At 73.8% G+C, this 45,764-nt stretch carries 38 protein-coding genes (1 of these 38 cut by a window edge); 17 read left to right on the forward strand and 21 right to left on the reverse strand.

Annotated features, from left to right (window positions below):
• From V2J63_RS13140 to V2J63_RS13170, 7 genes are all read right to left on the reverse strand, one after another.
• Positions 1-334 carry the 5' portion of a DUF4129 domain-containing protein gene (locus V2J63_RS13140; protein WP_331231501.1) on the reverse strand. Its footprint begins 530 nt before the window's first position, so only the first 334 of its 864 coding nucleotides appear in the window; its start codon is at positions 332-334; its stop codon lies off the left edge, out of view.
• The gene (locus V2J63_RS13145) at positions 331-828 is read right to left on the reverse strand and encodes a dihydrofolate reductase (protein WP_331231502.1); all 498 of its coding nucleotides are present in this window, start codon (positions 826-828) and stop codon (positions 331-333) included. Before V2J63_RS13145 ends, V2J63_RS13140 begins: the two co-directional genes overlap by 4 nt.
• 10 nt (positions 829-838) lie before the next feature.
• Positions 839-1,660 carry a thymidylate synthase gene (locus V2J63_RS13150; RefSeq protein ID WP_331231503.1) on the reverse strand — a complete coding sequence of 274 codons (822 nt, stop codon included), beginning with the start codon at positions 1,658-1,660 and terminating at the stop codon, positions 839-841.
• Positions 1,661-1,736: 76 nt separating this feature from the next.
• A complete protein-coding gene (locus V2J63_RS13155; protein WP_331231504.1) occupies positions 1,737-2,210 on the reverse strand; it encodes an Hsp20/alpha crystallin family protein in 474 nt (157 codons plus the stop codon).
• A 200-nt stretch (positions 2,211-2,410) separates the two neighbouring features.
• Positions 2,411-3,211, reverse strand: a complete 801-nt coding sequence (locus V2J63_RS13160) for an aldo/keto reductase (RefSeq protein ID WP_331231505.1) — start codon at positions 3,209-3,211, stop codon at positions 2,411-2,413.
• A gap of 106 nt (positions 3,212-3,317) precedes the next feature.
• Positions 3,318-4,043: a hypothetical protein gene (locus tag V2J63_RS13165; RefSeq protein ID WP_331231506.1), complete on the reverse strand. Its 726-nt coding sequence runs from the start codon at positions 4,041-4,043 to the stop codon at positions 3,318-3,320.
• A 7-nt stretch (positions 4,044-4,050) separates the two neighbouring features.
• On the reverse strand, positions 4,051-4,539 hold the full coding sequence (locus tag V2J63_RS13170; protein ID WP_331231507.1) for an OsmC family protein: 489 nt from the start codon (positions 4,537-4,539) through the stop codon (positions 4,051-4,053).
• Positions 4,540-4,635: 96 nt separating this feature from the next.
• Here V2J63_RS13170 and V2J63_RS13175 point away from each other — a divergent pair, with 96 nt between their 5' ends.
• Positions 4,636-6,045: a glucose-6-phosphate dehydrogenase gene (locus tag V2J63_RS13175; RefSeq protein WP_331231508.1), complete on the forward strand. Its 1,410-nt coding sequence runs from the start codon at positions 4,636-4,638 to the stop codon at positions 6,043-6,045.
• A gap of 140 nt (positions 6,046-6,185) precedes the next feature.
• Entirely contained in the window at positions 6,186-9,179 is a 2,994-nt protein-coding gene (locus V2J63_RS13180; RefSeq protein WP_331231509.1) for an alpha/beta hydrolase-fold protein, read from the forward strand.
• A 91-nt stretch (positions 9,180-9,270) separates the two neighbouring features.
• Here the strand turns inward: V2J63_RS13180 and V2J63_RS13185 are convergent, their stop codons facing one another.
• The 3 genes from V2J63_RS13185 to V2J63_RS13195 are packed head-to-tail and all read right to left on the reverse strand — an operon-like array spanning position 9,271 to position 14,029.
• Positions 9,271-11,763, reverse strand: a complete 2,493-nt coding sequence (locus tag V2J63_RS13185; protein ID WP_331231510.1) for a DUF3488 and transglutaminase-like domain-containing protein — start codon at positions 11,761-11,763, stop codon at positions 9,271-9,273.
• Positions 11,763-13,043, reverse strand: a complete 1,281-nt coding sequence (locus tag V2J63_RS13190) for a DUF58 domain-containing protein (protein ID WP_331231511.1) — start codon at positions 13,041-13,043, stop codon at positions 11,763-11,765. The genes V2J63_RS13185 and V2J63_RS13190 overlap by 1 nt, the downstream gene beginning before the upstream one ends.
• On the reverse strand, positions 13,040-14,029 hold the full coding sequence (locus tag V2J63_RS13195; protein WP_331231512.1) for an AAA family ATPase: 990 nt from the start codon (positions 14,027-14,029) through the stop codon (positions 13,040-13,042). Before V2J63_RS13195 ends, V2J63_RS13190 begins: the two co-directional genes overlap by 4 nt.
• Before the next feature lie 174 nt (positions 14,030-14,203).
• Between V2J63_RS13195 and V2J63_RS13200 the strand changes: the two genes are divergently transcribed.
• Positions 14,204-17,713 carry a proline dehydrogenase family protein gene (locus tag V2J63_RS13200; protein WP_331231513.1) on the forward strand — a complete coding sequence of 1,170 codons (3,510 nt, stop codon included), beginning with the start codon at positions 14,204-14,206 and terminating at the stop codon, positions 17,711-17,713.
• Between the two features lie 30 nt (positions 17,714-17,743).
• On the opposite strand, the gene V2J63_RS13205 is transcribed toward V2J63_RS13200, so the two are convergent.
• Positions 17,744-18,247, reverse strand: coding sequence for a DUF2505 domain-containing protein (locus V2J63_RS13205; protein WP_331231514.1), 504 nt, complete (start codon positions 18,245-18,247; stop codon positions 17,744-17,746).
• An 86-nt stretch (positions 18,248-18,333) separates the two neighbouring features.
• Between V2J63_RS13205 and V2J63_RS13210 the strand changes: the two genes are divergently transcribed.
• On the forward strand, positions 18,334-19,791 hold the full coding sequence (locus tag V2J63_RS13210; protein ID WP_331231515.1) for a sensor histidine kinase: 1,458 nt from the start codon (positions 18,334-18,336) through the stop codon (positions 19,789-19,791).
• 55 nt (positions 19,792-19,846) lie between these two features.
• Here V2J63_RS13210 and V2J63_RS13215 read toward each other — a convergent pair whose 3' ends face one another.
• The 3 genes from V2J63_RS13215 to V2J63_RS13225 all read right to left on the reverse strand — a co-directional run bounded on the left by V2J63_RS13215 (position 19,847) and on the right by V2J63_RS13225 (position 22,582).
• Complete coding sequence (locus V2J63_RS13215; protein WP_331231516.1) at positions 19,847-21,511, reverse strand: phosphodiester glycosidase family protein; 1,665 nt, start codon at positions 21,509-21,511, stop codon at positions 19,847-19,849.
• A gap of 121 nt (positions 21,512-21,632) precedes the next feature.
• Positions 21,633-22,220, reverse strand: coding sequence for a DedA family protein (locus V2J63_RS13220; protein WP_331231541.1), 588 nt, complete (start codon positions 22,218-22,220; stop codon positions 21,633-21,635).
• 113 nt (positions 22,221-22,333) lie between these two features.
• Complete coding sequence (locus tag V2J63_RS13225; RefSeq protein ID WP_331231517.1) at positions 22,334-22,582, reverse strand: WhiB family transcriptional regulator; 249 nt, start codon at positions 22,580-22,582, stop codon at positions 22,334-22,336.
• A 237-nt stretch (positions 22,583-22,819) separates the two neighbouring features.
• On the opposite strand from V2J63_RS13225, the gene V2J63_RS13230 reads away from it, so the two are divergent.
• Positions 22,820-23,230, forward strand: a complete 411-nt coding sequence (locus V2J63_RS13230) for a hypothetical protein (RefSeq protein WP_331231518.1) — start codon at positions 22,820-22,822, stop codon at positions 23,228-23,230.
• Between the two features lie 71 nt (positions 23,231-23,301).
• Here the strand turns inward: V2J63_RS13230 and V2J63_RS13235 are convergent, their stop codons facing one another.
• From V2J63_RS13235 to V2J63_RS13255, 5 genes are all read right to left on the reverse strand, one after another.
• Positions 23,302-25,890: an ABC transporter permease gene (locus V2J63_RS13235; protein ID WP_331231519.1), complete on the reverse strand. Its 2,589-nt coding sequence runs from the start codon at positions 25,888-25,890 to the stop codon at positions 23,302-23,304.
• Between the two features lie 23 nt (positions 25,891-25,913).
• Positions 25,914-26,714, reverse strand: coding sequence for an ABC transporter ATP-binding protein (locus tag V2J63_RS13240; RefSeq protein ID WP_331231520.1), 801 nt, complete (start codon positions 26,712-26,714; stop codon positions 25,914-25,916).
• A gap of 316 nt (positions 26,715-27,030) precedes the next feature.
• Positions 27,031-27,744, reverse strand: coding sequence for a response regulator transcription factor (locus tag V2J63_RS13245; protein WP_331231521.1), 714 nt, complete (start codon positions 27,742-27,744; stop codon positions 27,031-27,033).
• On the reverse strand, positions 27,741-28,985 hold the full coding sequence (locus tag V2J63_RS13250; protein WP_331231522.1) for a sensor histidine kinase: 1,245 nt from the start codon (positions 28,983-28,985) through the stop codon (positions 27,741-27,743). The genes V2J63_RS13245 and V2J63_RS13250 overlap by 4 nt, the downstream gene beginning before the upstream one ends.
• Positions 28,986-29,723 (reverse strand): SOS response-associated peptidase, encoded by a 738-nt coding sequence (locus tag V2J63_RS13255; protein ID WP_331231523.1) that lies wholly within the window; start codon positions 29,721-29,723, stop codon positions 28,986-28,988.
• Between the two features lie 481 nt (positions 29,724-30,204).
• Here V2J63_RS13255 and ehuB point away from each other — a divergent pair, with 481 nt between their 5' ends.
• From ehuB to V2J63_RS13290, 7 genes are all read left to right on the forward strand, one after another.
• On the forward strand, positions 30,205-31,134 hold the full coding sequence (gene ehuB, locus V2J63_RS13260; RefSeq protein WP_331231524.1) for an ectoine/hydroxyectoine ABC transporter substrate-binding protein EhuB: 930 nt from the start codon (positions 30,205-30,207) through the stop codon (positions 31,132-31,134).
• 10 nt (positions 31,135-31,144) lie between these two features.
• Entirely contained in the window at positions 31,145-31,867 is a 723-nt protein-coding gene (gene ehuC, locus V2J63_RS13265) for an ectoine/hydroxyectoine ABC transporter permease subunit EhuC (RefSeq protein ID WP_331231525.1), read from the forward strand.
• A complete protein-coding gene (gene ehuD, locus V2J63_RS13270; protein ID WP_331231526.1) occupies positions 31,864-32,514 on the forward strand; it encodes an ectoine/hydroxyectoine ABC transporter permease subunit EhuD in 651 nt (216 codons plus the stop codon). The genes ehuC and ehuD overlap by 4 nt, the downstream gene beginning before the upstream one ends.
• Complete coding sequence (gene ehuA / locus V2J63_RS13275; RefSeq protein ID WP_331231527.1) at positions 32,501-33,280, forward strand: ectoine/hydroxyectoine ABC transporter ATP-binding protein EhuA; 780 nt, start codon at positions 32,501-32,503, stop codon at positions 33,278-33,280. The genes ehuD and ehuA overlap by 14 nt, the downstream gene beginning before the upstream one ends.
• A gap of 164 nt (positions 33,281-33,444) precedes the next feature.
• A complete protein-coding gene (gene ligA / locus V2J63_RS13280; protein ID WP_434056336.1) occupies positions 33,445-35,832 on the forward strand; it encodes an NAD-dependent DNA ligase LigA in 2,388 nt (795 codons plus the stop codon).
• A gap of 65 nt (positions 35,833-35,897) precedes the next feature.
• A complete protein-coding gene (locus tag V2J63_RS13285) occupies positions 35,898-36,440 on the forward strand; it encodes a GNAT family N-acetyltransferase (protein ID WP_331231528.1) in 543 nt (180 codons plus the stop codon).
• A 10-nt stretch (positions 36,441-36,450) separates the two neighbouring features.
• On the forward strand, positions 36,451-37,548 hold the full coding sequence (locus V2J63_RS13290; RefSeq protein WP_331231529.1) for a MupG family TIM beta-alpha barrel fold protein: 1,098 nt from the start codon (positions 36,451-36,453) through the stop codon (positions 37,546-37,548).
• Positions 37,549-37,608: 60 nt separating this feature from the next.
• On the opposite strand, the gene V2J63_RS13295 is transcribed toward V2J63_RS13290, so the two are convergent.
• Positions 37,609-38,856, reverse strand: coding sequence for a phospholipase D-like domain-containing protein (locus V2J63_RS13295; RefSeq protein ID WP_331231530.1), 1,248 nt, complete (start codon positions 38,854-38,856; stop codon positions 37,609-37,611).
• Between the two features lie 128 nt (positions 38,857-38,984).
• Between V2J63_RS13295 and V2J63_RS13300 the strand changes: the two genes are divergently transcribed.
• From V2J63_RS13300 to gatB, 4 genes are read left to right on the forward strand one after another with little or no spacing between them, the layout of a single operon-like run.
• Positions 38,985-39,443, forward strand: coding sequence for a pilus assembly protein CpaE (locus V2J63_RS13300; protein WP_331231531.1), 459 nt, complete (start codon positions 38,985-38,987; stop codon positions 39,441-39,443).
• Positions 39,444-39,478: 35 nt separating this feature from the next.
• A complete protein-coding gene (gene gatC, locus V2J63_RS13305) occupies positions 39,479-39,778 on the forward strand; it encodes an Asp-tRNA(Asn)/Glu-tRNA(Gln) amidotransferase subunit GatC (RefSeq protein ID WP_331231532.1) in 300 nt (99 codons plus the stop codon).
• Positions 39,775-41,313, forward strand: a complete 1,539-nt coding sequence (gatA, locus tag V2J63_RS13310) for an Asp-tRNA(Asn)/Glu-tRNA(Gln) amidotransferase subunit GatA (protein ID WP_331231533.1) — start codon at positions 39,775-39,777, stop codon at positions 41,311-41,313. Before gatC ends, gatA begins: the two co-directional genes overlap by 4 nt.
• On the forward strand, positions 41,310-42,821 hold the full coding sequence (gene gatB / locus V2J63_RS13315) for an Asp-tRNA(Asn)/Glu-tRNA(Gln) amidotransferase subunit GatB (protein ID WP_331231534.1): 1,512 nt from the start codon (positions 41,310-41,312) through the stop codon (positions 42,819-42,821). The genes gatA and gatB overlap by 4 nt, the downstream gene beginning before the upstream one ends.
• Positions 42,822-42,940: 119 nt before the next feature.
• Here the strand turns inward: gatB and V2J63_RS13320 are convergent, their stop codons facing one another.
• Entirely contained in the window at positions 42,941-43,507 is a 567-nt protein-coding gene (locus V2J63_RS13320; RefSeq protein WP_331231535.1) for a DoxX family protein, read from the reverse strand.
• 230 nt (positions 43,508-43,737) lie between these two features.
• Between V2J63_RS13320 and V2J63_RS13325 the strand changes: the two genes are divergently transcribed.
• Positions 43,738-45,129, forward strand: coding sequence for an NAD-dependent malic enzyme (locus V2J63_RS13325; protein WP_331231536.1), 1,392 nt, complete (start codon positions 43,738-43,740; stop codon positions 45,127-45,129).
• Positions 45,130-45,764 lie beyond the last annotated feature (635 nt).

Raw genomic sequence — 45,764 nt, forward strand, 5'->3', positions numbered from 1 at the left:
CGAGGGCCAGGGGATGGATCCCGCCGCCCCCCTCGGCCGTGACGAGGGGCGGCTCGACCGCCTCGGGGGTGACCGCCTCCTGCGAGGCCGCCGGGGGCAGGGGGACCTCGCCGGCAGGACGGGGGGCGGCCTCCCACGGCCCGGCGAGGGCGGCACCGAGGACGGCGAGGATGACGGCCGCGACGGCGAGGAGGACGACGGCGGAGCGCGCCCGGTCGCGCGGGTCGCCGGCGGGCGCACCGGCGGAGCGGGCTGGTGCCTCGGTGTGGCGGGCGGGCGCCCCGGAGGCCGGGGCCCCCCGAGCCCCGCCGCCCTCGCCCGCCAGTGCCCTCACCGCCGGCGGTAGGTCGTGATCCGGTAGCGGAGGCCGTTCTTCGCGTGGAGCCAGTCCTCGGGCGCCGGGTCGTGGCCGACGACCTCCCACTCGGGCCCGACCTCCGGAGCCCGGCGGTCGCCGGGCACCTCGAGGTCGATGTCGGTGACGACGAGGACGTCGGCGAGCGGCATGGCGTCGGCGTAGACACGGGCCCCGCCGCAGATCCACGCGTCCGCCCCGCCGAGCCGGTCGAGCGCTTCCTCGAGGCTGCGCGCGACCTCGGCCCCGGCGGGTGCGAAGTCCTCCTGGGTGGACAGGACGATGTTGCGCCGTCCCGGCAGGGGGCGGTAGCTCTCCGGCAGCGCGAACCACGACGTGCGGCCCATGACGACGGCGTCGGCGGCCGTCGTGCGGCGGAAGTGCGCCAGGTCCTCGGGCAGGCGCCACGGCATGTCGCCGTCGAGGCCGATGACGCGCATCCGGGCCTGCGCCCAGATCATGCCGAGGGTCACGCCGCCGCCCTCAGACCGCGACCGGCGCCGCGATGGCCGGGTGGTGGGTGTAGCCGACGACCTCGACGTCGTCGTAGGTGTAGTCGAAGAGGCTGGACGCCCGGCGCAGCCGCAGCGTCGGCGGGGCGTACGGCTCGCGGGTGAGCTGCTCGCGCACCTGCTCGACGTGGTTGTCGTAGATGTGGCAGTCCCCGCCGGTCCAGACGAGCTCGCCGACCTCGAGGTCGGCCTGCTGGGCCACCATGTGGGTGAGCAGCGCGTAGGAGGCGACGTTGAACGGGACACCGAGGAAGAGGTCGGCGCTGCGCTGGTAGAGCTGGCACGAGAGGCGCCCGTCGGCGACGTAGAACTGGAAGAGCGCGTGGCACGGCGCGAGCGCCATCGCGTCGAGGTCCGCGACGTTCCACGCCGAGACGATCATGCGGCGGGAGTCGGGGTCGGTGCGCAGGGTCTCCATGACCCGCGCGAGCTGGTCGACGTGGCGGCCGTCGGGAGTCGGCCACGAGCGCCACTGGACGCCGTAGACGGGGCCGAGCTCGCCGTCGTCGTCCGCCCACTCGTTCCAGATCCGCACCCCGTTCTCCTGGAGGTAGCGGACGTTGGACTCCCCGCGCAGGAACCACAGCAGCTCGTGGACGACCGAGCGCACGTGCACGCGCTTCGTCGTGACGAGCGGGAACCCGGCCGTGAGGTCGAACCGCATCTGGTGCCCGAACAGGCTCCGCGTGCCGGTCCCCGTGCGGTCGGACTTCGGCGTCCCCTCGGCGAGGACGAGGCGCAGGAGGTCCTCGTAGGGCGTGCGGCGCGCTGGGGCGGGGGACGGCTGGCTCACGTCCAGCATCCTAAGCGGCGCGTCGCGCCGGTGGCGGACCACCGGCGCGACGCGTCGTGCTGCGTGCTCCCGCTGCTCAGCCCTGCATGGCCATGTCGCGGTCCTGCCCCTGCTCGGACCCTCGCCGGTCCTGCTCGATCGTGTGCTGGGCGCCGCTGTGCGCCACCTGGATCTTGCGCGGCTTGGCCTCCTCCGCCACCGGGATGGTGAGCGTGAGGACGCCGTCGGTGTAGGCGGCGTCGATGCGGTCGAGCGCGACGCCCGTGCCGAGGGTGAGCTGGCGGGCGAAGGTGCCCGTCGGGCGCTCGCGGGAGAGCCACTGCTGACCCTCGGTGCTCGTCGTGCCGCGCTCGGCGCGGATCGTCAGGGTGCGGTCCTCGACGTCGACGTCGATCGAGCTCGGGTCCACACCGGGAAGGTCGATCTTGGCGACGAACGACTCACCCTCGCGGTAGAGGTCGAGGGGCATGACGCTCGCGTTCGGCGCCTCGCGCAGGACCGAGCTGAGCCAGCGGTCCATCTCGCGGAACGGGTCGTTGATCCTTGCCATGAGACTCACCTCCGTGTGCATCTCGGCCCGGACCTCCCGGGCCGGCGCCGGTCCCGTCGCTCGTGGCGGCGGGTCGGCTGCTGGCACATTTTTAGCACTCGCAAGCGGCGAGTGCTAACCGAAGCGGCGGCCCGATCGCTCACGGCGAACGGGCCGCCGACCGGCGGTGCGGGCGGGCCGCCCGCCGGCTCTCGGGCGGACTACCGGCTGGGGGCGAGCGCGTCCAGCCGGGCGAGCTCGTCCTGCGTCAGCTCGAAGCCGAACACGTCGAGGTTGGCCGCGATGCGCTCGGGCGTGACCGACTTCGGGATCGCGACGAACTCGCGCTGGACGTGCCAGCGCAGGACGACCTGCGTGGGCTGGACGTCGTGCGCGCGGGCGATGGCGACGAGCTCGGGGTCGTCCATGTCGGTCCGCTTGAACGGGCTGTACCCCTCGAGGACGACGTCCCGCTCGCGCAGCGCCGCGACGAGCTCGGCGTCGTGGTCGCCGGGGCTCCACGGGATCTGGTTGATCGAGGGCATGACGCCGGTGGCGGCGGCGAGCTCGTCGAGCTGGGCGACGGAGTAGTTGCTCACGCCGACCGCGCGGGCCTTGCCCGCCTCCTGCGCTCCGATGAGGTGCTCCCACATCGCGGGCGTCGCCTCGCGGTTCGGCGGCCAGTGGATGAGCCAGAGGTCGACGTAGTCGGTGCCGAGGAGACGCAGCGACTCCTCGAGGGTGGCGCGCTCCTCGCCGAGGTGGCCGGGGGGCAGCTTCGTCGTGACGAAGATGTCCGCACGGTCGACGCCGGAGTCCGCGAGCGCCCGCCCGACCTGGTCCTCGTTGCCGTACGCGGTGGCCGTGTCGATGTGGCGGTAGCCGACGTCGAGCGCCGTGCGCACCGAGGTGTACGCGTCGTCGCCCTCGGACTGCCAGGTGCCGAAGCCGAGGAGGGGGATGTCGACGCGGCCGGCGGGGGTGCGCAGGCCGATGGTGGGGGTGTGGGGTGTCGTGGTCATGGTCGGACATCCTGCTACGCCCGTCCGCGGGCGGCACGCCGACGACGGCGCGACCCCGAGCCGCCTCAGCCCGGGGCGGCCGCCCGGGGCCGGGGCGGCGGGCGGGTCACTCGGCCGCGGCGAAGGTCTCGGGTGCGGGACCGAAGGCCTCGCGCGCGCTCTCGACGACGTTGCGCGCGACGGCGCGCCCGCCGGTCCAGCCGATGATGGCGCCCACCCCGAAGGGCGCGAGCCGGCCGACCGCGAGGAGCCCGCCCCGGGTGGCGAACCGGCGGGCGAGCCGGCTCGTCAGTCCCCGGTTCACCCCGCGGACGGTGCCGAGCGGGAGGCGCGTGAGGGCCGTGCGTGCCCAGCCGAGCGTGCCGAGGCCCACCTGACCCTCGAGGGCGTCGACGCCCTCCTGGCCGAGGAGCGAGGCGAGCACGAGCGTGCGCCGCCGGGAGGCGTCGGCGATGTGGACGCCATGGACCTCGGCGACCGCGAGGACGAACGTCGCGCTGCGGGCGAGGAACGTGCCGACCGTGCCGGCGGTGAGGACGGCCGCGATCCCCGTGCCGATGGCGGGCACCGTCGCGACGGCGCCGACGGCGCCGCTCGTGCGCTTGACGGAGCGGACGTACGCGTCCTCGAGCTGGGTGAGGATCTCGGCCGGGGTGGCGTCCGGGTGGGCGCGCCGCAGGGCTGCGACGTTCGCCTGCACCCGGCCGGCCGGCAGGGCGAGGGCCGCGTCGAGGAGCGACTCGAACCGGGTGCGCTCGGTCGTGGCGGCGTCGTCGGCTGCGCTGAGGTCGCCGGCGCGCTCGTCCGTCGTCGTGAGGTCGGTGCTGGCCATGGGTGCCTCAGCTCTCGTCGGTCATGGGTTCGTGGGTGATGGCGAGCTCGTGCGAGGCGCCGGCCTCGAGGGTGCGACCGACCGTGCACTGCCGCCCGGCCGTGCGTCGGACGCGCTCGCGGAGGGTGTCCTGCTGCTCGGGGTCGAGGCCGGCGAGGTCGAGCACGAGCTCGACGTCGAGGGACCCGTAGCGGTTCTCGCCCTGCACGGGCGCGCCCGAGACCCCGACGACGGCGGGGAAGTCCTCCCCGAGCTTGCCGCGCAGCACGTGGTCCGCCGAGAGCGCCGTGCACGCGGCGAGGGCGAGCTGGAGCAGCTCGCCGGGGGAGAAGACGCCCTCGGCGTCACCCTTGCCGATCCGTACCTGCGCGCCCCGCTCGTTCCTGCCGGTGTAGACCGGGCCGCCGTCACGCTCGCCCCACAGGGCGCGCCCGGGGGCCGGTGCGGGTGTGGCGGCACCACCCGCGGCGTCGGCGTCCGGCATCGTGAAGTCCATGGGCCGATCGTCGCACGCGGGCCGCGTGCGGGCGACGGCGAAGCGGGCCGGGGCCTGCGGATGCCGCGCGCCGGGCGCTCCCGTAGCGTCGGGCGGGTGCCAGACAACCTGCCCTCCGCCGTCGTCGTCGTCCTCTTCGGCGCGAGCGGTGACCTCAGCGCCCGGATGGTGCTGCCCGCGTTCTTCGACCTGCACACCCGGGGGCTCCTGCCCGCGGACTGGCGGCTCGTCGGTGCCGGGCGCGGAGACAGCAGCGACGAGGACTTCCGGACGAGCGTGCGCGAGGCGCTCGAGGAGTTCGGCGACGGGCTTCCCGAGGACTGGGACGAGGTCTCCGAGCGCGTGCGGTTCGCCGGCGGCGGGTTCACGTCCGAGGACGCGGGGGAGATGATCGAGGTCATCGACGAGGTCCGCGAGGAGCTGGGCGGTGACCCGGCGGTCGTCCACTTCCTCGCCGTGCCGCCGTCCGCCTTCGAACCACTCACGCGAGCGCTCGGTGACCACGGTCTCGCCGAGGACGCCCGCGTCGTCTACGAGAAGCCGTACGGCACGTCGCTGGAGACCTTCGTCTCCCTCGAGGAGACGGTCAAGGACGTCCTCAGCGAGGACCAGGTCTTCCGCATCGACCACTTCCTCGGCAAGGAGGCCGTGCAGAACCTCTACGTCCTGCGGTTCGCCAACGAGCTGCTCGCGGGGATGTGGAACCGCGACCACGTCGAGCAGGTGCAGATCGACGTCCCGGAGTCCCTCGACGTCGCCGACCGCGCCGAGTTCTACGACGAGACGGGCGCGGCGCTCGACATGCTCGTCACCCACCTCTTCCAGGTCGCCGCCCAGGTGGCGATGGAGCCCCCGACGGACCTGCGCGACCCCGGCAGCGTCCTCGCCGCGCGCGAGGACGTCATCGCGTCCTTCCGCGCCCTCGACCCCGACGACGTCGTCCTCGGCCAGTTCGAGGGCTACCGCGACATCGAGGGCATCGACGACGCCTCCCGCACCGACACGTTCGTCGCCGCCCGGCTGTGGGTGGACAACGACCGGTGGCGCGGCGTGCCGTTCCTCCTGCGCACGGGCAAGCGGATGGCGTCCGACGCCCAGGAGGTCACCCTCGTCCTCCGCGACCCGGCCGGCCCCCTCGCCGGGGAGATCGCGACGCCCAACACGGTACGGGTCTCGATCGAGGACGCGGGCGGCACGCTCTCGATCGGGCTGACGGTCAAGCAGCCCGGGCCGGAGCTCGACCTGACGATCGGTACGGCGCGCCTCGAGCTCGACCAGGTCGAGGGCGGGACGACGATGCCCCCGTACGCCTCGCTCCTGCACGACGTCCTGCTCGGGGACCGCTCCCTCTTCACGACCGCGAGCGGCCTGCGGTCGGCCTTCGAGGCGTTCGCGCCGCTCCAGGGCGACGCGCGGCCCGAGCCGCGGCCGTACGCCCAGGAGAGCTGGGGCCCCGAGGAGGCGCGCGAGCTCGCCGCCCCGTACGGGTGGGTGCTCGGGCAGTAGGGCCGGGACGGCGGGGGCGCCCCGCTCTCGCGGGCCTGGCGGGCACAGGCCGCCAACCGCTACGGTTCGACGCAGTGCTGTGCACTGTGAGCCGGGCCACGCCTGTGAGCCCTGGTCGTCGCCGACGAGGGGAAGCCCCGATGCTCCGCAACGCTTCACGGACCGCCCGCCCGCCGGCGGGCGGTACCCCGCTCCGGCGTGCACGCAGCGCGGCGGCAGTCGCCCTGGCCGCGCTCCTCGCAGCCGCGGCGGCGACGGCGCCGGCGTCCGCCGGGGACCGCCCGGCCGCCGCCGTGCCGGACGTGGTCGAGGCGCTCGCCGTCGCCGACGTCACCGAGGAGCGCGTCGACGCGCGCACGCTCGACCTCACCGTGACGACGTCGTCGCTGCCTCAGCCCGCTGGCGTCCGGCTCCTCCTGCCCGACGGGTGGGACGAGCGGGACGAGGACGACACGTGGCCAGTCCTGTGGCTCCTCCACGGCGCGAGCAACGACTACACCGCGTGGACCGCGTCGGGTGCCGCGGGGGACCTCGAGGCGCTGCGCGACGTCCTCGTCGTCCTGCCGGAAGGTGGCGTGGCTGGGTTCTACTCCGACTGGTTCAACGGCGGAGCGGGCGGCCAGCCCATGTGGGAGACGTTCCACATGACCGAGCTCACCGCCCTCCTCGAGACCGAGTACGGCGCCGGGGACGACCAGGCCATCGCGGGCCTGTCGATGGGCGGCCACGGGGCCCTGGCCTACGCCGGCCGGTACCCCGAGCGCTTCTCGGCCGTGGCCTCGTTCAGCGGCCTCGTCCACACCCTGCGGGAGCCGGCTGAGGGCGAGTTCGGCGGCTCCGGCCTCGTCCTTGCCGCGGTCCAGACGAACGGCGGCAACCCCGCGGCACTGTTCGGCTCGCCGGTGGTGCACCGCAGCGTGTGGGAGGCCCACAACCCCTTCCACCTCGCCGAGGACCTCGCGACGATGCCGGTCTACCTCTCGGTCGGCACCGCGCCCGGGCTCGAGCAGGAGCTCTTCCTCCAGAACGAGGCCCTCGCCGCCCGGCTCGTCGAGCTCGGCGCGGACGTCGAGTACGTCGTCGACGAGGGCGGCGACCACGTGTGGCCGCTCTGGCAGCAGAACCTCTGCGCGTCGCTGCCGATGCTCCTCAGCGCCATCGGCGTCGCCGTCGACACGGACGACCCGTGCGCCGGCGAGCAGCCGACGGACCCGTTCCGCGTCCACCCCTACCTCCAGAACCCGACGACGGACGGCATGCTCCTCACGTGGTTCGCCACGGAGGCGGGCGAGGGGATCGTCACCGTCCGCGGCGGCGACCTCGCCGAGCCCCAGGTCTACACCTCGACGGGGGAGCTCCAGGAGCACCTTGCCTACACCGACGCCAACCGCGCGCAGGACATCCCGGGCCTCGAGCAGGGGTCCTGGCTCATCGACGGCGACAACTACCGTCACCAGGTTAGCGTCGAGGGTCTCTCGCCGGGCGAGACGTACACGTACACGGTCACCCAGGCCGGCGTGACGGTCGAGCACGAGCTGACGACGGCGCCGACGGCGCAGGAGTGGGACCACATCCGCTTCACGGCCATGTCCGACTCCGAGACCGAGCCGCTCGGCCGGGTGCAGCGTCGGGAGTGGGCCCCGGGCACGATCCCCGAGGGCGGCGAGGCGCGTCCCGCCGTCGAGGGGAGCGCGTGGGCCGAGGCCTACGGCACGGCGACGCTCGCGGGCGAGCAGGTGCTGCGCTACGCGCTGACGGAGGACCGCGGCTTCGCCGAGAACCTCGGCATCATCGCCGAGCGGGACCCCGACCTCATGCTCTTCACCGGTGACCTCGTCCAGGGCGGGGCCTACCAGCCCGGCTGGGACGAGTTCTTCCGCAACGTCGCAGGCTCCGCAGGGCAGCTCGGGTCGGAGCGGCCGCTCCTCGCGGCGATCGGGAACTGGGAGAACTACGGCGGCGCGGACGGGGAGTACGGGACCCCTGAGGACCGCTCCCCGGTGGTCACGGGCCGGGCGAAGATCAAGACCTACTTCACCCCCGGCTCCAACGGCACGCCCGAGCACGAGGGCAACTACAGCCGCCGTGACTACGGCCCGCTCACGTTCCTCACGCTCGACAGCTCCAACGGCGTCCCGGACGACCACCCGGACAACTACCCCGAGGACGAGAAGCTCACCGGCACCGAGTACACGGGGCCTGGCACGGACACCCAGAACAACTACACGGTCGAGGAGTACGAGGCTGCGGGCGGGACCGACCAGTCGCCGTACAACGAGGGCACGATCCAGTGGAGCTGGGCGGAGGCCCAGCTGGCCGACGCACGCGAGGCCGGGCAGATCGTCATCGTCCAGTTCCACCACGCGCCGTTCAGCTCCGGCGAGCACGGCCTGCCGATGAACCACGAGGACAGCTCCGGCCAGGGCGGCACCCCGATGCGGATCTACCACGAGATGTTCGAGGAGTACGGCGTCGCCACGGTCATCTCCGGTCACAGCGAGATGTTCGAGCGGTCCTTCGTCGACTCCGACGGCGACGGCGTGGGAGTCAACTACTACGACGTCGGAGTCTCCGGTGACGGGCTGCGCGGTTCCCGGATGGTCGGGGGGCTCTACGACGGCGAGCCGCTCGGCTACAACACCGCCAGCGCGTGGACGGCGGACCGTGACGTCCCCGAGGTCTGGCAGGACGGGCGCCTCGTCGACGGCGGCAAGCACTACGGCCACCTCGAGGTCAACGTCGAGCGACTCTCCGACGGCGACGCCGCGGCGCGCATCACGCTCACGCCGGTGTACTCCTTCCCGCTCATCGACGAGTCGTTCGAGGTGACGGGGACGGAGCGGCGCGTCTACGACGACGAGGTCGAGCTCCTCATCGGGGCGGACGGCCGGGTCCTCGACGAGAGCGAGGAGCCGACGGGCGAGCCGACCGGTGAGCCGACCGGTCCCACCGACGGGCCGACCACCGCCCCGACGACGGACACCCCGGCGCCGACGCCCCCGCCCACCAGCGGTGGCCCGGGCAGCCTGCCGAGCACCGGCGCCGACCTGGGTGGAGCCGCGGGTCTCGCGGCGCTGCTCCTCGGCGCCGGCCTCGCCGCCGGTCTCGCGGTGCGGCGGCGCGCCACGGCCTGAGCCCCGGCCGGCACTTCTCCATGATCACGCCTGAGGTACCCGCAACCCCTCGTGACCATGCAGAGGTGCCGCCCGGGTGGCGGACCGCCGGCTAGGCGCGGCGGAGCAGGGTGCGCCGGGTCGAGCCGGCCCAGCGCCGCAGCTGCTCACGGCCGCTGCGGGGCCAGAGCAGGGCCGCCAGGCGGTCACGCCGGCTCAGGCCGGCACGGCGGCGCTCGACGACGCGGTGGACGTCCTCGCGCATCGTCCCCGGCGCCGCCCCGCCGGGTGCGTACCGCAGCGCCTCGACGCGGGCGACAGCGCGGCCCAGGGCGGCCGCCGTCACGGGGTCGAGGTCCGCGGCCTCGCTGACGTAGGCCTCGGCCTGCCGGGGGCTGCGCCCCGCGACGCCGGGGACGCCGAGGTCGGCGAGGCTCGTGACGAGGACGTGCCACTCGCCCTCGACCCGGTCCGCGTCGGTGCGTGCCCCCCTGCGCCACGACTCGCGGCGCCACCGGCCCGCGAGGGGGAGGACGCCGAGGAGGGCGGCGAGCGCCGCGAGGGCGAGCAGGCCCTGGCCGAGGCGGGGGAGCGCGTCGGTCCACCCGCTCCCCGGCGCCCCGCCCACCGCGTCGGCGTCCGTGGTCGGGCGCTCCCCGGGGTCGACGTCCCCGACGGTCGGGTCCGGCGCCGGGATGGGCGCGGCCGCCTCGCTCGGGGTGCGGTAGAGCGGGGCGGTCCCGGACCGCTCGCCGGGCGTCGGCTCGAAGCGCGTCCAGCCGAGCCCGTTGACGAAGAGCTCCGGCCAGGCGTGCGCGTCGGCCGCGACGATCGTGCGGGTACCGTCCTCCGCCTCGTCGCCGGGGAGGAAGCCGACGGCGATCCGGGCCGGGATGCCCTCGGCGCGGGCCATCATGACCATGGCCGTGGCGAACTGGGTGCAGTAGCCCTGCTTCGTCTCGAGGAAGTTGCTCAGCGGGTCGAGCGGCTGGCCGTCGGCATCGGTGCCGGTCTCGGCGAGGGTGAGGGAGTACGTGAACTCGGGCCCGCGGAGGTAGTCCTGGATGGCGCGGGCGACGTCGACGGCGTTCGTCGCCTCACCGACCACCTCCTCGGTGAGCGCTTCGACGCGCTCGCGGGAAGGCCGGTCGACGGCGAGGACGGCCGGGTCAGCGCCGCCGGGGACGACGTCGCGCAGGACCGTGCCGTCCGGGGCGGTCAGGAGGTACCCGCCGTCCGGCCGGGGCACGACGCGGTTCCCGTCCGGCTGGACGTAGGCGACGATCTCGCCGTCCGCGTCGAGCTCGAAGATCGTCCCGTCGGGCTGGGCCTGCGTGGACGCGACCGGCGGCGGGGTCGTGGCGACGGGCTCCCCGATGTGCGCGGGCAGTGTCTCTCCCGGCGGGAGGAGGAGGTAGGTGGCCTCGTAGCTGTCGGCCGCACCGCCGACGACGGCCGTCTGCGTGAACGGGTCGACGCCCCACGGGACCTCGCCGAAGTCCCCGCCGACCAGCGGGTGCGGGACCGCCACCTGGGGCGCCTCGAGCGCGTTCTCGAGGACCGTGACCGTCCGGGCCTCGGCCGGGAGCGCAGGGTCGAGGCCGACGGGGGCGCCGATGTAGGGCCGGGGAGCGGTGATGTCGAGCGGGTCCCGCGGGCTCGGCAGCCACTGCCCGTCGACGTACCTCGACGAGACGGTCACCCGCAGGGGCGGTGGGCGCCGCTCGTCCGCGCGGTAACGGATGACCGGGGCGTTGCTCCGGTCGGCGAGGTCAGCGGCGAGGTCGAGCGTCTCCGTGAAGGTCACGCCGCCGCTCCCGGTGCCGTCCCCGGCGCGGGAGAGCCCCTCGAGCAGAGTCGTGGGTGGCAGGTGGGGGAGCCCGAGCGGGACGACGACGGCGAGCCCGAGGCCGATCCCGCCGAGGCCGCGGGCGAGCGAGCCGTACCGGCGGGTTCCCCCGGCGACGGCCGCGCCGGTGTCGACCGAGGAGACGGCGCGGTGGCTCCCGGCGTGCCCGCTCGACCACGCGCGCACCGAGCCCAGGCCCTGACGGCCGAGGAGGAGGAGCCAGGCGAGAGCGGTGGCGAGGAAGTACCGCGGGTGCAGCGGCTCCCCGGTGTTGGAGGCGGTGAGGGCGCACAGGAGCAGGAGCGGCACCCCGGCCAGCGCTGGGGAGCGCGCGGTCACGCCGACCGCGTCGACCGCGAGGCCGACCGCCGCGAGCCCGCACGCGACGAGGAACGTCAGCCCCGGCGTCGCCGGTGCGGGGACCGCGTACGTCTGGATCGTCACCATGCCCTCGGTCCACAGCGCCCCGACGTCGGTGGCGGTGCCGGCCGTCGGCAGGCCGTACCGCAGGTTCCCGGGCGCGTGCGTCCACACGAGCGTGAGCGCGGCGAGGACCGCCTGGAGCGCGACGACGGCCCACCCGGGAGCCCGCAGGCCGCGGGCGAGCACCCCGACGACGACGACGACGGCGAGCACGGCCATCGTCGGGTACACCCACGGCTGCGCCTGGACGAGCCCGGCGAGCGGCCACCCGGCGACGAACGTCGCGACGGCCGCGAGGACGGCGTCAACGGGGCGCCCGCGCTCGATCCTCATCACCGCACCGCCGCTACGACGTCGGCCTCGGTGAGGCGGTCCCACGCGGCCCGCACGCCCGTGCCCGCCCGGACGACCTCGGCGCGCCAGCCCGCCGTCCCCACGACGCCCACCAGGGCCGGCGCGGTGCCCCTGCCTGCTCCGCCCGGCGCACCCGTGCGCCGCCGCGGCGCCTGCGGGGCGAACGTCGCCGCCTCGAGGAGGAGGAGGTACGCCGCCCCGCCGGGGGGACGGATACCCGCGAGCCGGCGCAGGGCGTCCCCGTCGTCGTCGACCGCGACGGCGACGACGATGCCTCCGGCGCCGGTCAGGCTGTGCGCGAGGCGCAGGACCTCGTCGAAGGCGCCCTGCGCCGGCTCGGCGACGGCGAGCGCGCGCAGCACCGCCTCGAGGCCCTGCGCGTGGTGCGCCTCGCCCTCACGGACGGCGTCCGCGGTGACGAGGTGGACGGCGTGGCCGAGGTCGGTGAGGTGGACGGCGACGGATGCGAGCGCACTGACGGCCCACTCGAACGAGCCGGTCTCGCCGTCGCCCGCGTGCGCGTCCTCGCGCGGGTCGAGGACGAGGACGGCGCGCCGGCGGGCCGGCCGGTCCTCCTGGCGCACCATGAGCTCGCCGCGGTGCGCGGTCGTCGGCCAGTGGACGCGCCGCAGGTCGTCGCCGTCGCGGTACGCGCGGATGCTCGCGTCGTCCTCCCCGTGCAGGGCGACCATGTGGCGGATGCGGCCGTCGTTCCCGGCCCCGTGCCCGCGCGGGCGGGACGCGCCGAGCTCCTCGATCCGGGGCAGGACGACGACGTCCGTCTCGGCGGGAAGGACGGTACCGGTGCGGGTGAGGCCGAACGGGTCCTGCTGGCGCAGGACGAGCGGCCCGAGGTGGTGGGGGCCGCGGGCTGCGCTCGAGACGTCGTAGGTGAGGCGGTGGACCTCGCCCGGGTCCATGCGTGGGAGGAGGAACCGGGCGTCCGCGCCGAGGCGCGGGTCGATCTCCTCGCGGGCGAGGTAGAGCAGGCTGCGCCTCCCGGCGTCGTTCGTGAGCGCGAGATGGACGCGGGCGGGCTGGCCTGCGGCGACGAGGCCCGGCACGACGACGCGCTCGACGGCGATCCGCGGGGGGCGCCGCCACGTCGCCAGCACGGCGAGCAGCGGCAGGAGCACGAGGAGGACTCCGACCCGGGTGATGTCGGGGAACCCGAGCACCATCCCCATGACCGTCGTCGTCACCCCGAGGGCGAGGAACGTCTGGCCGCGGGTGGTGAGGGTCGGCAGGCGGGCGTTCATCGTGCGCTGGCGGGGACCGGGACGCCGGCGACGATGGCGGAGAGCACGTCCTCGGGGCTGCGGCGGGCGAGCTGGGCCTCCCCGCTGAGGAGGACGCGGTGGGCGAGGACAGGCTCGACGAGACGGCGGACGTCGTCGGGCAGGACGTGGTCGCGGCCCTCGAGCGCTGCGTGGGCGCGCGCCGCCCGGAGGAGGTGGAGGCTCGCGCGGGGGGAGGCGCCCAGGCGCAGCTGGGGGCTCGTCCGCGTCGCCGCGGCGAGGTCGACGATGTACTGCCGGACCGCCGGGCTCGCGTACAGGCGACGGACGGCGGAGACGACGGTCGCCACCGTCGCGGCGTCGGTGACCGGCCGCAGGCCGGCGAGCGGCGACGCGCCGCCGTGGGTGGCGAGCATGGCGAGCTCCGCCGCGGGCGCCGGGTAGCCCATGGAGATGCGGGCCATGAAACGGTCTCGCTGCGCCTCGGGCAGGGGGTAGGTGCCCTCCATCTCGATGGGGTTCTGCGTCGCCATGACGATGAAGGGCGCACCGAGCTCGTACGTGCGCCCGTCGACGGTGACCTGGCGCTCCTCCATCGACTCCAGCAGCGCGGACTGCGTCTTCGGCGAGGCGCGGTTGATCTCGTCGCCGACGACGACGTTGGCGAAGATGGCGCCGGGACGGAACTCGAACGCGTGCGTGTCCTGGTTGAAGACGCTCACGCCGGTCACGTCGCTCGGCAGGAGGTCCGGGGTGAACTGGATGCGCCGGACGGTGCAGTCGATCGAGCGGGCCAGGGCCTTGGCGAGCATCGTCTTGCCGACCCCGGGGACGTCCTCGATGAGGAGGTGGCCCTCGGCGAGAAGGACCGTGACCGCCGTCCGGACCGCCTCGGTCTTGCCCTCGATGACGGAGGAGATGGCGGCGTGGATGTCGGACGCGACGGCGCGCAGCTCGTCGAGCTCGTCCCTCGTCGTCGGCTCGGTCTGGCTCAGCGCTGGGCTCATTGATAGATGGTGCACCACGGGGCCCGCGGCGGTCCACGGCTTCACGTGGCGCGCTCAGGCCGGCGTCTGCTCCGCGGGGCGGGCGAGGGCGACGAGGTGAGGTGCAGGAGGGCGGGTCCCGCTCGCGCGCCGGCCCCTCGGCGCGGGACGATGTGGGCCCACGGAAGGAGGGCCATGGCGCACGACGGCGTGCCGGTGGGGGCGGTGGCTCCTCGGGGCTCGCGCGCTCCGGGCACGGGGCGCGCAGGCGCCGACGACCTCGTCGAGGACGCCGTCGCCCTCGCGCGCCGGTGGGTCGCGGCCGCGCACGGCGGGACCCGGGCGGAGCGGGTCGCCGGGGAGCGACTCGCCGCGCTCGTGGCGGACCCTGCGGGCCTCGACCTCGCCGTCCGGTTCGTCGACCGCGTCGCACGCCCGGAGGACGACCGCGTCGCCGCCCGCGAGCTCGCCTCGCTCACCGCGTCCGCGGCGTCCGGCTTCCTCTCGAGAGGGGACAGGGCGCTCCTCGCCGCCGGCGCGCGGGTGGCTCCGCTCGCCCCGGGCGTCGTCGTCCCCCTCGCCCGCCGGCGGTTGCGCCAGCTCGTCGGGCACCTCGTCGTCGACGCGCGCGACCCCGCCCTGGGCAACCACCTCGCCCGCGCCCGCCGGGAGGGGCTCCGGCTCAACCTCAACCTCCTCGGCGAGGCGGTGCTCGGCGAGCGCGAGGCGGCGACCCGCACGGCGCGGACCGTCGAGCTCCTCCGACGGGGCGACGTCGACCACGTCTCGGTCAAGGTCTCCTCCCTCGTCAGCCAGCTCAACCCGTGGGACTCCCGCGGCTCCGCGGAGCGGGTCCTCGCCCGGCTCCGGCCGGTCTACCGGGCCGCCCGGGCGCGCTCGCCGCACGCGTTCGTCAACCTCGACATGGAGGAGTACCGGCACCTCGACCTCACCCTCGACGTCCTCGAGACCGTCCTCGCCGAGCCCGAGTTCGCCGACCTCGAGGCGGGCGTGGCGCTCCAGGCCTACCTGCCGGACGCCCACGCCGCGCTCGAGCGTGTGCTCGCGCTGGCGCGGCGTCGGCGCGAGGTGGGGGCGGCGGGGGTGAGGGTCCGCCTCGTCAAGGGCGCCAACCTCGCGATGGAGCATGCCGAGGCCGAGCTCCACGGGTGGGTCCCCGCCCCGTACGCGACGAAGGCCGAGACCGACGCGAGCTACGTGCGCCTCCTCGAGCACGCGCTGCGTCCCGAGCTGGCCGGCGCCCTGCGCGTCGGGGCGGCGAGCCACAACCTCTTCGACGTCGCGCTCGCGCACCTCCTCGCGCGTGGGCGCGGCGTGCCCGGGATGCTCGACATCGAGATGCTCCAGGGCATGGCTCCGGCGCAGGCGCGCGCGGTCCGGGCGGAGGTCGGCTCCCTCGTGCTCTACACGCCGGTCGTCGCGCCCGGGGACGTCGACGTCGCCGTCGCCTACCTCGTCCGCCGGCTCGAGGAGAACGCCGCACCGGAGAACTTCGTCCGCGCCCTCGCCGCGGCGCCCGGGGAGCGGGAGTCCGCGCTCGCCGAGCAGGAGGAGCGGTTCCGGCGCAGCGTCGCCGAGCGGTCGCTCGTCGCGGACGCGCCGCGCCGGGCCGCCCGGCCCGCAGGCCCTGGCCCGCGCTTCGCCAACGCGACCGACTCCGACCCGGCCCTCGCGCCGGTGCGGGCGTGGGCGCGCGACGTCGTCGCCGCGGAGCCACCGGCGCCGGCGTCCCCGGTGCTCGTCGGTGCCTCCGACGTCGCGGAGGTGGTGCGCCGCGGCCGGGCGACGAGCCCGGGCTGGGCGGCGCGGCCAGCCGCCGAGCGCGCCGCGGTGCTGCGCCGGGCGGCCGACGCGCTCGAGGACCGCCGGGGCGCGCTCGTCACCGCGATGGCCGCCGAGGGCGGCAAGACGGTCGCCGAGGCGGACCCCGAGGTCTCCGAGGCGGTCGACTTCGCGCGCTACTACGCCGACCGTGCGCTCGAGCTGGCACCCGCCGACGGCGCACGGTTCACCCCTGACCGCCTCACTCTCGTCACGCCGCCGTGGAACTTCCCGGTCGCGATCCCGGCCGGCGGGATCCTCGCTGCGCTCGCGGCGGGCTCCGCCGTCGTCGTCAAGCCCGCCCCGCCGGTGCCGGTGTGCACCGAGACGGTCGTCGCGGCCCTCCACGCCGCGGGCGTGCCGGCGGACGTCCTCCAGGTGGTCCGCACGGACGAGGGCGCCACGGGGCGGGCGCTCGTCGCGCACCCGGGCGTCGACACCGTCGTGCTCACCGGGTCGATCGAGACCGCACGGACCTTCGCCGCGTGGCGTGCGGGCCACGCGGGCGGGCCGCGGGTCCTCGCCGAGACCTCCGGCAAGAACGCGCTCGTCGTCACGCCGGCGGCCGACCTGGACCTCGCCGTCGCCGACCTCGTCCGCTCGGCGTTCGGGCACGCGGGGCAGAAGTGCTCCGCCGCCTCGCTCGCCGTCCTCGTCGGGTCCGTCGGCACGTCCCGCCGCTTCCGGCGCCAGCTCGTCGACGCCGTGACCTCGCTCGTCGTCGCGTGGCCCTCCGACCTCGGCGCGGCGATGGGACCGCTCATCGAGGCGCCGTCGGGCAAGCTGGCCCGCGCGCTGACGACGCTCGAGCCGGGGGAGTCCTGGCTCGTCGAGCCCCGCCCGCTCGATACGACGGGGCGGCTGTGGTCCCCGGGCGTCAAGGACGGGGTCCGGCCCGGCTCGTTCTTCCACCTCACCGAGTGCTTCGGCCCCGTCCTCGGGCTCATGCGGGCACGTAGCCTCGACGAGGCGGTCGAGCTCCAGGACGCGACGGCGTACGGCCTCACGGGCGGCCTCCACTCGCTCGACGAGCGGGAGATCGCGTCCTGGCTCGAGCGGGTCGAGGTCGGCAACGCCTACGTCAACCGCCACCTCACCGGCGCGATCGTCCGGCGGCAGTCGTTCGGCGGCTGGAAGGCCTCCGCGGTCGGGCCCGGCGCGAAGGCCGGCGGGCCCAACTACGTCGCCCAGCTCGGCCGGTGGGAGCCCGACGGCGTCCCGTCCGTCCTTGCGGAGCCGTCGCCGCGGGTGGCCGCGCTCCTCGGGGCGCTCCTCCCGCTCGTGCCGGACCCGGCGGAGCAGGCGTGGCTGCGGGCGGCGGCGGGCTCCGACGAGCACGCGTGGCGCAGCACGTTCGGGCGCACGCACGACGAGAGCGGTCTGCGGGTGGAGGCGAACGTCTTCCGGTACCGCCCGCTGCCGGTGGTGTGGGTCCGGGCCGGTCACCGGGCGCGCGTGGTCGAGATCGTCCGGCTCGTCCTCGCGGGCGCACGCGCCGGCACCCCGGTGCGCGTGAGCCTCGACCCGCTCCTGAGCGCGGAGCTGAGGGCCCGGCGCGGCGACGGCACCCACGTCGACGCCGCCCTGCGCGCCCTCGCACGGGTGGTCGACCGGGCGGAGAGCCGTGACCAGCTCGTCGCGCGGGTGGGGGCCGGGGAGGTGTCCGGGCGGGTGCGCGTCGTCGGCGAGGACCCCGCGCTGCGGGCCGCGCTAGCCGGGGGTGGCGTCACCGTCCTCGACGGGCCGGTCCTCGCGACGGGCCGGCGCGAGCTGCTCGCGCTCGTGCGGGAGCAGGCCGTGAGCCGCACGCTCCACCGGTTCGGGCACGTGCCCCGGGACGCCGCCACGCCCGACCGGGTCTGAGGCCCGGCGCGGGCCGCGTGCGGGGTGGGCTCAGGCGTCCTGCTCGGCGAGGAACGCGAGCCCGATCCGCCGCTCGATGGCGACGACGTCGTCGACGGCTCCGGCGGCGGCCTTCTCGATGTGCTTGCCGAACAGCGGGATCGAGGCGGTGATGTCCCCGGCGAGGACCTCCCGCGAGCTGCCCGGGCCGGTCGGCTCGAGGCTCATCCGGCCGGTCACGCGAACCGGGGCGCCGACGATGTCGAGCGAGAGGGTGCCGCGACGGGAGCCGTCGGGGCCAGGGGCCTCCCACGCCTCGACGAGGCGGACGTCGAGGCTCTGCCCCACGAGCGAGCGGAAGCTGGCGGGCACCTGGTCCGTCGGCATCTGCCGGCGCGTCGTCACGGTGAACGCGTCGCCGTCCCGCAGGACCTCGAGCGAGGAGTCGAGCGCGCCGCTCGCGGCGATCTTGCGCTGGACGAAGTCCTCGTCGGCGAGCATCTGGGCGACGCGGGCGGCGTCGGCCGGGTAGTCGATCGTGGCGTTGAACTGCACGGTGGTCTCCTCGTTACGGGGGTCGCGCCCGCGGATGGTCCGGCAAGCGTAGTCGCGCCCCCCGCGTACTCGCCTACGCTGGGCCGGTGTCGACTCTGAGCGAGCTCATCAGGACCCGCGCCTCGCTCGAGGAGCAGGAGATCGAGTGGCTGCACCTGCTGGTGGGGGACTGGCAGGTCATCTCCGACCTCTCCTTCGCGGACCTCGTGCTGTGCCTGCCCACAGGAGAGGACGACTTCCTCGTCGTCGCGCACTGCCGCCCGTCGACGGGCACGACCGTCCACCACGACGACATCGTGGGCCAGCTCGTCCCGGACGGGCGGCGCCAGCTCCTGCGTGAGGCGATGCGGGACAAGAAGGTCTACCGGGCGGCGGAGCCTCGCTGGACCGGCGCCCACGCCGTCCGCGAGGACGTCATCCCCGTCGTCCGCGACGGACGCGCCATCGGCGTCATCTCCCGGCAGGCGAACCTCGGGATCGCCCGGACGCCCAGCCGGCTGGAGATCAGCTACGTCGAGGCCGGCGACGCCGTCTGCGCGATGATCGCGCGCGGCGAGTTCCCGCAGCCGGGCTCCCCGACCGGCTCGCGCCGGGGGGCGCCCCGCGTCGGTGACGGGTTCGTCCGGCTCGGTCCGGACGGCGAGGTGCTCTACGCCAGCCCCAACGCCCTCAGCTGCTTCCACCGACTCGGCGTCCTCGGCGGTCTGGGCGGTCGCGTGCTCGCGGAGGTCGTCACCGACCTCATCGAGGACCACTCGCAGGTGGACGAGTCGCTGCCGCTCGTCGTCATGGGGCGCGCGGCGTGGCGCACCGAGGTCGAGTCCCACGGCGTCAACCTCTCGCTCCGCGCCATCCCGCTGGCTGAGCGGGGGGAGCGGCGCGGCGCGATCCTCCTGTGCCGCGACGTCACCGAGGTGCGACGGCGCGAGCTCGAGCTCCTGACGAAGGACGCGACGATCCGCGAGATCCACCACCGCGTGAAGAACAACCTCCAGACGGTGGCAGCGCTCCTGCGTCTGCAGTCCCGCCGCTCGAGCTCGCCCGAGGTGCGCTCGGCGATCAGCGAGGCCATGCGCCGCGTCTCGACGATCGCCATGGTCCACGACACGCTGTCCCAGTCCCTCGACGAGACGGTCGACTTCGACGCCGTCTTCGTCCGGGTGCTCCGGCTCGCCGCCGACGTCGCCGTCCGCGAGGGCGAGGTGCGCACCGAGTTCAGGGGCGCGTTCGGCCAGGTGGGTGCCGACGACGCGACCGCCCTCGCCGTCGTGCTCACCGAGCTCGTCACCAACGCCGTCGAGCACGGGCTCGGCCGCGAGGGCGGGATCGTCGTCGTCGAGGCGACCCGGGACGGGTCCGACCTCACCGTCGTCGTCCGCGACGACGGCGCCGGGATCGCGCCCAACAAGGTCCTCGGCGGCCTCGGCACCCAGATCGTCAACACGCTCGTCCGCGGAGAGCTCGACGGCACGATCGACTGGCGACCCGTGCCCGAGGGCGGCACCGAGGTCATCCTCCGCGCGCACCTGCCCGAGAAGGGCTGAGGGCCAAGCAGCCGCCCGGGCGCCGCGGGTCGGTGCCCGCAGCGCCCGGGCGCCCTCAGTGCCCGCGCCGCCCGGGCAGGATGAGCACGGCGTCCCCGACGGGCCGCTCGCCGCTCGCGTCGGACGGGTCGTTGATGACCTCGTCCTCGACGACCATCGTCGTCGAGCCCCCGCCGTCGAAGTTGAGCGCGTCCCGCAGGCCGAGCCCCTGCGCCACGAGCCCGGCCTCGGGGATGCTCAGGCCGAGCGAGGAGGTGCTGCGCCCGTCGGCGGTGGCGAGCACGAGGCGGCCCTGGGCGTCCGTGCCCGCGATCGTGCGCGGGTTCCGCTTGTGCACCCAGCCGTAGTAGAAGCTCGGGTTGTCGGCGTGGACCATGCCGTCCTGGGCCGGCGTGACGTGGAGCGCGCCGTCGCGGACGAGCTCGGGACCACCGTTGACGATCGAGGTCCGATGGTTCGTGGGCACGCGGCGGCCGCGCTCGTCGACGAGGTGGGTCCGCACGTCGACGCGCGCGTTCCGGCGCACGAGCCGCTCGAGGTCGTCGACGAGGTCGCCCGTCGCCTGGACGGTGCTCCCGCCCTCCGGCACGGTCCCGCCGCGCGGTGAACGGACGTCGGTGACGGAGCCGCGCGCGTCGAGGACGAGCTCGACGCCCTCGCCCGCGGGGGTCGCAGCGCCGTACCCGGGCGTGAAGGCGACGATCTCGTCCGCGTCGGTGCACGTGACGTCGTGCAGGGGGTCCGCCGTCGGCAGGTCGTCGTCGGTCCCGCCGCAGTTGCGGATGAGCCCGGGGACGCGGTTGAGGCCGTCGAGCGGGAGCGAGTCACCGCGCGAGCGGACCTCGCCCTCCCAGGAGAGCCGGACCACCTCGGTGTGGCGGGCGTCCTCGCGCAGGACGAGAGCGGGCCGGCCGTCGACCGTCTCGCTCAGGAGCTCGCCGTCGACGACGCTGACACCGGCCGGGTCTCCGGGGGCGCCGGAGCGGGGGTCGAGGACGAAGAACCCACCGTTGACGCCCGCCGTGGCGCCCGCGGCGGCGGCGAGCTCGCTCGTCGTCTCCCGCTGCTCGATGTCCGGGCCGAGCGCGACCTCGACGGCGCCCCGGAAGCGCTTCGGGTCGACGGTGAGGACGTCGATGCGCCACGGCCCGGAGTCGACCGTGTCGCTGTCCCAGCCGGTGAAGAACGTCGAACCGGCGTAGCCGGCCGCGACGAGGCGGGCGCGCTCGGCGTCGGCGGCCGCCTGGTCGGCGAGCTCCCCGACGCGCACGCGCCAGCCGAGGCTGCCGCCGGCGAAGTCGGCGACGGGCGGGGTCGTGACCTCCTCGGCCCGAGCGGTGAAGCCGAGGGCGGTCAGCTCGGCGACCGTCTCCCGCGCGCTCGCCTCGTCCTTGAGCGCCGTCGGCGGCGCGTCGGGGTCCGGCGACGTCGAGCCACCGGGGATCGAGACCTCGACCGTCCACACGTGGTCGGGGTCGACCTCCCCGCGCACGATGCGGGTGAGGGTCACCCCGGGCTGGAGGACCTCGCTCGTGCGGGTCTCCGCAAGGCCAGGCGCTCCGAGCGGGAGCACCGCCGCGGACGGCCCGGGGCGTGGAGGACGGTGGGCGCCGTCGTGGCCGGTCGCGGCGCCTGCCGCGACCGGCAGTGCGACGAGGCTCGTGGCGACGACGGCGGCGAGCACCGCTCGGCGCGGCGCCCGGTCGGTGGGGGTGCGCATCGGTGGGACCTCCTTCGGTGGCACGCCCCCGGCGGTGGGGGCGAGCGTCGATCAGCCGCCCCAGTCAATCCCCGCACCGCACCGCGCGCACCTCGGCCGCACCGCAGCCGGGCTGCGCCGCTCAGCCGGTCGGGCCGTCCCGCCGGGCACCGAGCGTCCGGCTCCACAGGAACCACACGACGGCGGCCGCGACACCCGCGAGGACGACCCACCTGAGGATGCCCGCGTACTGCTCGACCTCCGCCCACCGCTCGCCGAGGTAGTAGCCGGCCAGCACGAGCACGGCGTTCCAGATGGCGCTGCCGACGAGCGTGAGGAGAGAGAAGACGACGAGCGGCATCCGCTCGAGGCCCGCCGGGATCGAGATGAGGCTCCGGAAGATGGGGAGCATGCGACCGAGGAGCACGGCCTTCGTGCCGTGCCTGGCGAACCACCGGGCGGTCGCGTCGACGTCGGAGACCTTGACGAGCGGCATCGCGTCCGCGGCGCGCCGGAGCCGGTCGAGCCCGAGCCAGACGCCGAGCCCGTACAGGAGGAGGGCGCCGACGACGGAGCCGATCGTCGTCCAGACGAGCACCTCGCCGAGACCGAGGTCACCCTGGCTGGCGGTGAAGCCGGCCAGCGGCAGGATGACCTCGCTCGGGACCGGTGGGAAGAGGTTCTCCAGCGCGATCGCGAGCCCGGCGCCCGGACCGCCGAGGGTCTCCATGAGGTCGACGGCCCAGCCGGCGACCCCGCCGAGCTCGGGTGCGGCCTCGGCGGCACGACTCACCCCCGGGGCCACGAGGGCGCCCAGGGGTGAGGGGGGAAGCGGCAAGGTGCTCAGCTGGCGCGGCGGGCCCGGGCGGTGCGGCGCTTGAGCGCGCGGCGCTCGTCCTCCGACAGCCCGCCCCAGACGCCGGCGTCCTGACCGTTCTCGAGGGCCCACTTGAGACACGTGTCCAGGACGGGGCAGCGCTGGCACACGGCCTTGGCCTCCTCGATCTGGACGAGCGCCGGACCTGTGTTCCCGATCGGGAAGAACAGCTCGGGGTCTTCCGTGAGGCAGGCAGCATCGTGACGCCAGTCCATGACAGCTCCTTCTGGGCATACGTCGGACACGCGAGATGACGGGGAAGCAGCGTGTCCGAGACGGTGTGTTAACTGCTGGTTACAACCTTCACATGTGGACTCGTCCCAAACAAGGGGTTCCACCCCGGGAATGTTGCTCGCAGGCGCGTGGGGTGGGTCACATCCGAGCAGTTCAGCGACGGTTTCGCCGCATGAGTGGCCCACGCGGGCGGGCGCGGGGGGACGTACAGTCGGGGCGTGCCCGAGAATGCCGCCCGCCCGCCGCTCGTCCTGCGCCTCGCGCTCGTTCTCGTGCTCGTCGAGGTGGGCGCGATGGGTGCGCTCGCCGTCAGCCTCGTGGTCGAGGCGCTCGCCGGACGGGCCCAGCAGATGGGGACAACGGTCGCGATGGCCGTCTTCTTCCTCGGGCTCGCCGTCCTCCTCGTCGGCGCGATCCGCGCCCTGCACGCCGGGCGGCGCTGGGGTCGCGGCCCGGTCCTCACGTGGCAGCTGCTCCTCCTCGCCATCGGCGTGAGCCAGTTCAGCCTGCTCGCCACGTGGGTCGCCCTCGTGCTCGTCGTCGTGCCGGTGGCGGTCGCCGCCGGGCTCCTCGCGCCGCCGGCCCGGGCGTGGACGGACTCCGGCGTCCCGCCCCGCGCGGTGGTCTGACCCGAGCGGGGCGGGGGTAAGGGGGACGGCGCGCGCGCCGGCCGGACCGGCGCGCGCCCCCGACCCGGCTCTCAGGCGGCGAGCGCCACCACGGGCGGGGTGCGCACCGAGCTGCGTGCCGGCAGCACCGAGGCGGCCAGGCCGGCGAGCACCGCGACGACGACGACCGCACCCAGGTGCACCCACGGCACGGCGAGGGTGACGCCCCCGGACTGCCCGAGGACCACGGCCGTGCCGGCCCATCCGTAGACCATGCCCAGCACGATGCCGATGACGACGCCCACGAGGGCGAGCAGGACGCCCTCGGTGGCGAGCATGACGCGCAGCTGCCGGCGTGTCATGCCCATCGCCCGCAGGAGCGCCGACTCGCGCCGCCGCTCGATGACGGACAGGGAGAGCGTGTTGGCCACGCCGATGAGGGCGATGAGGACGGCGACCCCGAGCAGCCCCACGACGACGGCGAGGAGCGTGTTGATGACGTCCTCGAACAGGGCGCGCTCGGCGGCGGGACCATTGACGTACGGGGGTGACGTCGCGGCGGCCGTACCGGCGTCCGCGGCGGTGAGCCGGTCCTGGATGCCGGTGACCATGGCCGCCTGGTCGCCGTCGCTCGCCAGCCGCGCGAGGATCGTCGTCAGCGGCGCCTCGGGGGTGAGGTCGCCGAGGGTGGCAGGCGTGACGAGCAGGTTGACCGGGGACGTGACCGAGCTGACGACGAGGGTGAGGACCTCGCCGTCCGGGACGGCGGAGCCGTCCGGCTGGCCGACCTCGAGCTGCAGCTCGACCTCGTCCCCCACCTCGACGCCGACGTTCATCGCGATGAAGCCGCCGAGGGCGACGGTGCCGGCCTCGAGGCCCTCGAGCGGGCGGGTGTCGCGCAGCACGGCGGCGGCGTCGTCGAGGTCGGTCGCCGACGCGTTCGTGTGCGCGGTCGACTCCTGCGTCGCCGGGTTCGTCACGACCACCGGCGCGGTACGGATCTCGGCGACGTCCGTGACGCCGTCGGCGCCTCGCACCGCCTCGATCTGCGTGGCCGTGAGGGGGCCGTCCTTCCCGTCGGTCCACACCGTCGACCGGACCTCGACGTCGGCGGGGAAGCTCTCGTCGAGGAGGAAGCCGAGGCTGGCCCGCATGCTCACGGCCCCCGTCGACATGAGCGTGACGAGGGTGACGCCGATGACGAGCGCGGTGGCGGTGGCCGCCGTCCGCCGAGGGTTGCGCACGGCGTTCGCCGTCGCGAGGGTCGCGGTGCTACCTCCGCCAAGACGGGCGGTGACGCGGCCGAAGGCGCTGACGAGCCCGGGGACGACGAACACGGCACCGATCATGACCCCGACGAAGGACAGGACACCGCCGAAGATCCCGAGGGAGAGGCCCACCGTGAGCGCGTCGTCCGGGGAGGCAGCATCGCTGCGGGCGAGGAGCACACCGCCGATGAGGGCCGCAGCGCCACCGGCCACGGCGAGGAGCGAGAGGACGAGCCGCCCGCGGGACCCGGCGCGGGCGTCCGGCGGGGCGGCGGGGCGCAGCGCGGCGAGCGGGGAGACCCGCGTCGCGGCCCGCGCCGGGGCGAGTGCGGCGAGGACGGTGACGACCGCGCCGGTGAGGAGCGGGGCGAGGACGACGGCGGGGGTGAGGTGCACCGTCGCGGGCAGCCCGAGGCCGAGGTCCTGCGTGCCGAGCACCAGCAGGGTGCCCTGGGCGAGGGCGACGCCGAGGATGAGGCCGCCGACGCCCGCGAGGACGCCGAGGATGAGCGCCTCGGTGAGGACGGAGCGTCGGATCTGGCGCTTCGTGGCCCCGACGCAGCGCAGGAGGGCGAGGGTGTGCGTGCGCTGGGCGACGAGCACCTGGAACGTGTTCGTGATGACGATCGCCGCGACGAACATGGCGATCGCACCGAAGGCGAGGATGAGGACCGTGAAGACGAGCGTCGTCCCGGTGACGTCCCGCGTCATCTGCTCGGCGAGCTCCGTGCTCGTCATGGTCCACGTCTGGGGGAGCGCGTCCGAGAGCGCGGTCGAGAGGTCCTCGGCGCTCGTGCCGGGCTCGGCGACGACGAGGATCTGCGTGTAGCGGAGGTCGGCTCCGCCGGCGCTCGCCCACCTCGTCAGCTGCTCGGGCGCGGCGAGCGCCGTGCTCGCGTCGGCAAAGAGGGCGAGCGGGTCGGTGAGGATGCCGACGAGGCGCAGGGTCTGCGCCTGTGCGCCCGTCTCCTCGCCCTCGCCGTTGGCTCCCTGGAGCGCGACGTCGACCTCGTCGCCGATCTCGGCCTCGAGGCGCTTGGCGCTCGCGGCGGTGATGGCGAGCTCTCCCGACGCGCGGGGGAACGTGCCCTCGGCGAGCTCGACGGTCTCGAGCCCCGGGCTCGGCGTCGACCGGAGCGTCGCGGAGTCGCCACGCTCGCCGACGCCGAGGGAGGTCTGGACCTCGAGGATCCCGTCGGCGAGGGCGGTCCCCTCCGTCTCCCGCACGGTGGTGAGGTCCGCGGCGGTCAGGTCCCCGTTGACGATGACGTCGGCGTCGCCGATCGAGGCGGTCATCGCCGCGTAGCTCGTGTCCCGGATGAGCGTGGTCCCGAGCAGGGCCGCGGCGATGAACGCCGTGCCGATGATGATCGCGATCGCACCGGCGGCGAGCCGGCCGGTGCTGCGGCGCATCTGCGCCAGCGTGAGACGCAGCATCAGCGGCTCACCGCGCTCTCGACCTCGACGCCGCGCAGGGCGTCGAGACCAGCGAGGACGGACTCCGGCGTCGGGTCCGCGATGGTCCCGGCGATGCGGCCGTCCGCGATGAGCACGACGCGGTCGGCGTACGAGGCCGCGGCGGGGTCGTGGGTGACCATGACGACCGTCTGCCCGAGCTCGCGCACGCTCGTGCGCAGGAAGGACAGCACCTCGGCGCCGGAGCGGGAGTCGAGGTTGCCGGTGGGCTCGTCGGCGAAGACGACGTCGGGCCGGGTGATGAGGGCGCGGGCGATGGCCACGCGCTGCTGCTGACCGCCGGAGAGCTCGCTCGGGCGGTGGGTGAGGCGCTCGCGCAGCCCGAGTGTGTCGACGAGCATGTCGAGCCAGGCGCGGTCCGGCGTGGTCCCGGCGAGCTCGCACGGCAGCGTGATGTTCTGCAGCGCCGTGAACATCGGCAGGAGGTTGAAGGACTGGAAGACGAAGCCGACGCGCTTGCGGCGCAGGAGGGTGAGCTCCGTGTCGCCCAGGGTGGTCAGCTCGGTGTCCCCGAGGTAGGCGTGCCCGCCGGTCGCGGCGTCGAGGCCCGCGAGCAGGTGCATGAGCGTGGACTTGCCGGAGCCGGAGGGACCCATGATCGCGGTGAACTCCCCGGCGGCGAAGGAGACGTCGACCGAGCGCAACGCGTGCACCGCGACGTCGCCCGAGCCGTAGGTCTTGCTCAGGCCCTGGGCGCGGACGGCAGTGGGCCGTCCGGCGCTCGCGGGACGGGCCGGCTGGCCGGGTGCTGGTGTGCTCACGTGAAAGACCTCCTCGTTCGGGGCGCCGTCGCGCGGCACCTCCCCGGCACTGTGCCGGTGTGAACGACGCTATTGCGAGGCGCAGGGCCGGGGCGTCCCGCCCGGGGCTGGTCTTCGCGTCATCCCGTGGTCGTACGCGCCGGCCCGCCGGTACGCCGTCTCGCGCGCGACGGCGTCGTCGCGGACGAGCCCGCACGCCTTCGGGTGAGACCGCACGCTCGGGGGTGAGACCGCACCATGCAACCGCACTCACGCCCACGAGAGTGCGGTCTCGGGCCCCCTCGCCGGGGCGAGCACGGGCGCAGGAGGTCGGCGGTCAGCCCTGGGCACGCACGAGTCCCGTCTCGTAGGCGACGACGACGGCCTGGACGCGGTCCCGGGCCCCGAGCTTGGACAGGACGCGGCCGACGTGCGTCTTGACGGTCGCCTCGGCGACGACGAGGTCGCCCGCGATCTCGGTGTTGCTGCGCCCGCGGGCCATGAGGACGAGCACCTCCCGCTCCCGCTCGGTGAGCGCGTCGAGGACGGCGGGGGAGGCCTTCTGCTCGTCGGGGAGGACGGTGGCGAGGTGCTCGATGAGCCGCTTCGTCGACGACGGCGCGATGACGGCGTCCCCGGCGTGGACGGTGCGGATGGCGCCGAGCATCTCCTCCGGGGGGACGTCCTTGAGGAGGAAACCGCTCGCTCCTGCCTTGATGGCGCGCAGGACGTACTCGTCGAGGTCGAAGGTCGTGAGGATGACGACCTTGGGGACGACGCCCGTGCGGGGCGGGTGCGCGGCCAGCTGGGCCGTCGCGGCCAGGCCGTCCATCCCGGCCATGCGGACGTCCATGAGGACGACGTCGGTGGCGTAGGCGTCGAGCAGGCGCAGCGCCTGGGCGCCGTCCCCGGCCTCGCCGACGACCTCCATGTCCGGCTGGGAGCCGATGACGAGGGCGAACCCGGCCCGGACGAGCTGCTGGTCGTCGACGATCGCGACCCGGATGGGGGCGTCGGCGGTGCGCTCGGGCGGGGCTGCGGGTGTGGTCATCGGGGTGCCTCCGTGGGCGGGGTGTAGCGGCTGGCGGGGTCGGGGGGCGGGAGGTCCGCCGTCGTCGGCGCGGGGAGCGGGATCTCCGCGCGCACGCGGAACCCGCCGCCGGAGCGCGGTCCCGCGACGAGGGTGCCACCGAAGAGGGCGGCGCGTTCACGCATCCCCAGGACGCCCTGCCCCAGACCGTCCGAGCCGGCGGCGGCGCCCCGGCCGTCGTCGTCCACCTGGAGGACGAGCCGCTGCGGGTGCCACTGGAGCATGACGGTGACGGACGCGGCCGGGCCGGCGTGCTTGAGGACGTTCGTCAGCGCCTCCTGGCACAGCCGGAAGACGGTGAGGCCGGCGCCGGGGGGGAGCGGGCGCTCGACGCCCATGCGGACCATGGAGACGGCCAGGCCGGTGCCGCGGACCTGCTCGACGAGGGCGTCGAGGTCGCCCGTCATCGGCTGGGGCGCCGTCGCGAGCTCGTCGGGGCCGCCGTCGGGCGCTCGGAGGACGCCGAGGATGCGGCGCATGTCCGCCAGGGCCGCGCGCCCGGTCTCCCCGATCGTCGTCAGGGCGCGGACCGCGGCATCGGGGTCCGCCGTCGCCGCGTACCGACCCCCGTCCGCCTGCGCGATGACGACGGAGAGGGAGTGCGCGACGACGTCGTGCATCTCGCGGGCGATCCGTGCGCGTTCCGCGGCGGTGGCGATCTGCACCTGCTGGTCCCGCTCGACCTCGAGGCGTCGGGCGCGTTCGCGCAGGGACTCCGCGCGTTCGACCCGGTTGCGGCGGACGAGGGCGATCGCCCAGACGAACAGCGTGAACGCGCCGAGGGCGAACGTGCCGAAGAGGACGCTCCCGAGGTCGAAGTAGCCGAACGACGCGCTGAGGAGGAACGAGCCGAGCAGTGCGCTGGCGAGCGCCACGCGGGACGCCCACACCGGCCCGTGGACGGTGACGGAGTAGAGGGCGACGAGGACGAGGGCATCGACGGGCAGCCCGGGTTCTCCGGCGAGGAGGTGCGTGAGAGCGCCGGCGTGGACGACGGCGGCGGAGGCGACGGGACGCGTGCGCCGCCAGTACAGCGCGCCGGGCATGACGAGCGTCGTGAGGACGACGAGGGTCGAGTCGCCCACCCCCGAGAGGCCGAGCGAACCGACCCCGAAGAAGAGGAGCAGGAGGGTGGCGAACGCCGCGTCGACGAGGCGGGAAGGCAGGGCCGAGGACCGCTCGGTGGCTGGTGGTGCCGCCATTCAGCGATGCACCGGCTCGATGAGCGCCGGGGAGTCGTTGCGCACGTTGCCGACCTTGGCGTCGACGGCGTGGAGCTCGACCCCCGGCCGGGCCGAGCCGAGGACGGCGAGCGCCTCGACGCCGGAGGTGACGGTGGGGTCGAGCCAGTCGTGCACGGCGTCGGGGCCGAGCATGACCGGCTCCCGGTCGTGGAGGTAGGCGAGCTCGGGGCGCGCGGCCCGGGTGAGGATGGTCGTGGACATGAGCCAGCGGCCCGGGTCGTCCTCGGGCTTGGCGGGGTCGCGCCAGAAGGCGTAGAGCCCCGCGAGGGCGAGGGGCGCGGCGTCGTCACCGTGGACGAAGTGGGGCGTCTTCCCGCCCGCGGGGTCCCGGCGCCACTCGTAGTACCCGTCGGCGGGGACGACGCACCGGCGGGTTGCGAGCGACTTCGCGAAGGCGCGCTTGTCCGCCACCGTCTCGGCCCGCGCGTTGATCATGCGAGCGCCGACGGACGGGTCGGCCGCCCACCCGGGCACGAGGCCCCAGCGCGCCGCGTGCATCTCGCGCCGGAACGCACGCCGCGCGAGCGGGTCGTCGCCCCCGTCCGGGAGCGGACGCTCGAGCAGGATGCGCACCGGCTGCGTCGGGGCGACGTTGAAGGACGGGGGGACGGCGTCGGCCTCGTCGGAGATCTCGACGACGTCGAAGGAGTCCGCGATGGCCTGGGCCTGCCGGAAGGACGCATATCGACCGCACATGGCACCCAGCGTGCCAGGCGGGAGGTGACGGCGGATCAACCGGCGGGTTGATCTTTGGTGTCATCCCGTGGGGGGAGGCCAGCCCGGGCCTGGCAGGGCGTTCCCGTCCGGGGACGCACCCGTCTCTCGAGTCATGTGCGTGCAATGCGAACACAAAGCACTAGTCAAGTCCCGTGAGACGGTCTCGGCGGAGGTTGCAGGCTCGTAACGATGTCCAGCCGGTCGGGGGGCGCGGCAGCCGGCGCCGCGGCGCCCGGCGCGCACGGCCGCAGCGGTGCCACGGCGGGGATCGCGGCCCCTCTGGGGCGAACGTCCGACGGGGCGCGGCGCCACCGCCGGGGCTGGTTGAGCGCAGCGCCGGTGCGTGCCAGCGTGGAGACGCACCATGACCACTCGGGGCGACCCGTCCGGTGCGGCGCGCCCGCGCGCCGCCGGGAGGCTTTCCTCGTCTCAACCGAAGGGGACCATGATGACGACATCGATGCGCCGAAAGGGTGCACTGACCGCGACCGCCGGGGTGCTTGCTCTGGGGCTGGCCGCCTGCGGCGGGGGTGACGCGGAGAACGCCGAGACCGCGGGCTCGGACGGCACGAGCGGATCGGGCGGAACGTCTTCCGCCGGTGGCAGGCTCGCCGAGCTGCAGGACGCCGGGACGATCACCGTCGGCTTCGCCGGCGAGGCGCCGTACAGCTTCCAGGACTCCAGCGGCGAGCTCGTGGGCGCGTCCGTCGCGCTCCAGGAGCGGATCTGGAACGAGCTGGGGATCGAGGAGGTCAACGGCGTCCAGGCCGAGTTCGGGCAGCTCATCCAGGCCCTCAACGCCGGTCGCTTCGACATCGTCGCGGCGGGGATGTCCATCCTGCCCGAGCGGTGCGAGGAGGCGATCTTCTCGGAGCCGGAGTTCCAGTACACGACGGCGCTCCTCGTCGAGGAGGGCAACCCGCACGGCCTCACGGACATCCAGTCCGTCGCCGACAACCCCGACGTCCAGATGGCATCGATGACCGGGGCCATCGAGTCCGACTACGCCGCCTCCCTCGGCATCGACACCACCCAGGTGGGCGGCCCGCAGGACGGGCTCGACCTCGTGCGCAACGGGCGCGCGGACGTCTTCGCCCTCACCGGCATCTCGCTCAACTGGATGGTCGACAACGCCGGGGAGGACCCCGGCGTCGAGGTCACTGAGTCGTTCGTCGCCGTCATCGACGGGGAGGAGCAGTTCGGGGCCGGTGGCACGGTGTTCCGTCCCGAGGACACCGAGCTGCGCGACGCCTACAACGAGAAGCTCGCCGAGATCGTCGGGGACGAGGACACCTACCTCGACGTCGTCGGTGAGTGGGGCTTCACCGCTGAGGAGCGCCCGACCGGGGACTTCACGACCGAGGACCTCTGCGCCGGCGACATCGGCTGACCCACCCCCCATGGCAGACAATCTCGAGATCCTCCAGGGGATGCTGCCGAGGGTGGCTGACGGGGTCTTCGTGACCCTGCAGCTCACTCTCGGCGGCTCCGCCCTCGCCTTCGTCCTCGCCGTCCTCCTCGGGCTCTCCGCGCGCCACAGCAACGTCCTGCTGCGCGGCACCGCCCGCGTGTTCATCGAGTTCTTCCGCGGGACGTCCCTGCTCGTCCAGCTGTTCTTCTTCTTCTACGTGCTGCCGCGCTTCGGTCTCGAGCTGAGCGGCCTCGTCTGCGGGATCCTCGCCCTCGGGCTCAACTACGGGGCATACGGCGCCGAGGTGGTCCGCGGGGCGATCAACTCGGTGCCCAAGGGGCAGTGGGAGGCGAGCGTGGCGCTCAGCCTCCCGCCGTCGCGGCGACTCTTCCGCGTCGTGTGGCCGCAGGCTTGGGCGATCATGATCCCGTCGCTGAGCAACCTGGGGATCATGCTCCTCAAGGGCACCGCGGTGGCCTACGTCATCCTCATGCACGACCTCACCTTCGTGACGAACACACTGCGCCAGCAGACGAACGACACGTTCTTCTCCTACGGCGTCGGGATGGTCATCTACTTTCTCCTCGCGTACGTCCTCGTGCTCATCGCCAACGCGGCCGAGATCCACGCGAAGAACCGGCTCGGCACCGGGCCGCCGCTGCGTGACGTGTTCCGTCCCCGGGCCGCGCGGACGACGGCGGTGACCGGGTGAACGGGATCTGGAGCTGGGAGCGCGCGGCCGAGGCCCTTCCGTCGCTGCTCTCCGCCTTCGTCGAGGTGACGCTGCTCGTCACCGTCCTCGGCTCGGTCATCGCAGCCGTCCTCGGCCTCGTCATCGCGATGGTCCGCCGGCTCGCCCCGGCGGTCGTCGCACGGCCCGTCCACTGGGTCATGGAGTTCATCCGGATGACGCCGGTCGTCATCCAGCTCCTCTTCGTCTACTACACGTTCACCGACCTGCCCGGGCTGTGGATCGGGATCGGCGTGCTCGGCGTCCACTACTCCACGTACATGGCCGAGGTGTACCGCTCGGGCATCGACAACGTACCGAAGGGCCAGTGGGAGGCGGCCACCGCGCTGTCCATGTCGAAGGGCCGCACGTGGCGCAAGGTCGTCATCCCGCAGGCGCTGCGGACCACGGTCCCGGCCCTCGGGACATGGGTCATCTCGATGTTCAAGGACACGCCGTTCCTCTTCGTCATCTTCGTGCCCGAGCTCGTGAACGCGGCGGAGGACTACGGGTCGCGCACGTTCACCTACGTCGAGGCCTTCACCCTGGCCGGCCTCATCTTCCTGGCCGCCAGCTATCCCACGTCCGTGCTCCTGAGAAAGCTGGAGGCTCGCCTTGCCCGCTACTGACTCCGCACCGGTCATCCGGTTCGAGAACGTCGTCAAGAAGTTCGGTGAGGTCACCGTGCTCGACAACCTCAACTTCGAGGTCCGCAAGGGCGAGCGCGTCACGCTCATCGGACCCAGCGGGTCGGGGAAGACCACCATCCTCCGGCTCGTCATGACGCTCGAGGACCTCACCGGGGGCCTCATCTACATCGACGGCGAGCCCTTCACGTACGAGGTGCGCGGCGGCAAGCGTGTGCCCCGCAAGCCGAAGGAGGTCGCGAAGGTCGCGACGAAGATCGGGATGGTCTTCCAGCAGTTCAACCTCTTCCCGAACATGAGCGTGCTGGAGAACATCATCGAGGCGCCCGTCCACGTGCTCGGCCGCTCGAAGAGCGAGGCGGTGGCGCGCGCCAAGGAGCTGCTCGACCTCGTCGGCCTCGCCGACAAGGTCGACGCCCACCCGTCCAAGCTCTCCGGTGGTCAGCAGCAGCGCGTGGCCATCGCCCGGGCCCTCGCCATGGACCCGGAGATCCTCCTCCTCGACGAGGTGACGTCGGCGCTCGACCCCGAGCTCGTCGGTGAGGTGCTCGGGGTGCTGCGCAACATCGCGGAGACGACCGACATCACGATGCTCATCGTCACTCACGAGATGCAGTTCGCGCAGGAGGTGTCCGACCGCGTCCTCATGTTCGACCAGGGCCGCATCATCGAGGACGCCCCGCCGCACGTCATGTTCACCGACCCCAAGGAGGAGCGCACCAAGGCATTCCTCCAGGCGGTGCTCTAGCTCCCTACCTCCCGCCCGCCACCCCTCCCGCCCTCCCTTATTCGTGATCATGCCGAAGTGCCGGAGCACTCCTGCATGATGACGAACGAGACGGGGCGAAGGACGGGCAGGGCGGGGCAGGGTGCCCGCCTGCCCGTGTGGGTGTCCTGGGCCAAGATGGGACGGTGACGACGAGCGACGCAGCGGCCGAGCGGCCCGTGGACCAGACCGCCCAGACGCCGGTGGCGCCCCCGGACGCCCGGCAGCGGTGGCAAGGTCTCGCCGAGCGGCTCGACGCGGCGCAGTTCGCCTACTACGTCCGCGACGCCCCGACGATCTCGGACGCCGAGTACGACGCGCTGCTCCGCGAGCTCGAGGCGCTCGAGGCGGAGCACCCGGACCTCCGGGTCCCGGACTCCCCGACCCAGCGGGTGGGCGGCACGTTCTCCACCGAGTTCGCCACGGTCGAGCACCTGCGCCCCATGCAGAGCCTCGACGACGTCTTCTCGATCGAGGAGCTGCGCGAGTGGGCGGCACGCATCCACGCCGAGGTCGGGAGCGAGGACGTCGCCATGACCGCCGAGCTCAAGATCGACGGGCTCGCCGTCAACCTCCTCTACTCCGGCGGCAGGCTCGTGCGCGCCGCCACCCGGGGTGACGGCCGTACCGGTGAGGACGTCACGCTCAACGTCCGCACGATCGATTCCGTGCCGGCTCGGCTGGCCGGCACGGGCCACCCGGCGCGGATCGAGATCCGCGGCGAGGTGTTCTTCCCCGTCGAGGCGTTCGCCGAGCTCAACGCCTCCCTCGTCGAGGCGGGCAAGGCCCCGTTCGCCAACCCCAGGAACTCGGCGGCCGGCTCGCTGCGCCAGAAGGACCCCCGGGTGACGGCCTCGCGGCGCCTCGACATGATCGCCCACGGCATCGGAGAGGTCGACTGGGGCGAGAATGCCCCGGCCCGGGCGTTCGGCAGCCAGTCGGAGATGTACGCGGCGCTCGCGGACTGGGGCATCCCCGTCTCGACCCACACCCGGCTCGTCACGTCCCGCGCCGAGGCCGAGGCCATGATCGCGTTCTACGGCGAGCACCGCCACGAGGTCGAGCACGAGATCGACGGCATCGTCCTCAAGGTCGACGACTTCGCCCTCCAGCGCCGCCTCGGGTCGACGTCACGCGCCCCCCGCTGGGCGGCCGCGTACAAGTACCCGCCGGAGGAGGTCAACACCCGCCTGCTCGACATCCGCGTCAACGTCGGGCGCACCGGGCGGGTGACGCCCTACGGGGTCATGGAGCCGGTCCTCGTCGCCGGCTCCACCGTCGAGCTGGCTACCCTCCACAACGCCAACGAGGTCCGGCGCAAGGGCGTGCTCATCGGGGACGTCGTCGTCCTGCGCAAGGCGGGTGACGTCATCCCGGAGATCGTCGCGCCCGTCGTCGACCTGCGTGACGGCTCGGAGCGCGAGTTCGTCATGCCGACGGAGTGCCCCTCGTGCGGCACGACCCTCGCGCCGGCCAAGGAGGGTGACGTCGACGTGCGCTGCCCCAACGCCCGCAGCTGCCCGGCGCAGCTGCGGGAGCGGGTCGCCCACGTCGCCTCCCGCGGAGCGTTCGACATCGAGGCCCTGGGCGACGAGGCCGCGCTCGCACTCACCGACCCCGAGGCGGACCGCGAGCGCGCCGCCGCGGCCGGTGCGGACCTGCCGCCGCGCCAGGCCCCGGTGCTCACCTCGGAGGCCGGGATCTTCGACCTCACCGCCGAGGCCCTCGCGGAGGTGCGGGTCTGGCGCGAGGTGCGCGAGCGCGGCGTCGCCACGGGCCGGTGGGAGCTGCGCCGGTTCTTCTGGAACGAGGGCAAGCAGTTCCGGGCGACGACGAAGCGCGAGGCCCGCACGGAGCCCGCGGTCCCAGCGGCCAACACCCTGCGCATGCTCGCCGAGATCGAGAAGGCGAAGGCGCAGCCGCTGTGGCGGGTGCTCGTCGCCCTGTCCATCCGGCACGTCGGCCCGACGGCGGCGCGTGCGCTCGCGGGGGCGCTCGGGTCGATGGCGGCGATCCGCGCGGCGAGCGCGGAGGAGCTCGCCGCGGTCGACGGCGTCGGCCCGACCATCGCGGACTCGATCGTCGAGTGGTTCGGGGACCCGCAGGACCCGGAGGACCCCAACGCGTGGCACCGAGAGATCGTCGACGCGTGGGAGGCCGCCGGCGTCTCGATGGAGGACGTGCGCGACGAGAGCCTGCCGCGCACCCTCGAGGGCGTCACCGTCGTCGTCACCGGTGGCCTCGAGGGCTTCTCCCGGGACTCCGCCAAGGAGGCGATCCTCGGCCGGGGCGGCAAGGCGTCGGGGTCGGTGTCGAAGAAGACCGACTTCGTCGTCGTCGGCGAGAACGCGGGGTCGAAGGAGACGAAGGCGCGCGAGCTCGGCCTGCGGATCCTCGACGAGGCGGGCTTCGTCGAGCTCCTCGCCGGCGGGCCACAGGCCGTGACGCCCGCGCCGCCCGCCGAGGCTGGGGCGGTGCCGGCGGAGCCCGGGTCGGTGCCGGGCGAGCCGCCGGCGGAGCCCGGGTCGGCCTGATGCGGCGGGGTGAGTCGACCTGACGCGGCGGGGTGAGCGGGCCCGGCGGTGGGAGGATGGGCGCCGTGCGCCCCGACCTCCTCGTCCACCCCGTCCGCCCCGAGGACGCCGACGCGCTCGGCGCCCTGACCGCCGCGGCCTACCTCGACGGCGGCATCCTCGCACCGGACGACCCGTACGTGACCGAGCTGCGTGACGTCGCCACCCGGATGCGGGAGACGATCGTCCTCGCCGCCTACCGGGGCCGGCGCGTCGTCGGCGGCATCACCCTCGTCGCACCCGGGTCGTCGTACGCCGAGGTGGGACGGGACGGGGAGATGGAGCTGCGGATGCTCGCCGTCGACCCGGCCGCGCAGCGCCAGGGCGTGGCCGAGGCGCTCCTCGGTGCGAGCGCCGAGACCGCGGAGGAGCTCGGCTTCGACGCCATCGTCCTGTCGACGATGGACGTCATGCCCGCCGCCCACCGGCTCTACACGCGCCTCGGCCTCGAGCGCGTGCCCGAGCGCGACTGGACCGGCGACTGGGACCCGGAGGCCGTGGCCGCGGGGACCGCGCCCCTCCTGAGCGTCTACCGCCTCCCCGTCCCCGCCCGTCTCCACCGATCGTGAGGAACCCCGCATGACCGTGCCCGCCCCGTCCGCCTCACCCGCCCCGCGCGCCTACGGCGTCTCGGCCTACTTCCGCCACCTCGACGTCGCGGAGGAGGTGTGCGCGACGGCCCGCGAGGACGGCTTCGAGTACCTCTTCGGCTCGCTCCACGTGCCCGAGGAGCCGGAGGGTGACTTCGGGGCGCGGATGCGGCGGGTGGGCGACCTCGCCCGCCGGGCGGGTCTCAAGCTCGTCGTCGACATCTCCGGGCCGTCGCTGGCCTCCGTCGGCCTCGACGTGACGACGGCGGGGGAGATGCGGGCGTGGGGCGTCCACGCCCTGCGGGTGGACTACGGGATCGCGATGGAGGACATCGCCCGGCTCTCGCACTCGATCCCGGTGTGGTTCAACGCGAGCACCGCGACGCGCGGTGACTTCGAGACGCTCGTGGCGATGGGCATGCGGACCGAGGACGTCGGCATCTCCCACAACTTCTACCCCAAGCTCCACAGCGGCCTCGCGGACGGTTTCGTCGCCGAGCAGACGGCGATGTTCAAGGAGTTCGGCTTCACGGTGCAGGCATTCGTCCCCGGTGACGGCGCCCGGCGCTTCCCGCTCGGGCACGGCCTCCCGACGCTCGAGCGCCACCGCTGGACCCATCCCGTCGCGGCGGCGATCGACCTGCAGGCCCTCGGGATCGATGACGTCTTCGTCGGGGACCCCTCCTTGGCGGAGCGCACCCGCCGGGCGTGGCGGGCGTTCGTCCTCGAGGACGTCGTCGAGCTCGAGGTCCGCCTCAGCGGGGACGTCCCCGACCGAGTGCGGCACCAGCTCACCACGCCGGACCGGAACCGCACGGACGACGCCGCGGCGATGGTCCGCCTCGAGAGCGCTCGGGGCGCGCTCGCCGACGCCTCGATCCCGGTGGTGGGCACGGCGGAGCGGGTCGCCGGCTCGGTCACCGTCGACAACGACGACGCCGGGCGCTACAAGGGCGAGATCGCCCTCCAGCGCGTCACCCTGCCGGCGGACCCGAGCGTCAACGTCGTCGGGCACGTCGTGCCGGAGGACCTCGACCTCCTCGAGCGCATCGGCCCCGGCCGCAAGGTCCGCCTGCGCCTCGTCTGAGCCCTTCTCGCGCCCAGGCAGGGTGCTCGCGTTCGGGGCGGGGTGCTCGAGCCCTCGTCGCTACAGGAGCGGGCCGAGCGGGCGCAGGATCGACTCGCCGATGCGCGCCGCGAGCGGGCGCTGCTCCCACTCGGCGTGGGTGAGCTCGCGCGCGTTCGTCAGGTCCGTCGCGAAGACGTCCTCCATGTGCGCCGCGAGGTCGCGGTCGTAGATCTCGAGGTTGATCTCGAAGTTGCCGGTCATCGAGAGCCGGTCGATGTTCGTCGTGCCGATCGTCGTCCACCGCCCGTCCACCGTGGCGGTCTTCGCGTGGACCATCGCGTTCTCGTACAGGTAGATCCGCACGCCACCGCCCAGGAGCTGGCTGTAGTAGCCGCGCGCCACCCAGTCCGCGACGACGTGGTTGGAGACCTCGGGCACGAGGACGCGCACGTCCGCCCCCCGGCGCGCCGCGGTGAGCAGGCCGGCGAGGATCTCCGGGTCCGGGATGAAGTAGCCCTGCGTGATGAGGATGCGGTCGCGGGCACGGTCGATGGCCTCGAGGTACATGCCCCGCACCGGGAAGAGCATGACCGAGGGCGAGTTGCGCGCGGCCTTGATGCGCGAGTCCCACGCCCGGGCACCGCGGTCCTCGAGCTCGGGGTGCTTGGCTCGCCGATGGGCGTTCCAGAAGTCGACGAAGGCGTTCTCCAGCTCCCACGCGGCCGGCCCCTCGACCCGCAGGTGCGTGTCCCGCCAACCCGTCGCGTAGAGCGAGCCGATGTTGTAGCCACCGACGAAGCCGACGTCGCCGTCCACAACGAGGACCTTGCGGTGGTCGCGGCCCGAGCGGCGGGGGTTGAGCATGAGCAGCCCGGGGCGGAAGAACGGGAACGGCAGGACGTGGAGGGAGTCGGGGAACCGCTTGAAGCTGGGTGGGACGACGGCGTTGGCGAAGGAGTCGTAGACCACCCGGACGTCGACCCCGCGCTCGGCGGCGGCGATGAGGGCGTCCTTGAACTCGGTCCCGACCTCGTCGCCCTTCCAGATGTAGGTCTCGAAGTAGATGTGCTTCTTCGCGCCGCGGATCGCCTCGAGCATCGCCGAGTACAGGTCGACGCCGTACGTGTACGTCGTCAGCTCCGAACCGGCGACGTGGATCGTCGTCGGCTCCGTCCGGGGGAACTTCCCCGGGGCGGGCTCGCGACGCTTGCGGAGGGAGTCGACCACGACGAGCGTGCCGATGACCGCCACCTGCGCGGCCAGCAGGGCACCACCTGCCCACAGCAGCGTCTTGACGGGCAGTCGGGCGAGGCGCGTGCGGGACATGACGACCAACCTAGGGCAGGGCGTCGCGGACCGGCGCTGGCCGGGGGGGGGGCGGCGCGGCCGAGCACGGGGCGGCCCGGTCCGCCGGCCCGTTCGCCGCGCGTCCCGCGCCCGGTGATACTCGGTCCATGGTTGCGATCGAGCTTGCCCGTGCCCTGCGCGACGCCGGTCTCGAGTGGGACCCGGCCCCCGGGGACCGTTTCACGATCGAGCAGCCCGACGTCGTCGGCGAGGTGTTCACGCTCTCGGAGATGGTCGTCGAGGCCCGCCGGTACTCCACCGGCACCGTGCTCGGCTTCAACGGCACGACGGAGTGGGCACTCGACTCCCTCGCGCTCGACGAGGCGCTGTGGCTGCCGAGCGAGGAGCAGCTCCGCGCCGAGCTCGGGAACGCCTTCCGCAGCCTCACCCTCGAGGACGGGATCTTCTGGGTCGAGGCGCGTGGCACGGTGGGCGAGGCGCGCACGGCCGCCGCGCGGGACGCCGCCGACGCCTACGCCCACGCTCTCCTGGCGCACCTCACGGGAGCCTCCGGGGCACCGGCCGGCGACGCCTCCGGCCAGCACTCGCGCGACCGGACCGTCTAGGGGTGCCCGAGCCGGGAGCACTAGACTCCTGGCCCATGTCCACCATCAATTCAGCCGAGGTCGCCCGCGTGGCCGCCCTGGCCCGCATCGAGCTCACGGGGGCGGAGGTCGACCGCCTGGCCGGCGAGCTCGACGTCATCGCCTCGTCCGTGGCCAGGGTCAGCGAGATCGCCACCGCCGACGTGCCCGCCACGAGCCACCCGATCCCGCTGACGAACGTCATGCGCCCGGACGTCGTCGAGCGGCCGCTGCCCGTCGCCGAGGTCATGGCCGGCGCTCCCGCGAGCCGGGACGGGCGCTTCCTCGTCCCCCAGATCCTCGGGGAGGACGCATGAGCGACGACCTCACGCGGCTGAGCGCCGCCGACCTCGCCCAGCGCCTGCGCGCGGGCGAGGTGTCCTCGGCGGAGGTGACGAGTGCCCACCTCGAGCGCATCGCCGCCGTCGAGCCGGACGTCCACGCGTTCCTCCACGTCAACGGCGAGGAGGCCATGGCCACGGCGCACGACGTGGACGAGCGCCGGGCCCGTGGCGAGGCGCTCGCCGAGCTCGCCGGCGTCCCGATCGCCGTCAAGGACATCGTCGTGACGAAGGGGCAGCCGACGACGGCCGCGTCGAAGATCCTCGCGGGCTGGATCCCGCCGTACGACGCGACGGTTGTCGAACGCCTCCGCGCCGCCGGGATGCCCATCCTCGGCAAGACGAACCTCGACGAGTTCGCCATGGGCTCGAGCACCGAGCACTCCGCGTTCGGTCCCACACGCAACCCCTGGGACCTCGAGCGGATCCCCGGCGGCTCCGGCGGCGGGTCCGCGGCCGCGGTCGCCTCCTTCGAGGCGCCCCTCGCCATCGGTACGGACACCGGAGGGTCCATCCGCCAGCCGGCGGCTGTGACCGGCACGGTCGGGGTCAAGCCCACCTACGGCGGCGTCTCCCGCTACGGCCTCATCGCGCTCGCCTCGAGCCTCGACCAGGCCGGTCCGGTCTCCCGCTCCGTGCTCGACTCGGCGCTCCTCCACGAGGTCATCGGCGGGCACGACCCGCGTGACTCGACGTCGCTGGACGCCCCGGTCGGCGATCTCGTCGCCGCCGCCCGGCACGGCGACCTGCGCGGGGTGCGTGTCGGCGTCGTCAGCCAGCTCGGCGGCGAGGGCTACGCCGAGGGCGTGCGGGCGAGCTTCACCGCCGCGCTCGAGCTCCTGCGGGGTGCGGGCGCGGAGATCGTCGAGGTCTCCTGCCCCAGCTTCGACTACGCACTCGCGGCCTACTACCTCATCCTCCCCGCCGAGGCGTCCTCGAACCTCGCGAAGTTCGACGGCATGCGCTTCGGCCTGCGGGTCGAGCCCGAGGACGGACCGCTGACGGCGGAGCGCGTCATGGCCGCCACCCGTGGCGCCGGCTTCGGCGACGAGGTCAAGCGCCGGATCATCCTCGGCACGTACGCCCTCTCGGCGGGCTACTACGACGCCTACTACGGCAGCGCGCAGAAGGTCCGCACCCTCATCCAGCGCGACTTCGACGCCGCCTTCGTCCAGGTGGACGTCCTCGTCTCGCCGACGGCCCCCACCACCGCCTTCCGCTTCGGGGAGAAGGTCGACGACCCGATGGCGATGTACCTCAACGACGTCGCGACGATCCCGGCCAACCTCGCCGGCGTGCCGGGACTGTCCCTGCCGAGCGGTCTGAGCGACGACGGCCTGCCGGTGGGCTTCCAGATCCTCGCGCCGGTGCGGGAGGACATCCGCCTGTACCGCGTCGGCGGTGCCCTCGAGCGGCTGCTCGAAGAGACCTGGGGCGGCCCCCTGCTCGCGAGCGCCCCCGAGCTCGCGCCCCGGACCGACGGTTCCCCGACGAAGGAGGCCGTGCGATGAGCACCGCACAGTCCGCACCCGAGCTCGTCGACTACGACGACGCCATCGCCCGCTTCGACCCGGTCATCGGCATCGAGGTCCACGTCGAGCTGGGTACGGCGTCGAAGATGTTCGACGGCGCCCCGGCCTCGTTCGGCGCCGAGGCCAACGCCCAGGTCACGCCCGTCTCGCTCGGCCTGCCCGGTGCGCTGCCGGTCGTCAACGCCGCCGCCGTCGAGTACGCGATCCGTATCGGCCTCGCGCTCAACTGCGGGATCGCCGAGACCTGCCGCTTCGCCCGGAAGAACTACTTCTACCCGGACGTGCCGAAGAACTTCCAGACGTCCCAGTACGACGAGCCCATCGCGCACGACGGCTACCTCGACATCGAGCTCGAGGACGGCTCGACGTTCCGCGTCGAGATCGAGCGCGCGCACATGGAGGAGGACGCCGGGAAGAACACGCACGTCGGTGGCTCGGACGGCCGGATCCACGGCGCGGAGTACTCCCTCGTCGACTACAACCGTGCCGGCGTGCCGCTCGTCGAGATCGTCACGCACCCGATCACCGGCGTGGGCGAGCGCGCGCCCGAGGTGGCGCGCGCGTACGTCCAGGCACTGCGGGACCTCTTCCGGGCGCTCAAGGTGTCCGAGGCGAAGATGGAGCGCGGCAACGTCCGCGCGGACATCAACGTCTCGCTGCGGCCCGGCCCCGACGCCCCCCTCGGCACCCGGACCGAGACGAAGAACGTCAACAGCTTCCGCTCGATCGAGCGCGCCGTGCGCTACGAGATCTCCCGCCAGGCGGCGGTCCTCGACGCCGGCGGCACCGTCACGCAGGAGACCCGGCACTGGCACGAGGACACGGGCACGACGTCGCCGGGCCGCGTGAAGTCGGACGCGGAGGACTACCGCTACTTCCCCGAGCCGGACCTCGTGCCGCTCGCGCCGAGCCGCGAGTGGGTCGAGGAGATCCGTGCGTCGCTCCCGGAGATGCCGGCCCTGCGCCGTCGTCGCCTCCAGGAGGACTGGGGCTACGCGGACGCCGAGATGCGTGACGTCATCAACGCCGGTGCCACCGAGCTCATCGAGGCGACCGTCGCCGCGGGCGCCACGCCTGCCGCCGCCCGCAAGTGGTGGATGGGCGAGCTCGCCCGCACGGCGAAGAACGAGGGCATCGCCCTCGAGGACATCGCGGCCACGCCGGAGCACGTCGCCGAGCTCGCGCGGCTCGTCGAGGATGGGCGCCTCAACGACAAGATCGCGCGCCAGGTGCTCGGCGGCGTCCTCGCCGGCGAGGGCGGGCCGGAGGAGGTCGTCGTCGCCCGTGGCCTCGAGATCGTCTCCGACGACGGCGCGCTCATCGGCGCCATCGACGACGCGCTCGCGGCCAACCCGGACATCGCGGACAAGATCCGCAGCGGCAAGGTCCAGGCGGCGGGTGCGATCGTCGGCGCGGTCATGAAGGTGACGAAGGGCCAGGCCGACGCCGGGCGCGTGCGCCAGCTCATCATGGAGCGCATCGGCTGAGCCCGCGGCACCCCCGACGACGACGGGTGCCGACGCACGAACGGCCCCGGTCCTCGCGGACCGGGGCCGTTCGTCGTCGCCGGGGTGCTCACCCGCCCCGAGGGCGCGGGAGGACCGGTTCAGCGGAGCCAGCTGTTGCCGACCTTGGTGGCCCACCACTTGCCGAGGCCCCACTGGTCGCCCGAGAGCGTGACCGCGGCGGTGATGAGGAGCAGCGCCTCGACCCAGTGGGAGTCGGTGATCGGGTTGGTGCCGTGGAAGCCGGAGATGAAGGGCAGCGCCGCGAGGTACATGAAGACCATGAGGAGGGTGCCGGTGATCGCGGCGATCTTGACACCGGCGCCGGTGATCATCGCGACGCCGATCCCGAGCAGGCCGAGCATGAAGAGGACGTCGCCGATCGGGTTCGAGAAGAGCTGGAAGAAGCTCGCGAAGGGCCCGTACACGGCGTTGTCGAGGTAGCCCTGGGCGGGAGTGCCGCCGCGGATCCAGGCGCTCTCGGCGGCCGTGGTGAAGCTGAGGCCGAGGAGCTTGTCGAGGAAGGCCCAGAGGAAGACCCAGCCGATGACGATGCGTGCGACGGCGAGCGTCTTGCGCGCCAGCGGCGTGCGGACGATGTCCTCCATGAACATGGGCTTGCCGGTCGTCGCGGCCGGACGGGAGACGGGGGTAGTTGTCGTGGCCATGGCTGCTCTCCTAGAGCTGAGGCGGGGGTGGAGCTCGTGGTACTAACACTGGCGCCCGAGTTGTCCCGATTCCTGGGGCTTACGTCCCACTCGGTGGCCAGGACATCGTCGGCGCCCCCAGAACGGCGGTACGGCACCGGAAGATTGCCCGGCCGCCGGGCTTGACATGCGGGGCGCGCGTGCGGCGCGCCGAGGCGCGGTCGGCAGGAACGCGCGAGAGGATCGGCTGCATGGTCCTGCCGAGCCCGAGCTACACCATCACCCTGCGCGTCGAGGCGCCGGCCACCCAGCGCGCGACGAGCGAGCTCGTCTCGGAGGTCGCCGCGACCGGTGCGTCCGTCACGGGCGTCGACATCGCTCACTCGACGACGACGTCGCTCGTCGTCGACATCACGTGCGACACGGTCGACGGCGCCCACAGCGCACGCGTCGAGGCCGCGCTCAACGCGCTCGATGAGGTCACCGTCCTCAAGGTCTCGGACTCGACGTTCCTCATGCACCTCGGCGGCAAGATCGAGGTGCGCCCCAAGGTCCCGCTGCGCACGCGCCGTGACCTGTCCCGGGCCTACACCCCGGGGGTGGCGCGCGTGTGCCTCGCCATCGCGGAGAAGCCGGAGGATGCCCGCCGGCTGACGATCAAGCGCAACACGGTCGCCGTCGTCACGGACGGGACGGCGGTGCTGGGCCTCGGGAACATCGGGCCGAGCGCGGCGCTGCCGGTCATGGAGGGCAAGGCGGCGCTGTTCAAGCAGTTCGGGGGCGTGGACGCGTGGCCCGTGTGCCTGGACACGACCGACACCGAGGAGATCATCGCCATCGTCAAGGCGATCGCCCCGGTGTACGGCGGAGTCAACCTCGAGGACATCTCCGCTCCGCGGTGCTTCGAGATCGAGGACCGCCTGCGCGCCGAGCTCGACATCCCCGTGTTCCACGACGACCAGCACGGCACGGCGATCGTCGTGCTCGCTGCGCTGCTCAACGCGCTCCGGGTGGTCGGCAAGGAGATGTCCGAGGTGCGGATCGTCGTCGCCGGCGTGGGCGCGGCGGGGTCCGCCATCATCGGCCTCCTCCAGGCGCAGGGGGCGACGCACATCGTCGGGTTCGACCGCGACGGCGCGGTCCACGCCGGGGACGGGCAGACCGACCCCCACCGTCGCCGGCTCGCGGAGACGACCAACCCCGACGGGTTCACCGGCACCCTCCGCGAGGGCCTGGCCGGAGCGGACGTCTTCATCGGGGTGAGCGCGGGAGACATCCTCTCGGGGGAGGACATCGCCGTCATGAACGAGGACGCGATCGTCTTCGCCCTCGCCAACCCCACCCCGGAGGTCGATCCCATCGACGCCGCGGCGCACGCGACCGTCGTGGCGACCGGGCGCAGCGACTACCCGAACCAGATCAACAACGTGCTCGCCTTCCCCGGCCTTTTCCGGGGGCTGCTCGACGCCGGCGCCCGGGAGATCACGCCGGAGATGCTGCGCGTGGCGGCGGTCGCCATCGCGAACGTCGTCAGCCCGGACGAGCTCAACCCCGCCTTCGTCATCCCTGGTGTCTTCGACCCCCGCGTCGCGGAGGCGGTCGCGGAGGCGATCCGCCAGCAGTGCGACGGCCCCAGCCGCTGAGCCGGTGCGCCGCGAGCTGGCCCGCACCATGTGCGGACGTGCTGGCGGCCTCACGACCCGGCCTGTGGAGCAGGTCACACTGAACGACATCTGTGGCTCAGCAGAGGGCAAGAACGGCGGAATCTCGGGCGCTAGGGCCCCTCGTGGGGCCTCTCCGTTGGACTTGACCCCCCACTCCGACGCTGCTTATAGTTCTGGTACCCGCTGAGGGAGGCACGGACACCAGGATGGCTCAACGAGCCGGTGGCCGGTCCCACGGGGCCCACACAAGAGAAGACCAGCTTCTGCTGGCGACTCCGGGTGGGATCGTACGAACACATGCGTCAAGGTGGCCAGAACCGCAGGAACAAGCGGATTTGACCGGCTAGGACGGGTGTGAGTAGGCTAGAGAGGTTGCCCCGGATCGGGTCTGGCGCGGTTGTGCTGGGTCTGGGCGGTGTGCGTCTGTTCCTTGAGAACTCAACAGTGTGCCAAGTTTTTGATGCCAAATGTCCTGGCGTTGCTTGGTTCTGCTTGCCCTTCGGGTGGGTGGTTCGGGTGCGTCGGGGCTTATGTTTTGTTTTTGGTTGATGCTCATCTCGGGCCCCGTCCTGGGGTGGGTGTCGTGCCAGATCGAGGCTGGGTTCCCTTCGGGG

The sequence above is a fragment of the Georgenia wangjunii genome (genome assembly GCF_036421975.1).
Lineage (GTDB): Bacteria > Actinomycetota > Actinomycetes > Actinomycetales > Actinomycetaceae > Georgenia_A > Georgenia_A wangjunii.

Excerpts from the sequence above, each read along its gene's own strand:
- V2J63_RS13155 (WP_331231504.1), bottom strand. The coding sequence starts at position 2,210 with ATGGCAAGGATCAACGACCCGTTCCGCGAGATGGACCGCTGGCTCAGC.
- V2J63_RS13160 (WP_331231505.1), bottom strand. The coding sequence starts at position 3,211 with ATGACCACGACACCCCACACCCCCACCATCGGCCTGCGCACCCCCGCC.
- V2J63_RS13165 (WP_331231506.1), bottom strand. The coding sequence starts at position 4,043 with ATGGCCAGCACCGACCTCACGACGACGGACGAGCGCGCCGGCGACCTC.
- V2J63_RS13170 (WP_331231507.1), bottom strand. The coding sequence starts at position 4,539 with ATGGACTTCACGATGCCGGACGCCGACGCCGCGGGTGGTGCCGCCACA.
- V2J63_RS13180 (WP_331231509.1), top strand. The coding sequence starts at position 6,186 with ATGCTCCGCAACGCTTCACGGACCGCCCGCCCGCCGGCGGGCGGTACC.
- V2J63_RS13185 (WP_331231510.1), bottom strand. The coding sequence starts at position 11,763 with ATGAGGATCGAGCGCGGGCGCCCCGTTGACGCCGTCCTCGCGGCCGTC.
- V2J63_RS13190 (WP_331231511.1), bottom strand. The coding sequence starts at position 13,043 with ATGAACGCCCGCCTGCCGACCCTCACCACCCGCGGCCAGACGTTCCTC.
- V2J63_RS13195 (WP_331231512.1), bottom strand. The coding sequence starts at position 14,029 with ATGAGCCCAGCGCTGAGCCAGACCGAGCCGACGACGAGGGACGAGCTC.
- V2J63_RS13200 (WP_331231513.1), top strand. The coding sequence starts at position 14,204 with ATGGCGCACGACGGCGTGCCGGTGGGGGCGGTGGCTCCTCGGGGCTCG.
- V2J63_RS13215 (WP_331231516.1), bottom strand. The coding sequence starts at position 21,511 with ATGCGCACCCCCACCGACCGGGCGCCGCGCCGAGCGGTGCTCGCCGCC.
- V2J63_RS13220 (WP_331231541.1), bottom strand. The coding sequence starts at position 22,220 with ATGGAGACCCTCGGCGGTCCGGGCGCCGGGCTCGCGATCGCGCTGGAG.
- V2J63_RS13225 (WP_331231517.1), bottom strand. The coding sequence starts at position 22,582 with ATGGACTGGCGTCACGATGCTGCCTGCCTCACGGAAGACCCCGAGCTG.
- V2J63_RS13235 (WP_331231519.1), bottom strand. The coding sequence starts at position 25,890 with ATGCGCCGCAGCACCGGCCGGCTCGCCGCCGGTGCGATCGCGATCATC.
- V2J63_RS13245 (WP_331231521.1), bottom strand. The coding sequence starts at position 27,744 with ATGACCACACCCGCAGCCCCGCCCGAGCGCACCGCCGACGCCCCCATC.
- V2J63_RS13250 (WP_331231522.1), bottom strand. The coding sequence starts at position 28,985 with ATGGCGGCACCACCAGCCACCGAGCGGTCCTCGGCCCTGCCTTCCCGC.
- V2J63_RS13255 (WP_331231523.1), bottom strand. The coding sequence starts at position 29,723 with ATGTGCGGTCGATATGCGTCCTTCCGGCAGGCCCAGGCCATCGCGGAC.
- ehuB (WP_331231524.1), top strand. The coding sequence starts at position 30,205 with ATGCGCCGAAAGGGTGCACTGACCGCGACCGCCGGGGTGCTTGCTCTG.
- ehuC (WP_331231525.1), top strand. The coding sequence starts at position 31,145 with ATGGCAGACAATCTCGAGATCCTCCAGGGGATGCTGCCGAGGGTGGCT.
- V2J63_RS13290 (WP_331231529.1), top strand. The coding sequence starts at position 36,451 with ATGACCGTGCCCGCCCCGTCCGCCTCACCCGCCCCGCGCGCCTACGGC.
- V2J63_RS13295 (WP_331231530.1), bottom strand. The coding sequence starts at position 38,856 with ATGTCCCGCACGCGCCTCGCCCGACTGCCCGTCAAGACGCTGCTGTGG.
- V2J63_RS13300 (WP_331231531.1), top strand. The coding sequence starts at position 38,985 with ATGGTTGCGATCGAGCTTGCCCGTGCCCTGCGCGACGCCGGTCTCGAG.
- gatC (WP_331231532.1), top strand. The coding sequence starts at position 39,479 with ATGTCCACCATCAATTCAGCCGAGGTCGCCCGCGTGGCCGCCCTGGCC.
- gatA (WP_331231533.1), top strand. The coding sequence starts at position 39,775 with ATGAGCGACGACCTCACGCGGCTGAGCGCCGCCGACCTCGCCCAGCGC.
- gatB (WP_331231534.1), top strand. The coding sequence starts at position 41,310 with ATGAGCACCGCACAGTCCGCACCCGAGCTCGTCGACTACGACGACGCC.
- V2J63_RS13320 (WP_331231535.1), bottom strand. The coding sequence starts at position 43,507 with ATGGCCACGACAACTACCCCCGTCTCCCGTCCGGCCGCGACGACCGGC.
- V2J63_RS13325 (WP_331231536.1), top strand. The coding sequence starts at position 43,738 with ATGGTCCTGCCGAGCCCGAGCTACACCATCACCCTGCGCGTCGAGGCG.